We start from the raw sequence: 57,671 nt of genomic DNA, 5'->3' as shown, positions 1-57,671 counted from the left end.
CAATCTCATCCTATAGAAGTTATCTCCATTGGGTTTTTTTTCAATATCAATTAGATCTAAATCAAATGTTTTTGTTGGAAACTGTTCAAATTTGCAATGAAATTTTGTGAAATATTTATATTGTAAAAAATCATTCTCACTAAGAGCGACAACTAATTCTAAATGATTTAAATCAAGTAAAGAAATGATGGGTTGACCTGCACCAACTTTTTCAAAGTTTTCTACAAACATTGATTGCACGTAACCTGAAAAGGGAGCATAAATTCTTGTATCTTTTAATGCATTTTCAGCAGCAACCTTTTGAGCTTTAGCTAATTTATAAGCAGCTTGCATCTGATCATGAACACTTTTCGAAGTACTTCGTTTCTCATATAAAGCGCTATACCTTTTAGCTTGCAGTTTTGCATTCTCATAGTTTGCATTTGCCGATTCTAATTGAACTTGATAATCACGTTCATCTAGAACTGCAATAATTTCACCCTTTTTAACAAATTTTCCTTCATCAACATTTAAATTAACCAAAGGCCCCGGAGCCTGAAATGCTAATTTTACCTCTCTCGATTCTTTTACCAACCCCGTAAATACTTTTTTTAAATAATTTGATGGCTTAACTTCCACCTTAAAGACCTTAACTGGCCGAATCATCTCAGGTTTAATAACACTCTTTTCTTTACAGGCAAGCATGCTCAACGAAAGCAAGAGTGTAAACACAATCATTTTTGCGATTTTCATTTTCTTCATTTTAAAACCAATTTGAACACAGCTAGTGCAGTTAGTTCATTTTTATTCATAAAAATAATAGAGAAGTGACTTTCTCTATTGTTATAATTTAAAATACATATTTAATGAACTATATTCGTACGTTTAGTTCATTTAGGTGTAAAAAAAGATAAGCCTAAGCTCCCCTTTTTAATTGTTTAATTAATTTTCAAACATCTATCCCCATACCAAGTAACATACATCTAAAAGATGCACGTAGTCTTTCAATGGTTTCCTCTTCCGAATGTGATGCAGTCACATACACCTCATTTAAAGCTTGCAAAGCTTCAATACAATATTCAACATTGATATCTTGACGGATCAGACCTTTTTTTTGCCAATTGATATAGCATTGGTTCACAATTTGTTTCTCATTCTCATATTTTTCCTCAACATCCTTCTCAATTAATGGATATTCTTTATAGATCTGCTGAATCAAAATTTTTTGAGCAGTAATAGCATAGTTCAAGTAGTTATCCAAGAATATACGTGTTGCTTCCACTGGGTCATCAATTATTCTGTATGGTTCTAATATTTTAATAATATTCATATTAAATATTTCAAAGGCTATTTCCTTCACAAGATCTTCCTTAGTTCCAATAATCTTATAAAGTGTTGCCTTAGCTAGACCACATTCACGAGCCAACTCTACCATATTCAATCCTCTAAGCCCGTATTTCAACATCATATCCTTTGCGACCTTAGTCACCATTTCATGAATCTCTGCTTTATCTGATTTTGCCATAGTTGAACTTCCTTAGTATTCTTAGTGCAAATATAATTGAAATAAATTTCCCTCAAAGCATATTTAAGTTTATTTAAGTATCCAATTATATTAAATACAGTAACTCGTAATGATTTTAAACAATATAAAATAATATTCATTGCAAATTATAGGTGCAAAGTTTATTATTATTAAGAGGTTTGAATAATCGATAAAACAGATAAACATTAATGCCTACATGGGGTTAGCCTATATCAGCTGCTCGGAGAGACTTTTCTCCACAACATATTGTTCCAGAGGAAGAATCTTAGGGAAAAAACCAAATGAGAAAGGAGATGAATATTATTCTCAAGGGGATAGGGTGCATAAAAGAATTGGTCGATCAGGATGAGTTGACCCTTAGCGAAATTGCTTATCTGATGGATTATAGTAGTGTGCAGTATCTTTCTGCACAGTTTCATAAGATGACTGGAGAGTCTGTATCCGAATATAAAAAAAGTAGGCTGAAAAATAAAAAATGCCTGAACGCCTTGTATTAGCTCAAGTTGTATTCTTTCAATTGCTAAGTGGAATTTCATAACTTTTTCACAATATTTTGTAACAGAATCTAAGTGCTTTTGTTTTAACTTTTTATCACGAATTATTGGCGGAACTATCTTTTAAAAATGCTTTTTTGAAAACAAAAAAACAATCATTGTTTAGATTGTTAGTTAATCCATGAATGATGAAACTAAAAAGAAATATTGCGATCAGTGAAAACGGATTTTTATTTAATCCGGAAACCGGCGACTCATTCCTTTTAAATCCGATTGCAACAGAAATAGTAAATTTTTTAAGAGAAGGTAATGATGTCGCTGATGTTAAGCAATTACTTTTTGATCGATATGAGGTGGATGTGGTAACGCTTGAGAAGAATATCGAAGATTTTTTGGAGATGTTACAACATCATGAATTGTTAGATAGGTGAAAATGAAAAAAATAAAATATCATATCGCTGTAACTGGATTAAATAATACTGATAATCCCGGACCTGGGATACCTGTGATTCGAGGTCTCAGAGAAAGTAAAGATTTTGATGTTAGAATTATTGGTTTGGCCTATGAAAATCTGGAGCCAGGAATTTATATGCCAGATATGGTTGACAAAACTTATCAGATTCCATACCCATCATCTGGAATGGATAAGTTAATTAATAGGATTGAGTACATACATTCTAAAGAAAGACTTGATGTTATTATCCCAAATTTTGATGCCGAGCTCTATACTTTTATACAGGCTAAGGAAAGACTTCAAAATATAGGTATTCATACTTTTCTGCCCACAATGGATCAGTTTGAAGAGAGGCAAAAGGCCAATCTTAGCCAATATGGCGAGAAGTATGGAGTTAAAGTTCCCTTTAGTAAGGTTATTACACATAGGCGTGATATCGAACAACTGAAGGATTCTTTTGAATACCCGCTACTTGTGAAAGGCAAATTTTATGATGCTTATTTGGCTTATTCTGCCGAACAGGTAAATAGTTTTTTTAATAGGATTTCGGCTAAATGGGGTATGCCTGTAATCATTCAGGAATTTATAAGGGGAACTGAGGTGAATGTGATTGCTTTGGGTGATGGATTGGGAAATACGATAGGTGCGGTTCCAATGCGCAAGCAGTATATTACTGATAAAGGTAAGGCTTGGGGAGGTATTACCATTCAGAATGAAAAAATGCTGGAGTTAACACGAAATTTGATTCGAAAGACTAAATGGCAGGGGGGGATGGAGTTAGAATTGATCAAAACAAATAAAAATGAGTATTTTCTTATTGAAATTAATCCACGAATTCCTGCATGGGTCTATTTGGCTGTCGCAGCAGGACAAAACCTACCCGAAGCTTTGGTAAAACTAGCTATGGGAATGAAACTTCAGCCTTTTTCTTCTTATGAAGTTGGCAAGATGTTTATTCGATATTCCTATGATTTAATAGGGGATATCGCACAATTTGGAAGTTTATCGGTTAGCGGTGAAATGTAAGAGGATAATTATCTCCAAAGCTTTACCATTTTTTAATTAAAGAGAAAAAACAAGAAGCTTGGCTGGTGGAATGAGTTTGAGAGAGAATTTTTAATATAGAATGGAGTGATAGTTCAGTAATATACAAATGATCAGAACATGAAATACCAATCATATGAAAAAATTAGATTATGAACGGCCTATAATTAATAAAGTTAATGCTGGGATGCCTGATAAATTTGGGATGGGTACTCGTGTCCCTATTATTAGTCATATCGAAGAGCTTGCCATAAAGGACATTATGGCTCAGTATGGCTCTCCGTTGTATGTGATTTCCGAGTCTTGTATTCGTAAAACCTACCGACAAGCCCAAAGAGCTTTTGCGTCTCGTTATCCTCGGGTGCAATTTGCATGGTCTTACAAAACCAACTATCTAAATGCGGTTTGTAAAATCTTTCATTCAGAGGGAGCATGGGCTGAAGTTGTTTCAGGATTTGAATACAGTAAGGCCATTGAAAATGGGATTTCAGGAGATCAAATTATATTTAACGGTCCGGAAAAATCAAAGGAGGATTTAGAAAGGGCCATAAATGATGGCGCGATGATCCATCTGGATAGTTTGGATGAATTTTATTTTTTGGGAGAATTGGCTCATAAACTCAATAAAACAGCAAAGGTCGCACTTCGAATAAATTTAGATGCGGGAATCTATCCTCAGTGGGATCGTTTTGGCTTTAACCTTGAAAATGGCGAAGCCTGGCATGTTCTCAATCGTGTCATGATACATGATTCTATGGAATTATTGGGCTTACACACCCATATGGGAACTTATATTACTGCTGTTAGTGCATATGCTATTGCTGCAAAAAAAATGGCAGATTTGGCTATTCGATTGTTTCGAAAGTTTAACCATAGTGTGAAGTACCTTGATTTAGGAGGGGGATTTGCATCGAAAAATACCCTCAAGGGTGCTTACCTTCCAGGCTCAGATACCTGTCCATCTTTCGATGATTATGCTGAAGTCATAACATCTGCTTTGCTTGCCAGTGAATTACCTCCCGACAGGCTTCCTCTTTTGATTTTAGAGTCAGGTAGGGCTCTGGTAGATGATGCTGGTTTTATGTTGGGAAGTGTTTTGGCAAACAAACGCTTGGTGGATGGTCGCAGAGCGACAGTGATTGATATCGGCGTTAATATGCTTTTTACCTCTTTCTGGTATGAGCATGATGTTTTACCAACTCAGATGAAATCAGATCAAACAGAAAATACGACAATTTATGGTCCGCTTTGTATGAATATTGATGTAATTCGGGAAGCTGTTCAATTTCCTCTTCTGCAAAGAGGTGATGCTGTTGTGATTCCACGTATTGGTGCTTATAACATGACTCAATGGATGCAGTTTATAAAATTAAGACCTCCTGTTTTGCTGATTGATGAGGATAGAAATTTGCATCTTATTCGGAAGAAAGAAACCTATGAACAATTTAACAATATGGAAGATGTTCCTGAGCATCTTAAAACATAATGAAAGTTTTCAGTAAGAACATATTATTTTTGGGAGAGGCCATCCTAAATAGTTATGCTCAGGTGTTTTTTTCACGAAACAAAACCTTTGCTTTACTGCTGCTTTTGGTTAGTTTTTTTGATATCTGGGCTGGGGTGTCAGGACTTATTTCATTAGTGGCTGCAAATGTTATTGCTTTCATAATGGGTTTTTCTCCTTTTTATATCAAAGAAGGGACCTATGGTTTTAACAGCCTGTTAGTTGGTTTGGGGATAGGTTTGTATTTTCAGCCAGGCATCGAAATTGTTTTGCTTACTGTTTTATCCTCAGCTTTAACCCTATTTATTGGTTTGTTTTTGCAGGGGGTGTTTGCAAAATATGCGTTGCCTTTTTTAAGTGTTCCCTTTCTCTTAGGTCTGTGGATGATTATGATGGGGAGTAGCGATTTAACAACTCTTGGTATTAGTGAAAGAGGGATTTATGAGGCCAATGAATTTTATGATATTGGAGGTCAGTCTTTGGTAAACCTCTATCATAGTATTCAAAATTTGGGACTTTTTGATTCAGTTTCTATTTTTCTTAAATCTCTTGGTGCCATTTTCTTTCAAAGCAATTGGCTGGCTGGCTTACTTATTCTTTTGGGCTTACTTTTGTATTCCCGAATCGCTTTTACTTTAGCGATATACGGTTTTTATGTTGCTTATCTCTTTTATGGATTGATTGGTGCAAATATCAGTGAGTTGAGTTATACTTATATTGGTTTTAATTTTATTCTTACGTCAATTGCCCTAGGGGGATTTTATATTATTCCATCCTTGTATTCTTATTTATGGATTGTGCTTTTATTGCCAATAGTGGTATTAATTACCCTCAGTAGCATGCAGTGGTTTGCACCTTACCAGCTTTCCATTTATGCACTCCCATTTAATGTTGTTACACTTTTATTCTTGTATATTTTAAAATTGAGATATAAGCCTAATGCGAAATTGCAGGAGGTAAGAGTTCAACACAATTCCCCAGAAAAGAATTTGTATTTCTTTAGAAATAACGCCCTTCGAATGTCCTCTATGGGATTCTCTGGTTTTCAGCTGCCTTTTATGGGAGAGTGGACGGTTACTCAGGCTCATGATGGAGAATATACGCATAAGGATGAGTGGCGCCATGCCTGGGATTTTGCGATTGTGGATGATGAGGGTAAACAGTTTAAAAAGCATGGCAATGTTGTAGAGGATTACTACTGCTACAATAAATTGATTTTAAGTCCGGCTGATGGTGAGGTTGTGAATATTCTGGATGGTGTTCCAGATAATGAAATAGGCAAAGTTAATTTAGATCAAAATTGGGGGAATAGTTTGGTCATTCATCATCACGGTGGATTTTATTCCCAGTTGAGCCATTTCAAGGAGGATAGTTTTACGGTGAAAAAGGGAGATTTTGTAAAAAAAGGGGACGTGTTAGGAACCTGCGGTAATTCGGGAAGGTCGCCCTTTCCTCACATCCACTTTCAGTTTCAAACGACACCTTATATTGGTTCAGCTACTTTCGAAGTTGCTCTCCCTCATTATATGGAGCGGATCAATAATCAAGTTGTGCTTAAATCGTATTCTCAGCCAATTAAGTCTGCCAAACTGCTAAGAGGAGACGCTCACCCACTTTTAGTGCAAACTTTAGGCTTTCAATTGGGGCAGAAATTTAGTTTTGAGGTGATATCAGGACACAATGATAAAATGATTTTATCTCAAAAGGATTGGCATTTTGAAGTGAAATCTGATGTGCTATCTAATACTTATCTATACTGCGGGCTGACTAATTCAAGGGCTTATTTTAGTATAGAGGCTAACGTTTTGCAGTTTCATAATTATTTGGGGAATAGACGTTCTCTGTTGTATTACTTATATCTCTCTTGCTATAAAATCTATCTGGGTTACTATCCAAATTTGAATGTAAGGGCAGAATTCCCTCCTAACTTGATTTATGGAGCGGGAAAACTCTTTATTCAGGACTTTATAGCTCCATTTCATATTTATCTAAAGTCAGAGTATCAGTTGAATTATTTGGATAAAATAGACCGAATTACGTCCGAAAAAATAGAGCTAAAGTCTAAAGTAATTTGTAGTTATCCTAATGAGAAAGTGTATTTGAAAAATGAAATTATTGTAGAAAGCGGGGCTTTGCTTCGAATTAAGATTTACACAAAAGGTAAAACACTGGAAATAAGATGTGGAAATATGCAAGCATATTGATTTTGAGTATCCTCATTAGCTCATATGTACATGCTCAGAAATATCAGAGTGTTAGTCAGGTGGACAAGGAAACTTTTGAACTTTATCAGAAACAGCAATGGAAACAACTGATTGTGATAGGTGAAAAGTCTATTGAGCAAGGTATTGATTTTTATTATTTGCGTTTACGAATGGGTATTGCCTATTATAACATGAAGAATTATCGGAAATCAGCTGTTTTTTTTCAAAAGCTGTCTCAACAAAATCCCGAGGATAAGAGCATAAAAGAGTATTTGTACTTTTCTTATCTTTTAGGGGATAGAAGCATGGATGCAATTCGTATGCAAAACGAATTGCCCCAAACAATTCGGGAAAAATATGGGATTGATAAAATAGAGTTTATTTCTGGAATTTATGCTGAAACCAAATATGAGTTTCTTGATGATTATACAATAAATTCTGATCAGATTCAGCAACAAACTGTTCGAAAGCAATTTCATCATTATAGTTTGGGGTTGAATCATCAAGTGGGGAAAAGAATTGCTTTATTCCATGCCTACAGCTTGGTAGATCTGAAAAATTTAACTGTATCGGAAGGGATTTCTTTTGACGAGGAGGTACATCAAAATCAATACTATTTGAAAAGTTCTTTTCAGTTGGGGTATGGAACTAAGTTGGTGTTTTCAGGACATTGGGTGCAAACTAAAGTGAAAGGATATCCCTTTACCATTGAAACTACAACTGAAGCGGTATTGCTACCATTGCAATTAAAAGAGAATGGTAACGGAGGAAATGGAAATGGAGCTGGTGGTAGTGAGAATGGAGGAAACGGTGATTCTGGGGCTATGGTTGAAATTTATCCTTATGCGAATACTCAAAACAGTTTTATTGGATATATGGGGCTTCAGCAGGACATATCTAATTGGAAAGTGAGTGTTGGTTTATTGTATTATGATACGAATGACTTATCTCGTTGGCAGCAAGAGGTATCTGTTCGTTTTTACCCCCTTGGGAATTTAAAGTTTTATATGAATGGTCGTTTTACCAATCAAATGGAGGAAAAATTGGATGGGGGCTGGTTGAATCGGAGATATTGGAATGGTGGACTTGGCTTTCAGCTAGCAAAAAATACCTGGGCGCAACTGGGATACAGTTTTGGAGATATGTTTATGCAAGTAGAAAATGAAGGGTATTCGGTATATAATAGCATAAATCTTGTGAAAAATAGGGGAGATATAGGTTTATATCAATACATTTTTAAAGGGAAGCTGAGCATCTTTCTTCTGTATCAAAAACAGAGAGAAAGAAATACTTATATGATAAATGATGAGTTAAATCGTCAGCACATTAACGTACAATCAATAATTGGAGGTATAAAATGGAACTTCTGAGGGTAATTAAAAAAGGATTATTCAGTTTGCTTATCGTATTTTTATTATGTATGAAGCTGTCTGGACAAAATTTCCAGGTTGTTAGGTCAGCCTTTGAAAAGAGCTATAAATATGAGAAAGAAGGTGATTTCTCTCATGCTCTTGATCAGTTAAAAGAGGTTTATGACGAGGATTCGTATGAAATCAATTTGCGCTTAGGTTGGCTTAATTACCAGGCAGGTATATTTACTGAGTCTATTGCACACTATCAGCGTGCAATTAATTTGATGCCCTATGCAGAGGAGGCAAAATTTGGTTTGATTTTGCCCAAAGCAGCTATGGGCAAATGGACTGAAGTAGTAAATCTCTATAAAGAAATTTTGGAGATTTCACCCAATCAAACTATAGCCAATTACAGATTGGGACTTATCTATTACGGACAGGAGGCTTATGAAAAAGCTTATCTTCACTTTAAAAAAGTAGTTGATTTGTATCCTTTTAGTTATGATTCACTTATCATGCTGGCGTGGACTAATTATCATATGGGGAAAAGCCGAGAAGCTTTAATCCTTTTCGAGAAAAGTCTGTGGTATTTTCCTCAGGATCCATCTGCCTTGGAAGGTTTGAAGCTATTGGGGGAGGGAAATTGATTGCAAAAATTTGAATATAAAAAAAGCTCCAATCTTGAGATTGAAGCTTTTTTTGTACCCGGGGCGGGACTTGAACCCGCACGGCCGTGAAGCCACTGGATTTTAAGTCCAGCGTGTCTACCAATTCCACCACCCGGGCATCCTTAAAGGATTGAGCGAGAAACGAGACTCGAACTCGCGACCCCAACCTTGGCAAGGTTGTGCTCTACCAACTGAGCTATTCTCGCATTTTGCTAACCTATATTTTCGATCGTTATCGAAATAAGTTTTGCAGCCTTTGGGTGAATAAACAAGGCTTTGCAGCCATTGTTTTTTCGTTTTGACGTTGCAAATATATGCGCTTTTTTTGATTCTGCAAAAGAAAAAATGAAAATAGCCTCTTTTTTTTCACTTTCTTGGAATGCTAATAAAATCGCGGGGTTCGTGACTTCCTGAAAGTCAGAGAATCACTATTAAAATGGCAGGACTGAAAAAAAATAGTTTTTTTTTGAAAAATGATTTCTCAGTCCTGCCAAATGCTCGTCGGATTACAATCCGGATATCTTTTTTATCTCGTTAAGTTTGTTTAGAGCTTCAATCGGAGTCAAATTATTAAGATCCATTCCTCGAATTTCATCACGAATTTGTTGCAGAACGGGATCATCCATCTGAAAAAAGCTCATCTGAAAACCTTCTCGATGTTGTGCAATATCACCAACGGGCTTGGCTAAAGCTTCACCATTTTTATTGCCTTCGAGCTGAATGAGGATATCATCGGCTCGTTTTACCACCGATTTGGGCATACCCGCCATACGGGCAACATGAATACCAAAACTGTGGTTGGATCCGCCAGGCACCAATTTGCGTAGAAAAATAACCTTATTGTTGACCTCTTTAACCGATACATTGAAATTTTTCACTCGGTTGAAGCTGTGCTCCATCTCGTTTAGTTCGTGATAATGGGTTGCAAACAAGGTTTTACCCTTGAATTTGGGATGTTCGTGAATGTATTCTACAATCGACCAGGCAATGGAAATTCCATCATAGGTACTGGTTCCCCGTCCTAACTCATCTAAAAGAATCAGTGAGCGGGAAGACAGATTGTTTAGAATACTGGCTGCTTCGTTCATCTCTACCATGAAAGTTGATTCGCCCAAAGAAATATTATCGGAAGCACCTACACGAGTGAAAATTTTATCGACATAACCTATTTTAGCCTCTTCAGCGGGAACAAAACTACCAATTTGGGCCATCAGTACAATAAGAGCTGTTTGGCGCAGTAGGGCTGACTTACCTGCCATATTGGGGCCCGTAATGATAATCACCTGCTGTTTGTCGTTATCCAGATACACATCGTTGGCAATATATGATTCCCCAATAGGCAGCTGTTTCTCAATCACAGGATGACGTCCCTGTTTGATATCGATGATTTGGCTGTCATTAATTTCAGGGCAGTTGTATTGATTCTCTTTAGCCAACTTCGCAAAAGAAAGCAGACAGTCCAGTCGGGCAATCATTGCAGCATTCAGTTGAATAGAGCTGATGTAATCGGTAATACTGATTACCAGATCGTTGTATAGTCGGGTTTCCAGGGCCAGAATTTTTTCTTCAGCGCCTAAGATTTTGTCTTCATAGTCTTTGAGCTCCTGAGTGATATAACGCTCAGCACTCACCAGCGTTTGTTTGCGGATCCACTCATCAGGAACTTTATCCTTATGTGTGTTTCGGACTTCTATATAGTAGCCAAATACATTGTTGAAGCCGATTTTTAAGGATGGAATACCAGTGCGCTCGCTTTCGCGAACCTGCATTTGCAATAAGTAATCTTTTCCTGAAAAGGCAATTTTTCTCAAATCATCAAGGCTTGTCGATACCCCATCAGCAATAACACCTCCTTTGCTAACCATAGCCGGAGGATCTGCTTTAATTTCATTCTCAATTTTTTCACGAATGCTCTGACAGGGGTTCAATTGTTCGCCAATTTTCACCAGATTTTCATTTCCTGATTGCAGGCAGCTGACTTGAATGGGTTCAATGGCGACGAGTGCATTTTTTAATTGCACCACCTCACGTGGCGATATTCGCCCCACTGCAACTTTGGATATGATTCGTTCCAGATCACCAATCTGTTTAATCTCATCTTCAATTTCCCAGGCTTTTTCTTCATTGGCATGAAAATATTTCACGACATCCAAACGGTTATTGATGCGTGCCGGATCTTTAAGCGGTAGCGATATCCATCGTTTAAGCAATCGCGATCCCATTGGTGACAGGGTTTTGTCCATTACCTGAGACAGGGTTTTAGCCCCCTCGTTTAAGGCACCAAAGAGTTCCAGGTTGCGAAGCGTAAATTTATCTAACCACACATAGCGATCTTCTTCGATTCGTGCAATTTGGGTTACATGTCCTGCTTGCGAATGTTTGGTGAAATCCAAATATTGAAGAATAGCGCCCGAGGCAATAATTCCATCCCGAAGGTTGTGTACACCAAATCCTTTGAGCGAATTGGTTTCGAAATGTCTGAGCAAGCGGTCTTGTGCAGCTGTTTCGGTAAATACCCAATCGTCCATGGTGAAGGTGTAGAATTTGCCTCCAAATAGTTCATGAAATTGTTTTTCTTTTCCTTTCTGATAGAGCACTTCTTTAGGTTGAAAGTTACCCATCAGTTTGTCGATATATTCAAAGCTCCCCTCAGCCGTTAGAAATTCGCCTGTCGAGACATCGAGAAAGGCAATTCCAGCCGATTTTTTTTCAAGATGTACACAGGCTAGAAAGTTATTTTCCTTGTGTTCAAGGACATTGTCGTTGTAGGATACTCCGGGAGTAACCAATTCTACAATGCCTCTTTTAACAAGGGTTTTGGTCTTTTTAGGATCTTCCAGTTGCTCACAAATAGCCACACGCATACCTGCTCTTACCAATTTAGGCAGATAGGTGTCGATGGCATGATGAGGAAATCCGGCCAGTTCAACATAGGAGGCCGAACCATTTGCTCTCTTGGTTAGGGTAATGCCTAAAATTTCAGATGTGCGAATGGCATCATCCGAGAAGGTTTCATAAAAATCTCCCACACGAAACAATAAGATAGCATCAGGATGCTTGTCTTTCATTTGATAGTATTGTTTCATCAAAGGGGTTTCAACTGCTTTTCTTTGCTTTGTCAAGGGATTCTATTTTGTTGCCATTTTGTTTTAAGAAATCAATCATAAAACAAGGGGCGAATGATACGCATCTAATTAATTGTATGTTTGCCGTTATGTTTTACCTGCATTAAAATCAGTGTTTAACGCGGGTTTATCCGGCTTATTTTATCAACCTAAAAAATCAATTAGGGAAGGTAAAATAATTTTAGAACAAATATAAGCTTTGACAGAGACTTATTAAAAGGGCTTTGCTGTTTTTTAATAATCTGTCTATTGAGATAGATTTTATGTGATTAAGTGGATTTAGAATTTATGATATAATTCAAAATTAACAGAATCTTAGTTTTTTCAGCAAAATAATACCTCATAGTCTTTTTATATTGCTCTTTTCTTGCAATATTTAATGATCAAAATCTAAACCCAAACCCAATTTGAATTTCCTTATATTATGACTACTATTTTAATTGTTGGAGCAGGTCTATCGTCTACGAGTCTGATAGACTACCTTTTGGAACATGCAAGTGAAAATCAATGGCAAGTTCGTTTAGCGGATAGGTCGTTGGAGCTTGCTCAAAGTAAGATCAAGCGAAATGCCAATGGCTTTGCTTTTAAGTTTGATGTTTCTGATCAGGAAGAGCGAGCCCGGGAAGTGGGCAAGGCCGATTTGGTTATTTCTATGCTACCGCCCCCTATGCATCCGATGTTGGCGCGTGAATGTGTGAAACAGAGTAAGCCATTTTTGAGCCCGTCATATGTTTCACCGGAAATGCAGGTTTTGGATAAAAAGGCAAAAGAACGTGGCGTTCTTCTGTTGAACGAACTGGGCGTTGATCCGGGTATTGATCATATGTCTGCAATGAAAATTATTGATAAGATTAAAGCTAAAGGCGGTGAGTTATTGAGTTTCAAATCTTATTGCGGAGGTATTTTAGCTCCTTCATGTTCAACGAATATCTGGCAGTATAAATTCACCTGGAATCCGCGTAATGTGGTTACTGCCGGCAAAGGAGTAGCAACTTATAAGGAAAAAGGGCAATATAAATACCTGCCATATCAGCAAGTTTTTGCTCATCCTCTTAAAACGATTATGCCTGGTTACGGCGATTTTGAGGTCTATCCCAATAGAGATTCACTTTCGTATCGAAGTCTGTATCACATCGAAGAGATTCCCAGTATTTTGCGGGGGACTATGCGTCGTCCGGGTTTTTGTAAGGCTTGGAATGCTTTTGTAAGTTTGGGTTGTACCGATGAATCCTATGTGATGCGTGATTCTGAAAATCTGACCTATGAGGAATATATTGAAAGTTTTTTACCTCATGACGAACGATCGGTTGAAGAACGGTTTGCAGATTGTATAGGTGTTTCTTTTACGGATCCAATTATGGAGAAATTCCGATGGCTGGATTTATTTTCTGATAAAAAAGTAGGGATGAAAGAAGGAACACCCGCTTTGATTCTTCAGAAAATTCTGGAGGAAAAGTGGACGCTTGATCCCGATGACAAAGATCTTTTGGTCATGCAGCATCAGTTTGTTTACCAGTTGAATGGTCAGCAAAAGAAAATTACTTCGTCGATGAGTTATGAGGGAAAGGATCAGGATCACACAGCTATGGCCTATACGGTGGGTTTGCCTTTGGCAATTGCTGCTAAGTTGATTCTACATTCTAAGATAGATTTGACGGGTGTACAGATTCCTGTTTCACCTCAGATTTATGAACCTGTTTTAAGGGAGTTGAAAGAATTGGGTGTTTATTTTACAGAGACAGAAGAAGATTGTAGGTAAACTTAAGTTCATTTTCTTAAGTTTGTAGATCAATCAGCGATTTAATTCTATGAGAAAATCTATCCTGTTTTCCCTTCTTGGGCTTTTAATCATAGCATCTTCATGCAGCAGTTTGCCTGCACTTCAATCAAGTTGGGATGAAACTTCCTCTATTCAAAATTCTTTGGAGGGGCTAGAGGCTAATGTTTTTTTTCCTGAAGATGAACTGACTCTGAAGTTGTCTAATGATAAAGAATATCTTGATATTGTAGTGGCGACAAATTCACCCTTGACTTTGAATAAAATCTATAATTTGGGATTGAGTATCTGGTTGGACCCTCAAGGAAAAAATAAGCAGGTTTTTGGCGTGAATTTTCCTTTGCCTGTCGAGAAACCTTACTCCAGGACAGATTTCAAAAACTATATTAGCCGATTCAATTCGCATGAATTACAAGAAGAATATTTCGATCGATTTCAGAAGTACGAGTATGAGGACGTTCGTTTGAAAGAGAATGTGAGCGTGAGCACGCTTGAACAGGATGAGGATTGTCAGGTGTTTTTGAATTCTAATAATCAGATTTTATTTTCGTGTCATATCAGGCTTGCTTTAAGAAAATTGATGGGAGATAATTTCACTTTAGATGGGACTGAAAAAGTGGGCATCAGTATCTTTAGTACCCTGATTCCAACTGAGGCTTATCGTTCTTCACTTTCGAGCAAGGAAGTGATTAATCAACGACTAAATCGACTCAAGGCTGGGGATGATCCCAATCGACAGGAGTTGATTGAGCAATGGACAAACTTTAGTTTAGCTACTGGTGATTAGTTGATGTGATGTTTTTTTGCTTAAAAACTGAGTGAAAGAGAATCTAAAAATCCCATTGGGTTCACCATAGAACCCAATGGGATTTGTTGCATTAGGAAAATTCACTTACCCGACGATTGATGTGGTGTAAGTGAATTTACTTTATCTTTCTTTTTTACTTATCCAAATCTTCATGATATAGCCCCATGCAAGTCCGGTAATGAGACAGATTGGAATGCCAATTAAAATTCTCTGATACGTTATTTCTGGTCCATTAAAAAATGGGAAATTTGTTATCCCCATGATATATATTAATAGCCCAAAGAAAAGACCTGACTTTAACCAGTTTTTTGTAGATTTCATCATTTTAGTTAGTTTAATATTTAAGTCTTGATACTTTTAAAATTATATTTAATTTCAATTATGCCATAAATCAGTGCCCAAGCAGATTGAGCAATAGAGTTTGATACACCACCAGCGATAGCACCAGGTATAGCACCAACACCACCTCCCGAAGCTCCGACTACCCGACCAGAAATTGCAGCTTGAACAGCTCCGCTTGTATCCGCACTCGCCATTGCACTAATTTCATTTGTATAAGAATAAAATGTAACAATAAATAAGCTTTTTTTTCATAATAATTTAGATTAGGCATTGGTCCATTCTCTTATAATTGCCAGTTATTTGAGTTCACTCAATCTTGGTGTTTGTGACTATTAACAGTATGAAGTCTAGTTGAGTATGAATAAATTAATTTAATATTAACACAGGCTTTTATACATAAGACAACTGAAAAGTAAAAAGGGGTGACACAATATTATGTTTTTTATAATTATATTGTGTAGTTGGTGGGTGTGTTTGGTAGGTTGTTTTTGTAAAATTAAACTTGACTGTTTATGCCTATATTTATTTTTAGAAATGAGGGTGGTATGGAGTGTTTAATTAAAATTTTAAATAGAAATCCTTACACAGTTCAATATACTCCGGGCTGTAAACATGTCGATGCCCATTTTCAACACATATTGAGCCTGCCTCGGTTTTTGAATCTACCAGAGTTAATTCGATCAGGAGTCGTTTGGCTGGCTTACCGGGATTGGGAAGAACTTCTATTCGTTTACTCAAGCTAAAACCTGCAATTCGTGCCAGGCGAATAAAGTAATCCCCTTCTGTCACGGGTAAAATGACTGAAAACCTGCCTTCCGGCTTTAATAAAGTTTTTGCTCCTTCAATTAATTCGTCGAAAGGTAAACCGTCGGTATGTCGTGCCTGAGTGCGGGATTCTCCTTTTGCCTTCAGTGAATTGATAAAATAGGGCGGATTGCTGACAATTACATCGTATTTACGGGTTGTTTTGCTGACGAAATCCTGAAAAGAGGCATGGTGGACCTCAATTTGACTCGGCCAGGGACAATCCTTAAAGTTATTAACAGCTTGTTGATAAGATGAGGAGTCAATTTCTACGGCATCAATCTGAGAATTATTTTCAGTTCGCTGAGCCAACATGATGGCAATTAAACCTGTTCCGGTTCCAATATCCAAAAATGATGTAGCGCCATTGACATCTGCCCATGCGCCTAATAAAACCCCATCAGTTCCCACTTTCATTGCAGATCCATCCTGATTGATTTTGAATTGTTTGAATTGGAAATAGGAATTAGCCATGTTTTGTGTACTTCTGCTATTTTATTATTTATTGATTTTAAAACTTTTCAAAAATGCCCAAACCAAAGAGAGCAAAGTCGTATTTGACAGGATCTTTAGGATCGAGTTGTCGTAAAGAATTTGTGATTTCGTCTACTGCCGGCCAATCGTCTTGTTTACGTTTTAATAAACCAAGTTTGCGACCAACACGACCAGTATGTACATCCAAGGGCAAATAGAGATCAGCTGGCGATATCTTTTTCCAAATGCCAAAATCTACACTGCGTTTATCATCACGAACCATCCATCTTAGAAACATATTCAGGCGTTTGGCTGATGATTTTTTTAAGACGTTGGAAATATGTTTTTCTGTGCGCAAGGGATGATCAATGGAGAAAAATATTTTTCGAAAATGAGCCAAGGCATCTTTTGCATCACCACCATTTGCTGTAGAGAAAATGTTTTCTAATCCACCATGGTTTTTGTATATATTCTGAAGAGATTTTATAAAGAAAATAGCATCCTCACCATTGAAGGTGCGGTGTTTAAATTCTGCAAAAACATCCAGATCAGAATTTTCAGCATTCATTATAAAATCATGAGGGGCTTCGTCCATCCATTGCATGAGTTTTTTTGCGTTTTTTATGATGGTAGGCCTTTGTCCCCAGGCAATGGTTGCAGAAAGAAACCCAGCTATTTCGATATCTTCTTTTTTTGTAAAACCTTTAGGAATTTGAATGGGATCGGTATCGATAAACGTTTCTCTATTATAAAGATCGTATTTTTCATCGAGAAAAGCCTTGAGTTCAGAGCTTGAAAGGTTCATTGTGTATGGGGTGAGTATTTAGAGTTTAGAAGTTCTTGAAGTATTTCTGTGTACTTAGAGTAATGAGTTGTGTTCTTAACTTATAAGTACTCAAGGCACTTTGAACTTTAGGCACTAATATCAATCATCCCATCGGTCATTACAATTTTGCGATCAGCCATGTGTTCCATTTCCAAATCGTGTGTTACAATCACAAAGGTTTGGTTGAGTTTGTTTCTAAGTTCTACAATAATTTCGTGAAGTTCTTGTCGGTTCACAGAATCAAGATTACCTGAAGGCTCATCGGCAAAAACGACCATAGGTTCGTTGATTAAAGCGCGGGCAATGGCAACCCTCTGTTTTTCCCCACCTGATAGCTCCGATGGTTTATGATCCAGGCGATGATTTAAACCCAGCATGTTTAAAAGTTCGGTAGCTTTAGTTGTTGCTTCGATTCTTGATTTTTTTGCAATATAGGCCGGAATACAGACATTCTCCAGAGCTGTAAATTCGGGTAAAAGATGATGAAATTGGAAAACAAATCCAATATTCTTATTTCGGAAAGCCGAAAGGTCTTTTTCATTCAGGCTTGAAATATCAACACCATCAAAATACAATTGACCCGAGTCGGGTTTATCTAAGGTTCCCAGAATTTGAAGAAGGGTTGTTTTGCCAGCTCCACTTGCACCTACTACAATTACAATTTCTCCTTTTTGAACATTAAAGTCCAAACCTTTTAAGACATGAACTTGTCCAAAACTTTTTTTCAGTTGTTTTGCTTCAATCATAATTGCAGTCTATTTTGGTCTTCTTATTTATGTGCTCAGATTTTATTGGGCAAAGATAAAGAAGATGTAGATTGTGTAAACAAGAACTAAAACAAAGCCTTTCCAACGATGAAGCTTTGCTTTTTTTATTGGTAATACTAACAAAAATAAGAGAAAAGAAATAGCCAGCATCCAAATCAGGTCAAAATTCAAGACATCATTACTAACAAATATGTTTTTAACGACTGAGGAGAGACCTAATACGCCTAAAATATTAAAGATATTTGAGCCGATAATGTTTCCTACTGAGATATCCATTTCTTTTTTAAGAGCCGCAATAACAGAGGTCGCCAGTTCCGGTACTGATGTTCCGAAAGCAACGAGAGTTAGGGCTATGACACGCTCGCTGACTCCATATCCTCTGGCAATATTTTTTGCGGCACCAACCAATAAATCGGCACCAAAATAAAGGCCAACTGAGGCGAGAACAATTAAAACAATAGCCATGAAAATGGATTGTTTTGGTTTTTTGAATTCTTCACTTTCATTGCCTCTTGATTTCATTACAGTAAAAATCATGAAAGCAACTAGCAAAATTAGAAAGACAATGCCTTCCCAAGTTTCGATCAGATTGTTTTGAGCAAAAGCAACGAACAGGAGTGAGGCTCCCATCATGACCGGCCAATCGAATTTTAAAGAATTGCTTTTAACAGGAAGAGGTAGTAAGATGGCTGTAAAGCCTAAAACCAGGGCTATGTTAGAAATGTTGGATCCTACTACATTGCCGATGGCAATATCAGGACTGCCCGAAAGTGCAGCGCCTAAACTTACAAAGAGTTCAGGTGCTGAAGTCCCAAAGGAGATTACTGTAACCCCTACTACAAGTGTGGATATTTTGAAATGAGATGATAAAGCGACACCACCTTTTACCAGTAAATCGCCACTTGATAAAAGAATAACAAAGCCTATAATGAGATATAGATAATCCATGTATAAATGAAAGGTTGTCGGTATGGGAGGCTGTGATATGTAAACAAAAAACAGGCAGTAGAATAAAGTTCTCTGCCCTATTTTAGTACGTCAACCGTAAATAATCACTGAGTTTAGTTCTTATAATTTTTTAGAGATATCGTCTTTGAAATCTTTAATATTGTTAATGATATCTGATTCATCTTTGATTTCTTTTTTAATATCTTCTGTCGCTTTTTTGAATTCCTTCATTCCTTTTCCTAGTCCTTGTGCCAATTCAGGAATTTTTTTAGCACCAAAAAGCATAACTATAACGAGAATAACGACAAAGATCTCAGGACCACTTATAAATACTAACATGATGTTTAAATTTAATATTTTCCCAAAGATACCAAAAGAGATTGATTCTTGTATAAGCTTTAATTAATTAAGAATGGGAATGATGAGTTTATTCTTGAATACAGATATTATTTCAATAAAAAATGCCCCAAGGAAATCCTTGGGGCATGAAATATATCTTGAATGATATGTATTATTTCTTTTTAGCAATTACTTTTTGAATACGTAGTTTCGTATCGTAAGCAATAGGTGTTGCAATAAATAGAGATGAGTATGTACCTACAACTACCCCAATGATTAATGCAAATGTGAAACCTTGAATTGATGTTCCACCGAAAAAGAAGATGGCTAACAATACAACCAAAGTAGAAAGAGACGTACTAAATGTACGACGCAATGTACTATTCAAAGCATTGTTGATATTCTCTTCCGGATCGCGCTTAGGATGTAATCCCAGGTATTCACGAATACGGTCGAATACAACCACGGTATCATTAATCGAATAACCTACTACCGTTAGAATCGCTGCAATAAAGGCCTGATCTATTTCTAGTGAGAATGGTAAGATACTATAAGCAAGAGAGAAGATACCCAATACAATAATTGTATCGTGAGCAAGCGCTGCAACAGCACCTAAACCATATTGCCAGTTAGAGAAACGAACCATGATATAAAGGAAGATCACGATCAATGCAAATAAGATAGACCAAATTGCAGACTGACGAATATCATCGGCAATTGTTGGACCAACTTTCTGAGACATCTTACGGTTATTCTCAAGGAATGATTCCTGTGATGTTCCGGCAGGAAGATACTTCTTCAAACCTTCGAATAGTTTTGCTTCTACTTCATCATCTACCTCAGTTCCTTCTTCGTCAATCTTATACTTAGTAGAAATCTTAACCTGATTATTACCACCAAATGTTTTTACTTCTGGAGCGTGTCCATAAACAACATCTAATGATTTAGCAACATCTTCTACAGATACAGGCTGATCGAAAGCAACAACATAAGTTCTACCTCCGGTAAAGTCGATACCTTGGTTAAATCCACGAGTGAATATTGAACCAAGACTGATGACGATAAAAATACCTGAAATCACATAGAATACTTTTCTTTTTTGAATGAAAGTAATATGTGTATTACGCAACCAATTATCTGTAAGTTTTGTTGTAAATGTAATGTTACGCTTACGCTTAAGGCTGCCTTCAAAGAACAAACGAGTAATGAAAATCGCTGCAAATAATGAAGATAAAATACCAATTACAAGAGTTGTAGCGAAACCTTTAATAGGACCTTCACCAAAAATGTAAAGAATAATACCTGTTAAAAGAGTTGTCAAGTTACCATCGATAATCGCTGAGTAAGCATTTTTGTAACCATCAGAGATTGCCAGGCTTAAACCTTTTCCTGCTTTCATCTCTTCCTGAATACGCTCGAAAATAAGTACGTTCGCATCAACCGACATACCAATCGTCAGGACAATACCTGCGATACCTGGTAAGGTTAATACCGCACCCAATGATGCTAAAACTCCAAAGATGAAGAATAAGTTGGTAATCAAAGCAACATTCGCTGTAAGACCAGCGCCTTTGCTATAGAAGAAGAACATGTAGAATAGAATCAATACAAAGGCAATAATGAATGACCACATCCCTTTTTCAATTGACTCTTTTCCTAGTGATGGACCAACAACTTCGTCAGCAATAATGTGTGCCGGAGCAGGAAGCTTACCTGACTTAAGAATATTGGCAAGGTCTTTTGCTTCAGCAATAGAAAAACCACCGCTAATTGAAGAAGAACCACCTTTAATTTCGGATTGTACTGTAGGAGCCGAATAAACATAGCCATCAAGAACAATAGCAATTGCTCTTTGCAAGTTATCTTTAGTTAAACGTGCCCAAACTTTAGCACCTTCACCGTTCATACTCATTGAGACTTCAGCACTGGCTGTTCTTTGATCAATTTCTTCACGTGCAGATGTTACCACATCGCCATCAAGTGGTGCTTTACCATCACGAGATGTTACTTTTATTGCGTAAAGCTCAAAAAAGTTACCACCTTTATCCATTGGTTTAACATCCCAGTATAACTTTAAGTTACGAGGAAGTAAAGATTTGACAGCTGGCATTGCAAATATAGCATTAACGCGTGCTGTATCTTTAATGTGAGAGTAACCTACAACTGCTAAAGAAGATCCGCTTCTACCCTGGTTAGGAGTAAGAACTGAGAATAGAGGGTATCGCTTAGCCAATTCTTTGGCATTGCTTAATGAATCCTGTGACTCACCTTCAATTTTATCTAAAAGAGCAACATCTTCGTCAGCTTTAGCTTCTTTTTTAACCTCTGGTTTTGCTTCACTCACTTCGCTGGCAGCGTTAATTTCAGCTAACTTTGTGTTAACGGCATTTAAAGCTCCGCCAACTTCGCTGTAAGTGAAAGTCTCCCAGAATTCAAGACTTGCAGTACCTTGAAGAAGTTTACGAACACGAGCGGCATCTTTAATACCCGGAAGTTCGATGATGATACGACCTGAAACGTCAGCTTTCTGAATGTTAGGTTGTGCTACACCAAAACGGTCGATACGAGAACGAAGAATATTGAAGGTATTATCAATAGCAGCTTCCGTTTCGGTCTTAAGTACTTTTATAACCTCGTCGTTCTTAGCTCCAAAAGGAATCTTATCTTTTAACTCAAGAGTACCAAAAATATCTGGTGAAGATAACTGAGCGCTAGGGTTGATCTCGTTGAATGCTTTTCCGAAAAGAGTCACGAAGTCTTCCTGAGAGTTAGCTTGCATCTTCTTAGCTTTTTCAATAGCAGCAACAAAAGTTTCGTCCTTGCTATTATTAGCCATTGCCTTGATGATGTCAATAACGGAAACTTCCATTGTTACGTTCATCCCCCCCTTAAGGTCAAGCCCTAAGTTCATTTCAAGCTCTTTACACTCTTTGTAAGTATAGCCCTTAATTCCTAAGAAACTGTATACTTTTTCTCCTCGAATTGAATCCAGGTAAGTTTGCTCTTTCTTGATATCGCCTGCACCGTACAGTCGAGCATCTTTCTCAACTTTCTTTGTTACATAGGTAAAAGTCAATTGATACAAACTCACTAGGGCAAATACAATAGCGAGAAGTCTTATCGCTCCTTTATTTTGCATGTGTTTAGGTTTAATAAATTCTTATTATGTGATATTTTTATTTTTCACCTTAAATTAACGCACAAATATATTATTTTTTTTTGATTTTTTTTGATCTATATTTTTGTGCTCAGGCTCATTGCTTTAGATGATTTTTATTGGTTTTTGTTTAAAATGATCACGCTTTTTTGATAATCGATAATGGCTTGGTGACGAAGTAAGAAATCGCTACCCAATAAGCCACATATTTGTCGCTGACAATGCTTCTCATACATTTTGTTGATCTGATTTAAATCGATGAGAACAACATTTAAAATTTCAGATTTAAAGTTGCCGAAGCTTAAACTTTTGATCTCCACTAAATCTGATTCTATATCGTCACCACCTAAGCCACAGGATTGAAGATCCTCTTTGTTTTTATCCTGATGTTGGTATTCCTGAACAAAATTTCTATCAAAGACGGTTTTCGAAGCACCTGTATCAATCACCATTTCACCTTCTTGTTCGTCATTTATGGTGCATTTTATAAGCAGATGAAAACTCTGGGTTTCAAGTTCTATGATTTCTATGGGAATGCTGATAGTTTGATTATTCATTTGGGTTCTATCGTTGATTTTATAAATTTTGAAAATCAAAGATAAGGAATGAGAAATAAGAATAGGAGTATTTTGCTTTTTTTAAAAAACTAAGCTCTTCTTTTAATCCGTGTATGAATAATAATTGATGCTAAGGGAGGGATTTTGATTAATTCGTTCATAACTATTCAGCAGATTTAGTCTATATCTGAGATTTCCGGATTTTTATCCCGATTTCTGATTTTGTATGTAAAGCTAAGCATGTAGAATTTATTCAGTTTTGTCGAATAGTTATCTGTTGTAAACAAGTCGCTGACACGATGAGTTCTTTCACTTGTTTGATTTAAGATATCATAAGCGACAAAGGAGATTTCACCTCTTTTGTTTTTGAAAACTTTGCTTGAAATACCGACGTCAATCAACCAGTTGTTTTCAATATCATGGGTGCTGATGTTATTTTTATTCTCAAAGTTGGTGTTGATTTTAAGAATAAAGTTCTTTAAGAAATTCCAGTAAAGACCTAAACTATTGGTTTGAGAGAAATATTGTGATCCTGATGATTTCAAATTGGTGTTTTTAGAAACTGAATATCGGGTTCGACTTGAAATTGTAAAATCAAGTTTTTCACTAATATTTGAGCCAAGTTTTAAACCCTGATTCAAGTTTAAAGAATTTGAAAAGGATTTTTTGTTATTCACCAAAGTTGGATTATGCATGTAATTCGCCGAAACGTTGATGTTTAATTTTGACTGTAATTTTGTAACAGGGATACCATAAGTGATTCTGCCGCTAATATTATATTGTCCATTTAAGTTTATAGGTTGTGAAAACTGACCGCCTTTAGGGAGAATGTATTTTTCATTGATAAGAGTGTCGTTGCTTGCGACAATAGTTCTCTGACTTATGGATCTATTCGATTTATTAACACTCAAATTTAATGTTGTAAAATGACCAGTTTCTATATTGGAGGAGGTATAATACAACATGACATTATGATTCTGAGTCTGCTTTAATTTCGAATTACCTGTTGAAATAAACAGAGGATTTGAGACATTAACGATTTCCTGTAATTGTTTGACACCAGGGTTCGATGTTCCCATTCTGTAATAGATATTTAACATCGAATTTTCATTCAGATAGTACGAGAAACTTGCTGAGGGTAAAATGGTAAAGTAGTTCTTTTCCATATTTCGTTTATTGGGAAATATTTCATCGTTTTTAAGCTTTGTGTATTCAAAATCACTACCTAGCATGAAACTGATTTTATCATTACGATAATTGTAAGCTATTTGGGAGGTGTTGTTAGTCGTTGAATTTTCAAATTGATTTGATGTTAAGGTATCTAGTTGCGAATAAGCTTTAGTTGTTGTATCGGGGTTGTAGCTTTCTTTTTTCGATTTTTCGGTATTTATCGAATAGCGGTAGGCCAATGCTAAACGACTTTTATCACCTAATTTTTCATTAAATGATATGCCGGAACTAAAGTCGTCTGAACTTGTTTTTTGATTTGACACCTGATCGATATTCTGATTGCCTTGATTCGTTTGACTTTTAATCTCAGATTTTTGATCAGCATTAATTTTATTTTCGTTTCTATTGTATGAAGCCTGAACAGATAGTGTTCGTCCCTCTTTATTTAATCTTCTTGAGAACATGATAACCTGATTAAAGCTTGTTGATAGATTATCTGAAGCTGTTTTATTATTGTTTGAATTGATAAATTCGTCTAATAAGTGAGTTTCAGAAAATGAGGTTCTTTTAGATTTTGAATCAGATGCTGATAAATTTGAACTCAGCATAATTTGATTTTTGGGATTGCTTCTGATATCCCAATCAATATTGAGATTGTGGTTGGCCTGATCGTTCCCCGAAATGGTTTTTGTTGATAACTCCTGACCTTCAAGGGGGGCAGCTGTATAGGTGCTTAAGCTTGTATTATTGTTCTCGGTGTTGTTTGCAGTGAAGCGGTAGTTGGCTGATAATTCGCTTTCTTTTTTACCCTTTCCGTTAAAATTCAAACCCAGATTATTTTGTCGTAATTCATTCCCGTCAATCGATCTGCGAGATGTTCTATTGCGACTAAGGTGAAGGGGAGCATTTACATTTTTTGAGTTTCCCACAAGTGTGAATCTGGTGTTTTCAGAAAATTGATTGATCTTGCCTTTGATTGCATATTTTTCGCTTTTTCCAATGCCACCGGCAAGGCTGCCAAATCGCATGTTTTGGCTTTTATTCCGGGTAACAATATTTATGGTTTTGCTTTTTATTTTATCTTCGAAACCAGAGAATTTAGCTTTATCGCTTTTGTATTCATAAACTTCGATGCGCTTAATAATATCGCTGGGAAGTGTTTCTAAAGCTTGATTAACGTCTTTCCCAAAGAATTTTTTCCCATCAACCAAGACTTCTCTGACAGTTTGTCCCTGGGCTGTTAGTTTACCATCCAGCATATAAAAACCAGGCATCTTTGTAATTAACTCTTCTGCATTAGCATCCGGATTAACTTTAAAGGCATTGGGATTGAATAGTGTCGTATCACCTTTTTGTTTTGTTGGCGGAAGGGTCTCAATTATATTGATTTCTCCCAGCATTTCTTCATTCTCAATCAAATTGAATTGGCCAACATCTTTTGTTTTTTTGTCGATATGTATTGTTTTCTGTATTGGTTTATAACCAATAAACGAAATTGAAAGTTGATAATCTCCAGGTTTAACTTTTATATAGAAATCGCCTTTGTCATCAGTGATGGTTCCTTTGTAATCAAGAGAATCTTTTTGATTAATCATTACGATACTAGCTCCGGGCATTGTGTATTGACTGCTTGAATCGAATACACGTCCTTTTATCAGACTGTGTTCCTGAGCAGAACTGATGATAGAGATTAAAGAAAACAGAAGCGTAAATAGATAGCGTGGCATATGAATGGTAAAATGTACTGCGAATATAGAAAGCTTGTAAGTGAAGAAATAGAATGTTGAGGTTAATTGATGTTAAATTATGAAGGAAATGTTATTATTGGGATTAGATGCCAGAAAGGGAGGTATAAAAAAAGCTTGACACGAATGCCAAGCCTTTAGATTATTTAGTGATGAATGTAAATATTACATGATATTCATTTCATCTAAAACTTTCATTACTGATTTTACCGCAGCAGCTGAACCTTCAAGAAGTTCCATTTCTTCTTTATTCAATTTAACTTCGATAACTTCTTCGATACCGTTTTTACCCAATTTAACAGGTACACCTAAATAGATATCTTTCATGCCATACTCACCGTTAAGAAGCGCACAAACAGGGAAGATTCTTTTTTGGTCGCGAACGATAGCTTCAACCATTTGAGCAGCGGCAGCTCCCGGAGCATACCAAGCTGAAGTTCCCATAAGGTTCACCAGTTCACCACCACCTTTTTTAGTTCTCTCGATGATTGCTTCCAATTTGTCAGCTTCGATTAACTCAGTTACAGGAATACCCGCAACAGTAGTGTAACGTGGAAGTGGAACCATAGTATCACCATGACCACCCATCAATAGAGCCTGAATATCCTTAGGAGAAACATTTAATTCCTCAGCAAGGAATGCACGGTATCGAGCAGTATCAAGAACACCAGCCATACCGAATACTTTATTCGATGCTTTTTTAGCAGTCAGGAATGCTGCATAAGTCATCACGTCAAGTGGATTTGATACGATAATGATGATTGCATCAGGAGAATGCTTTACAACGTTCTCTGTTACTGATTTTACGATGCCTGCGTTGATTGAAATTAAGTCATCACGACTCATGCCCGGTTTACGAGGAAGTCCCGAAGTGATTACAACAACCTCTGAACCAGCTGTAGCAGCGTAATCATTGGTCACACCTTTAACATGTGTGTTGTAATAATTGATTGGAGCGGTTTGCCACATATCAAGGGCTTTACCTTCAGATAAACCTTCTTTGATATCAACCAAGATAACTTCGTTTGCCAATTCTTTTTGAGCGATGCAATTTGCACAAGTTGCGCCAACATTACCTGCGCCTACAACAGTTATTTTCATATTCGTAATTTTAAACATGTCGCTAAAAATTTACCACTTCGCTTTTCAGAATTTAAGCTTAAAAGATCCAATGGTTTTTATTCTAAAACGACATAATATATTATAACTAAAAATTTGATGTTCTTTATTGAAGAAATATTTCTTTATTCGAAGACAAATATATTCAGATTGGCATAAATTTAATACCATATTTACCTGCTCTTCAACACTAATATTTAAATATATGAAAATAGTTTGTGTTTTATGTATTTAAAGATGTTTTTATCTGATTTACGAAAACGTTTGCGCTTGAAATTTTATCTAATTATTACAAAATCTGTTATTTATATAGTTTGAAATTTAATATCACAGTAAGGTGAATTTTATGAATAATGTCATTTTTAATTAAGGTAATTTTTATATATTTTATTTTTATCAGAAGGCTTAAGTTATCTTTTTACTTATTATGACTACAATATATTTGGGTTTTTAGTTCTAGAATTTGAGTTCATCTTTTTGTTTTAAAAGTCCAAATAAAAGCTCAGAATGTATTTTGTATCGACTTTATTTAAAATCTACGACTTAACAAGGGTTTTTAGCTCAGAATTTCTTAATTTCGTGCCAAATTTTTTGCAAACAATTATTATCTAAATATGAGTTGCTTCAATTGAAAGACAGTTGATTAGAATATAGCTGTTTAGGAATTGATAACTCAGTAAATCAATAAATAATGGAAATCCCAACAAAGTACAATCCTGCAGAATCGGAGGACAAGTGGTATAAGTATTGGATGGATAAAGGATTCTTCCACTCTGTACCAGACGAGAGAGAGGCGTATACAATTGTAATACCGCCACCAAACGTCACTGGAGTTTTACACATGGGGCATATGCTGAATAATACCATTCAGGATGTATTGGTCCGTAGAGCTAGATTGCAGGGAAAGAATGTCTGTTGGGTACCTGGTACTGACCATGCCTCAATTGCTACCGAAGCTAAGGTTGTAAACAAACTTAGACAAGAAGGTATTTCCAAGGAGGATATTACTCGTGATGAGTTTATGAAACATGCCTGGGAATGGAAAGAGAAACATGGCGGGATCATCCTGGAACAACTTAAGAAATTAGGTGCCTCATGTGATTGGGAGCGTACAGCATTTACAATGGATGAATCTCTTTACGATTCAGTAATCGATGTGTTTATCGATTTGTATAAGAAAGATAAGATTTACCGTGGTGTTCGTATGGTGAACTGGGATCCATCGGCGCAAACGGCTGTTTCTGACGAAGAGGTAATCCATAAAGAATTACAATCGAAATTATATTATTTAAGATATCAGGTTGAAGGATGCGATGAGTATATTACTATTGCAACTACACGTCCTGAAACTATTTTGGGTGATACGGCAGTTTGTATCAATCCTAACGATGAACGTTTTGCGCAATTAAGAGGCAAGCGTTGTATTGTTCCATTGGTGAATCGTTCAATTCCTATTATCGAGGATGAATATGTGGATATGGAATTCGGTACTGGAGCATTGAAAATTACACCGGCTCATGATATTCATGATTACGAAATTGGAGATCGTCATAATTTGGAGACCATCGATATTTTCAACGATAATGGAACCATGAGCGAGGCTGCACAGCTTTACGTTGGGAAAGATCGTTTCGAAGTTCGTGACCTGATTTTGCCTGATTTGGAGAAAGCAGGTAACTTGGTTAAGATTGAAGACTATGTGAATAAAGTAGGTTTCTCTGAGCGTACTGATGCCGTTATCGAGCCTAAGTTGAGTATGCAGTGGTTCCTTAATATGAAGGAATTGGCAGAGCCGGCTTTGGAACATGTTATGAACGATGATATTCAATTGCACCCTGCTAAGTTCAAAAACACTTACCGTCACTGGATGGAAAATGTAAAGGACTGGTGTATCTCCCGTCAGTTATGGTGGGGACAACGTATTCCGGTTTATTATTTGCCTGAAGGTGGTTATGTAGTGGCTAAAAATATTGAAGAAGCGCTTGTTGAAGCTACGGCTAAAACAGGAAAAACATATCAGGCTGAAGATTTACGTCAGGACGAGGATGTGTTGGATACATGGTTCTCTTCTTGGTTGTGGCCTATTTCGGTATTCGATGGTATTCGTAATCCTGAAAACGAAGAGATCAAATATTATTACCCAACTAATGATTTGGTTTCTGGTCCGGATATTCTTTTCTTCTGGATTGCTCGTATGGTTATTGCCGGGTATGAATATAGAGGCGAGAAGCCATTTAGTAATGTATATTTAACCGGTATTGTTCGTGACGAAATTGGACGCAAGATGTCTAAATCGTTGGGTAACTCACCAGACCCTCTGGACTTGATTGATAAGTATGGAGCTGATGGTGTTCGTGTGGGTATGTTATTGTGTTCGCCTGCCGGCGGGGACTTGCTTTTCAATGAAAACTTGCCAGAGCAGGGACGTAACTTTACAACTAAAATTTGGAATGCCTTCCGTTTGGTTAAGGGGTGGGAAGTTGCCGATATTGAACAACCGGAATACGCAAGAATAGCAACTGAAGTTTTCCATGCTCGTTTGAACAACACCATGGGGCAATTGGATGAGCAGTTCAAGCAATATCGTATCAGCGAAGCTCTGATGACTGTATATACCTTATTCCGCGATGAGTTCTCATCATGGTATTTAGAAATGGTGAAACCAGCTTATCAGCAGCCAATTGATAAGAAAACTTTTGATTCAACCGTTGTTCTATTTGAGAAGTTGATGCAGTTGTTACACCCATTTATGCCTTTCTTAACAGAGGAAATTTGGCAATTATTAGCCGATCGTTCTGAAGAAGATAGTATTATGGTTTCAGTTATGCCTAAGCCCGACTCATACGATGCCAACTTGTTAGCAAAATTTGAGCAAGTAAAGGAAGTGATTGTGGCTGTTCGTAATATTCGTAAGCAGAAAAACATTGCTTTCAAGGAAGTTTTAGAGATGAACTACAAATCAAAAGAAGATAACTACGATGCTTCTTTCGATTGTGTGGTGGCTAAAATGTGTAATCTGAATGAGATTACGCTTGCGAATGGTGAAATGACGGGTGCCATGTCGTTTATTGTGAATGCGATTGAGTATTTTATTCCGCTTGGCGATCTTGTTAATGTTGAAGAAGAACTTAAGAAGATGGAAGAAGAATTGAAATATACGCAAGGATTCTTAATGTCTGTTCAAAAGAAAATGAGCAACGAGCGTTTTGTAAATAATGCGCCTGCGAATGTGATTGAAATAGAGAAAAAGAAAATGGCTGATGCTGAAGCTAAAATTAAAGTTTTAGAAGATCGTATTGCCAGTATGAAATAATTAGTATTAATTATAATATATAAATGCCGTTTCATTTATTTGAAACGGCATTTATTATTCTCCTTTTCAAAGTTTATCAAGAAATTTTGCAATCCTTCTGAGTTATCGTTTGCAACGATAAAGTACGACTCTTTTTGTAACTGAATTACTAAAATTCTCTCTTTCATCATTGTCGAATACTTTTATGACTTTACCTTCGCAATCCCATATAAGTACTTTAAATATGCTATTTACAAGAGGATCTGTAATGGCAGAATAGAAAACTGTTTGGTTTTTATAAGTTGCTTGAAAGATTGATATTTGAATATTGCAATCTTTTAATGATTCCTTGTATTCCTTTAACCAAGTAAGATCTTCTAAGGGATCTGAAAATTCACATGTTAGAAGAGTTTCATCCTTGTTATTACAGCAAGATAATCCTATTAATATGAATAGGATAAAAATTAGTTTTCTCATCATTTTAGGATTTAGATATTTTTATTATGATGAGATTCTTGTTGATGGGTTGCGTTAGCTTTGTATTAATTTTTTCATAGTTATAATATCAATTGGCTTTGTTGGGGATGTATTTATATAAAACTATTCGATCAACAACCAGTTTTTCGAAATCATCAGATTCTCCTGATTTAAATTCTCTGACAACTCTTCCTTCGCAATCCAAAAGTGTCACTCCAAATGCTAACCTTACTCTTGGATCTGTAACCATTACATAAAAAACGGTTTCCTTTTTGTACGAAGCCTGAAAAATTGATTTTTCCACATCACTTTTGTTTAATGATTCTTTTAATTCCTTCAACCAGGGTAAATCTTCAAGAGGATTTTTTGATTGACATTTTAAAGCCGAACTACTGTTGCATGCCGAAAGTCCGATCAATATGACTAAAACACCAATTAGTTTTTTCATGATTCTTATTTTATCAGAATTACTTTTCTGATGAAGATAGTAATAAATGTTTGTATAAAGGGTGATTAATAAGTTTCCTAAGTCTTATATCTCTTAAAATTAGGTAGGATTGATGCTTGTAGGTTGGGTTCTTATAGGCTTTTCTTAGGAATAAAAGTTATGTCATTTACCTGGTATCTGTCAAAAAATAAATAAGAGCATTGAGGCTTATTTTTTATTCAGTTTGATTTTTTTAGATCGATTAGTTTATTAGGGAATTTATTCTTTATTTTGTATCGGATAAAAGAATCTTCTATTCTGATAAAAGATTTGTATCAGTTTTTTCTAATAATTATAAGATGGAAAATATTAAGCATATACCTGAAAACGGAAAGAAACGTGTCGTGATTATTGGGGGTGGATTTGCAGGTTTAAAGCTTGCTCGTCAGTTAGCCAATACGGCCTATCAGGTGGTTTTAATTGATAAGAATAATTACCACCAGTTTCAGCCTTTATTCTACCAAGTGGCTACATCGGGTTTAGAGCCAAGTTCTATTGCATTCCCTTTGCGTAAAATTTTTCAGAAACGTAAAAATGTTCATTTTCGAATGGCAGAACTTTTGGAGGTTAACCCCAACGTTCAGGAGATTTATACCAGTCTGGGAAAACTAAAATACGATCATTTGGTTTTGGCTACCGGAGTTGATACCAATTATTTCGGGAATAAGAATATAGAACAATTTGCTATCCCAATGAAATCAGTCTCTGAAGCCATTTTTCTTCGAAATTCAATTCTTCGAAATTACGAAAAAGCGCTCAACGAATCAGATCCTAAGAAGGCGGCTAATTATATGAATATCGTTTTGGTCGGGGGTGGCCCAACCGGGGTTGAGTTGGCTGGAGCATTGGCTGAGATGAAATCAGATATTCTGCCTAAAGATTATCCTGAACTCGATTTTAGTTTAATGAATGTTTATTTGTTTGAAGCTTCAGCTCGTTTACTGAATGGTATGTCGGATGTTGCCTCAAAAAAAGCAGAAACCTATTTAAAGAAATTGGGTGTAATTGTTAAGACTGAAGCTCGGGTTGCTGATTACGATGGACTAACAATTAAATTGGATAGCGGAGAAACGTTTCATTCGTACACATTGGTTTGGGCTGCAGGTGTAACAGCCCGATCGATTAAAGGTATTTCTGAAATAGCAGCTACAAAAGGGGGGCGATTGCGTGTTGACTTGTATAATCAGGTTTCAGGTTTGAATCATATATATGCCATAGGAGATTTATCTATTCAAAAAGAAGGAGAATTTCAGAATGGGCACCCTCAGGTTGCACAAGTTGGTTTGCAGCAAGCAGGTAATTTGGCCAGGAATCTTAAAAATCTTCTTCAAAATAAAAAACTGAAGGCTTTCCATTACAAGGATAAAGGATCTCTGGCAACGATTGGTAAAAATTTGGCTGTGGCTGATTTACCTGGCGTAAAGATGCAAGGTTTTATGGCCTGGGTGCTTTGGTTATTTGTTCATCTGATGGCTATAGTCGGGGTTAAAAACCGATTTTTCATATTAATCAATTGGGTTTGGAACTACTTTACTTCAGATCAATCCTTGCGAGTTTTAATTCGACCTAAGAAAAGAAGTTTTACCGACCGAGCTTCAGAGGAACATCAAAAAACAAATAAAATAAGTTTAAACTAATTGTATTTCATATCCTTATGAGCATCAAATGCACTTGTGTTTGATGCTTTCCTATTTTTGTGGCACAAGCTTTGCTGTGTAGAGCAATAAAAAGAGTGATACATCAGTTTAAGATTTATCCCTACCATAGGATAACAATTATTTGAAAATTTAAATACAATTGCCATGAAAAGATCGATAGTGAAGAAGTTGGTTGCCGGTACAGTATTGGTAACAGCAATTATATTTTCAGGATTACCTACTTTTGCTCAAAGCAGATCTCATCAGGATGAGAGAAATAGACAGGAAAACAGTAAATATACCAAGAGAACTAAAGGGTATAAGCATGAGGATAAAAGAAATTATCATACTAAAAGTCATAAGGAAAATAGACACCATCATGATCAATATTCTAAAGTCAGAACCAGACATTATGAAGGGGATCATTACCACAAAGGTGGAAGAGTAGTTTACTATGACGATAGAGGCCATAAGCATGAGGTTCGTCGTTATTATAAGCGTCATGGACACAGATGTTATGCACATCCAAGATATGGTGATGTTGTTGTTAGATTTTCAGTAAGACCGACAATTATTAATCATTGTGATGGTGACTTTTATTATGCAAGAGGTCGTTATTATCAGTATTATCCAGAGATTGGTTATGTGAGAGTTGAGGCACCACAATCAACATGTTTTGAGCATATTCCTGATGGTTGCGAACGTGTTTCATATAGAGGAGGAGTTTACTTTAGACTTGGAGATTTGAGTTTTGTGAAAGATGGAAGGGGATTTCGTATCGCCGGATCAATTGACTTATAATTAATGATTAGATTATCTGTGTAAAAAAGGAGGCGCTGTTAGCGCCTCCTTTTTTTATACCAAGCCTTGAGCCAGCATGGCCTCAGCAACTTTTACAAAGCCTCCAATATTGGCTCCATCCATATAGTTGACAAAGCCATCTTTGGTTTTGCCATACTTCACACAAGTGGTATGAATATCCTGCATGATTCGTTTCAGATGGTTGTCAACTTCTTCCCGAGTCCAGCTTAATCGGAGAGAGTTTTGTGACATTTCCAATCCTGAAACTGAAACTCCTCCAGCATTCGCGGCTTTTCCAGGACCATATAGAATTTTATTTTTTAGGTAAACCTCAATCGCTTCAGGTGTTGAAGGCATGTTGGCACCTTCTGAAATGCAAATGCAACCATTCTTAATTAATAATTCAGCTTCTTCTTTATTAATTTCATTTTGAGTTGCAGAGGGCAGAGCCACATCACATTTTATTTTCCATGGTCTTTCGTTGGGGTGGTATTCTACACCGAATTTCTTAGCGTATTCTTCAATTCGACCTCTCTTTATATTCTTAAGGCGCATAACATACTCTAGTTTTTTGGCATCAATCCCATCAGGATCGTAAATAAAACCGGAAGAATCAGAAAGTGTAACGACTTTTCCTCCAAGTTCAATAATCTTTTCGACAGTGAACTGAGCGACATTTCCCGATCCTGAAACGGTTACGATTTTGTCTTTGAAGTTGTCATTTTGGGTTTTTAGCATCTCTTCAGCAAAATATACATTGCCATATCCGGTTGCTTCAGGACGAATTAAACTACCTCCCCATTCCCGTCCCTTTCCGGTTAACACCCCGGTAAATTCATTTCTCAACCTTTTGTATTGTCCAAACAGGAACCCAATTTCACGCCCGCCAACACCTATATCTCCGGCGGGAACGTCTGTGTTTGGTCCAATGTGTTTGGAGAGTTCGGTCATAAAACTTTGGCAAAATCTCATCACTTCCCCGTCAGTTTTTTGTTTGGGGTCAAAATCAGATCCTCCTTTACCACCTCCCATCGGTAATGTGGTCAAACTATTTTTGAATACCTGTTCGAAAGCTAAGAATTTCAATATGCCCAAATTCACAGTAGGGTGAAATCGAAGCCCGCCTTTATAAGGACCAATGGCAGAGTTCATCTCAACCCGGTAGCCTTTATTAATTTGAATATTTCCTTTGTCGTCTACCCATGGCACTCTGAAAATGATAATACGTTCGGCTTCTGACATACGTTCCAGGATTTTAGCATTCTTATACTTGGGGTTGTCTTCGATAAAATCGAGTAGTGATTCAGTGACTTCATGTACAGCCTGATGAAATTCGACCTCACCAGGATTGCGATTAATTAAGTTGTTCATGAATTCTTTTCCGAAACTAGAATTGTCAATACGGGTCATAGCTTAAGGTATTAGGTTGGAAAAACGAATTTATTGTCTCATTAATAATCTTGATTTTCGTTGGATAAGAAAAATCTGGTTGTTGTAGATTTCTTATTAAAGGTAAAAAATAAATACTTGAGAGTCAAGATTTTAAATGATCTGATTTTTTGTTAAATTTAAAAGGGCACAAAATACAGACTTATGACATCTCAATCAGATAAAGGAAAAGTTTCTCGTTTAGCTAAAGAGAATATTGAGCGATTGAAGGAATTGGCGGCTATTAATAAAACCACAGGTATTATTAAAGAAGCACAATCAATTCCTGATACATTACAGCATATTAGCTTTATTTTAAAGGAGGCTATGCAGTATCCTACTTATACGTCGACGCGTATTACTTTTGATGGTCGCCAATATTTAAGTCCGGATTTTAGTGATTCGCCATGGGTTTTGAGTCAAAGTTTTGATTGTATTGATAAGAGAAAGGGTCTGATCGAAATTTTTTACAATAAAAAGTTTGAAGACTTGTATGAAGGTCCTTTTCTTAAAGAGGAACGCGATCTGATAGATAATATATCGAATATGATTTCGGGGTATATAAACACCGAAGCGGGGAAATATTTGATAACAAAAACAGATGAAGAGTATTCTGATGATCCATACATAGAGGGACCTTTTGTTCGGGTTGAGAATAGGAATCTGTTGAATGATTATCTGAATAGGAATAATGCTGATCGGGATGTATATCACGATTTGATGCCTTTTAAGGTTAAAGAGATTTTGCTGGTAGCAAATCTTTATGATGCTTATAATATTGAACGGGAAGGACGGTTTACCGAGCAGATTTTTGATGAATATCATCAGTTGAATTTATCATCCATGCCAAGGGTAACAGGTGTTTCATGTTGTGATGAGGCGTTGAAACAACTGAGATCGAAACATTTTGATATGATAATTGTAATGGTAGGTGTTGATAAAAAAACACCTATAGAGCTTAGTCATCGGGTCAAGAAAGAGTTTCCTTATATATCAATTTTTCTTTTACTGAATAACGATGTTGATATTAGTTTTTATGAGGAAAAACACTATGATTTAAGTAGTGTTGATAAAATTTTTGTTTGGAATGGTGAGTCACAGGTTTTTGTCGCCATGATTAAAAGTTTAGAGGATAAGGTAAACGCTGAAAATGACACTGATGTTGGACTGGTTAGAGTTATCCTTCTGGTTGAAGATTCTGCAAAATATTACTCCCGTTACTTACCTATGCTTTATCAGAGTGTAATGGCCCAAACTCAAAGAATTATTGATGATGTGATCACGGATCCTCAATATAAAATCCTCAGGATGCGGGCCCGTCCTAAAATTCTCATGGCTTCGAATTATGACGAAGCTTTATCTATCTTCAATCGATATAAGGACTATCTGCTTTGTTTGATTTCCGATGTGAAGTTCAGAGTGCATGATGTTATGGACGAGAAAGCGGGGATTAAATTGGTGGAGCAAATTAGGAGTGAATTGCCCAATTTACCCGCTGTTTTGCAATCCTCGGATGTTGAGAATGCTTCTTATGCCAAGGATTTAAAATGTAGCTTTATTGAGAAAAATTCGGATAATTTGCGTCAGGATATCCGTTCTTTTATCGAACAGTATTTAGGATTTGGCGATTTCGTGTATAAAAATATTCATGGTGATCCTATTGTAACGGCTAAGTCGTTAAGGGAGTTTGAAGAACATTTGTATAATATTCCGGCTGAATCTTTAATTTATCATGCTAACCGGAACAATTTTTCTTTGTGGCTAATGGCTCGTGGCGAGGTGAAGATTGCAAAGATGATTGCCCGTTATAAGACGACAGATTTTAAATCAGCAGAAGATATTAGGGCATATCTGATAAACATGATTCATGAGTTTCGTAATGAAAAACAGAAGGGGAAAATTGTAGCTTTTAAAACTCAACCAGGCTTTAATGAGGAGAATATAGTGGCATTGTCATCAGGTTCACTAGGTGGAAAGGGACGAGGATTGGCTTTCATAAACTCGATGCTTTATAATCTGAATCTGAGTAGTTACGTGCCTGGAATTAATGTGAAAGCACCAATGACTGCTGTTATTGGTGTGGATGAGTATTTGAATTTTATAGAGCGTAATGATTTACTCGATAAAATAAAACAGGCATCGAATTATGAAGAAATTCAGCAATTATTTTTGGAAGGTGATTTGAGATCCCGATTAAAAAATAGAGTTAAGCATATTCTGTCGAATTTTGACCGACCCTTGGCAATTCGTTCTTCTGGTTTGTTTGAGGATTCCCTTCAGCAGCCGGTTGCCGGAATTTTCCAGACGTATTTGTTACCCAATAGTAATCCGGATTTAAATATTCGGTTGCAACAGGCTTTGGATGCAATTAAATTGGTGTATGCATCCGTTTTCTCTAATGAATCTCAAACCAGCATTCACGGGAATAATTATTCTGTTGATGAAGAGTTAATGGGAGTCATTATTCAGGAAGTTGTGGGTAATGTGTATGGCGATTATTTTTATCCGCATATTAGTGGCGTTGCGCAATCGTATAATTATTACCCTTACGGGCATATGAAACCTGAGGAAGGGTTTGCTGTTTTGGCTGTTGGGTTGGGTAAGTATGTGGTTGATGGTGAAAAAGCCTATCGTTTTTCACCAGCCTTCCCGGCAAGTGAGAATAATACACCTAAAGATCAGTTTAAAAATTCTCAGACTGAATTTTATGCCATAAATCTCAGGAAAAAAGAATTGAACTTACTCGAAGGAGATACTGCCGGACTTATTCGATTGGATATTGATGATGCCGAAGATCATGGAACTTTGACTCACTGTGCCTCAGTTTATGATGCCGAAAATGATACAATTAGCCCAGGTTTGGATAAGTACGGACCTCGAATTATAAATTTTGCCAATATTTTAAAATACGATTATATCCCTTTGGCTAAAACAATTCGAACTCTGCTTGAGATTATAGAAGAAGCAATGGGAGCAGCTGTTGAAATGGAATTTTCTGTCGATTTAAATCGGGATGAGGAGGGGAGATCGTCTTTTTATATTTTGCAAATAAAACCGTTGGTGGCAGGTGCTGACGATTATAATATCGATTTGGATACAATTAATCCTTCGGAAAGTATGATGTTTTCAGATACCGGAATGGGGAATGGTTTGGTCGAAGGCATCAGAGATGTAATTTTTATTGATCCGGACCTATTTAAGAAAGACATGACAGTAGAAATTGCGGATAAAATTGCTGCAATCAATCAAAAAATGGCTCATGAAGATCGGTATTATATCCTAATTGGGCCGGGACGTTGGGGAACCCGGGATCAGTGGATTGGTATTCCTGTGCAATGGAAGGATATTTCCAGATCCAAACTGATTGTTGAAACGAGCTATAAAGATTATCCTTTGGAAGCTTCTTCAGGTTCACATTTTTTTCATAATGTCACATCGATGAATATTGGGTATTGTTCGGTTTATCACCACTCCGAATCTTCACATATTGAATATGATATTCTTAAGAAACAAGAGCTGATTGAGGCTGATGGGGCAATTAAGCATGTGCGATTTAAGAAACCAATCACGATTAAAATGGATGGGAAAAAGCGGCTTGTTGTTGTAACCAATTCATGAGTTTAAATAAAAAAGTTCCAAAATGAGTCGACCTCAATCCTGGAACTTTCTTAATCTCATTTAAGTTGATTTATTTTTTTCTGATCATCATCAGTCCGTGACGAATGGGGAGTATTAAATTTTCTACACGATCGTCGTTCTGAATGTGATCGTTAAAATTCAAGATGCCTTGAGTTTGTTTGTCATTCGGATCGATATCTTCCAAAACTTTACCATCCCATAAAACATCGTCAGCTAAAATAAAAGCCCCTTGCTTTAATTGTGGAAAAATGGCCTCGTAATAGTCAACGTATTGGCGTTTGTCGGCATCGATAAAAACCAAATCGAATTCGCCCTCAAGCTGAGGAATGATATCTAAAGCCTGGCCAATATGAAATGTGATTCGATCTTCATAACCGGATTGCTTGAAAAAGTTTCTTGTAAACTGTTCAAGTTCATCATTGCAATCAATGGTGTGGATTTGGCAATCAGATGATGTTCCCATCGCCATCGAGATGGCAGAATATCCCGTATAAGTTCCTATTTCCAGAATGCGCTTAGGCTTTTGGAGCTGACAAATCATCTTTAGAAATTTACCTTGTAAGTGCCCCGAAAGCATTCTTGGACGAAGCATCTTTAGGTGAGTTTCTCTATTGAGATCTTTAAGTATCTGTTCTTCTTTTTCAGAATGTCTGAGTATATAGTCTTCTAGTGCTTTATTTACTTCTATCATTATTTATACATCAAAGTGGTCAAATTGTCTTTGTTCAATATCTCGTTAGATACTTCAAGGAGTTCTTCTGCAGTAATGCTTTCAATTTTATCGTAAATAACTTGTTGAGAATCAATCTTGTCATAAAGAAGATAACTTTTCCCAACGCTGAGCATCAGGTTCTCGTTGTTTTCACAGGAAATGGCAATCTGACCAAGAATTTGGTTCTTGGCACGTTTTAATTGCATCGCTCCGAGTTTTTTTGTGCAGAGCAAATCCATTTCTTTGTAAATAAGAGACAGGCATTTGTCCAGATAGCCTTTGTCGGTGCCAAAATAAATACTGACAACACCGGTATCAACATAAGGCGAATAGTTCGATTCGATATTGTAGGCCAAGCCGTGTCTTTCTCTAAGACTTAAATTTAAGCGTGAATTCATTCCTGGTCCTCCCAGTAAATTGGTCAGGAGAGAGAGAGGGATACGTTTGTCATCATTTAAATCGTAGGCAATATTGCCTAAAATGCAATGGCGCTGGTGTGTATTCTTTTCTACTACTAGCGTTCTGGGTTTGTATATTTGTGGTTTTACTCTTTTGTTTGTACGAGTGTTTTCCGGAATAGCTCCAAAGAAAGCTTCTACTATTTTAATTAACTTCTTAAACGAGATATTTCCAACAGAGGAAATAACCATTTGATCGGTGTGGAAGTGATTTTTTATGAAGTTTTGGATATCCTTTTTGGTGAATTTTTTGATGTTTTCAGGTGTTCCCAAAATATTTCGTCCGATGGGATGGTGTTTGAATATTAAATCTTCAAAGTCATCAAAAATCAATTCCGAGGGGCTGTCCTTATAAGAGTTGATTTCGTCCAGAACAACCTCTTTTTCCTTTTCTAATTCCTTTTCAGGAAAAGTGGAGTTAAAAGTAATATCACTAATTAATTCTAACGCTCGTTTATAATCTTTGTCAAGGAATGTTGCATAAATACAAGTCTCCTCTTTTGTGGTATAAGCATTGAGTTCTCCCCCCACATCTTCCATTCTGTTTAGAATGTGATAGGCCTTACGTTTGCTCGTTCCTTTGAAGATAACATGCTCTATAAAGTGAGCAATTCCCCATTCAGCATCAGTTTCATCACGAGAGCCGGTATTTAGAATGATTCCACAGTGGGCTACTTTTTGATCCACCTGACGATGAATTAAACGGATACCATTTGATAATGTGTGAGTTTCGAAAAGCATATTGAGATTTATTAGGCTGCAAAGGTAATAAGAACTTTATATATCGATTAAAATACCTGTTTATTTTCGAAGATTTATTTGGAGGCGATATTTTTTTGCTTACTTTTGTGTCGCTCAAGTAAAGCGGTGCCATAGCTCAGTTGGTAGAGCAATGGACTGAAAATCCATGTGTCCCTGGTTCGATTCCAGGTGGCACCACACTTAAAACTTGAACACAAATTATAATAGGGTACCATAGCTCAGTTGGTAGAGCAATGGACTGAAAATCCATGTGTCCCTGGTTCGATTCCAGGTGGTACCACTTATTATTTTTTGAAACCCATTGGGTGCCATAGCTCAGTTGGTAGAGCAATGGACTGAAAATCCATGTGTCCCTGGTTCGATTCCAGGTGGCACCACCCAAGAAGCCGATCATCAGATCGGCTTTTTTTATACCCTATATTTTCTCCTTTGAGTATTTCCCAAATTTATATTTTTTGTATTCAGTTTATTGTTATGTATTAGATGGTTGTGGTTTTATGTTGAAAAAAAATAAACTTTAAGTGTTAAAAGTTAGGTGTTTGATTTATAAAAATTGTAATTTAGTTACCCTGTTTATTTAGGGCTTAAATTAATTATGTACCTATGAATCTATGGTTTGGTTCGTAGATTTTTTTTGTAAGACTAATCCTGATACCGAAATTGCATGACTAATAAATTAAGAACATTAATTCTTGATGATGATCCTGTTTATTTGAAGCTTGCGTCCCAAAGGCTGGAGGAAGACTTTGTTGTCTTTACGGCATTATGCCCAACTGATGCTTTTGACCTGCTATCGAATGAAAGAATCGATGTCTTAATTTGTGATTATAGCTTGCCTGAGATGGATGGTGTTGAGGTTGTAAAGGCAGTGAAAACCCTTCATCCTGGAACAGATGTTATCATGATTAGTGGAGGGATTGAAGAGCAGCATATTGTTGATGCCTTTGATTCCGGAGTTATTGATTTTTTGCAGAAACCGTTTGATTATACAACGCTTAAAATATCAATAGAACGTGCCAAGAATTTTGTTTCCTTAAAAAAGAAGAGCAAAAAAATGGAACGGTACAATTCTTTTCTGACCCGGAAACTAAATGAACAAGATTCTTTTGGTCTGATTTATTGCAGTGAGTCAATGCAATATATGCAATCTCAAATGGAAGAATTGGCTAAGGATGATTCTATATCTGTATTTATAACCGGGGAGATTGGTTTGTACAAAGATTCCATCGCTCGCAGGATTCATAATTTAAGCTGTCGGAGTAATAAACATTTTGCAGCGATTAATACGGCTGCTGTGACTGATGCTATGTTTGAAACAAAATTTTTTGGTTACGATAAGGCAGTGGTAAAAGGGACTCGAAAAGATGAATTGGGTTGGTTCGAGATTGCTAAAGGAGGGACTCTTTTCTTTGATGAGATTGCTGATTTGTCAATTTATCAGCAAGGAAAGTTGAACTCAGTACTCCAGAATAAAAAATATGCCAAGATCGGATCAAGAAAAAAGATGGATGTTGATGTTCGTTTAATTACGGCTTGTTCTGTTGATTTAGAGGTGTTGAAAGCAAACAATACCCTTCGTTCCGACTTGCTTCAAAAATTAAACGGTTATAATCTGAATATTCCTCCTCTTCGTGATAGACAGGAAGATATTCCTTTATTGATGAATTATTTTATTCGTCACTTTTCTAAGAAAATGCGGAAAATTATTCATGGGTTTGATGTATTTGCAGAACAAAAGCTGATGGAATATAGTTTTCCCGGAAATACTCAAGAGTTGTCGAATCTGATTGAAAGAGCGGTTATTCTTTGTGAAGGGGATACATTAAATCTGGATCATTTCCCATCGGTTATTGCCGAGAAAGATGAACGTGTTGCTGTTATCAACAGTTTTGATTTGGGTTTGATTGAGCGAGATATCATTGTTCGAGCTTTGATAGAATGTGATTATAACAAAACGAAAGCCGCCAAACTTCTTAATTTGAATTGGAATGCTTTGCATAGGAGGCTGCAGAAATTCAAGATTGTTATTCCTGAAGGTGTGGGATAGTTTGTAATCGAAGTGTAATATCGCTTAGATTTGTTATTTTCGTGTATGCTGAAATATCTTTTTCAAATTGTATTTTTTCTTCACATTTCAACTGTAGCTTTATTAGCTCAACAGGCTAAGATTGATTTGCCTTTTACTACAGTTCAAGATATCGATGAGCTCCTTCAAAATCAGTTTCAGAAGCAAGGTCAACGTCTTCTGCAGATCTATCTAATTCGACATGCGAAGCCTAATTTGAAGAAGAGGTTCTTTTGTTCTGCTGATCAGGCTCAGAATTATCTTGATAATTATAACAGTGCTCCTGTGTGCGAATTACCTTCAGCTTATGTGAGTATCGAATTAATTAAGCCGCACCAAATCTATTGTTCTTCCTTACCACGTTCACAAGAAACCGCCTTGAGGTTATTTGGAAATTCTTATCCAATTGTATCGGATAGTGTCTTTAGAGAATTTGAGTTGAAGATTGTAAATGCCCAGTCTATTATAAAATTACCATTGGATTTGTGGAAAGGCGTTAGTCGGATGTCCTGGTTTTTGGGTTTTAATCACCGGGGAATTGAGAGTTTAAAAAAAGCGAAAGAGCGTGTTGTTTTTTCGGCTGACAACTTAGAAAAACTTGCTAATCAGGAAGAAACTGCTATCTTGGTAGGGCATGGCATGATAAATGCGTCTATTGCAAAAGAATTGAAAAGACGAGGTTGGACTATTGTCCAAAAAAAGGGACACTTAAATTTGGGAGCAACTATTTTACAAAAGGTGGTTCCGCTTTAAAGCTTAGTACCCAATTTACGTTTGTTTTTAATGTGCGCTAATGAACACTTGTGTACCTGTGTGAACACTTAGTATTGAGTGAGTTTTGTGTATTTAATTGTATTAGAGAAGATTGGTTGTTTTGGTATTGGTATTGATAAATATTATTGGGTTGATAAAACCATTTTTTGAGATGAAGAGGCTTGTTCTGCTTCTGTCTGTTCTTTTGTGTGTTGGTGTTTTGCAGGCTCAGAAGAAAAAACAGTTAGATTCAGGCGCTTTTTCTTCGTATGATAAAATATTCAGTGGGGATGTAGAAAAGGTTAATTTGTCTGATTATATCGATGGACCACATTTTTTTTGGTTGACAGATGATAAAGTAAAGGTTTGGTATATCTCGCACAAGCATGCAGAGAATTCAATAGATGTTAGAGAAAAGATTGTAAAGCTAAAGAAAGATTCGATCCAGTTTAAGGGTTTATACGGCGATAAAAATCGTTATTGGCTTAGGGAGAAAGAGTTTGTGTCGCCTAAGGCGGAGTATTCCGGAGTCGATTCAATTATGGTTGTGGGGGATGTTCATGGTGAATTTAATACGATGAAGAAACTTTTGGTTGCCAATCAAGTCATTGATGAAAAGGGCAATTGGCAGTTTGGGAAGAATCATCTCGTTTTTGTTGGCGATATTTTTGATAGAGGTGATGAGGTGACTGAAGCCTTGTATTTTATTCGAATCTTATCTCGAAAAGCTCGAGAAAAAGGAGGGAGAGTTCATTTAATATTGGGAAATCATGAGGTGATGATATTGATGAAGGATACCCGGTATATATCGGGTAAGTATAAGAATATGAGTAAGCGTTTGCTAACAAATTATTATAATTTCTTTGCTGAGAATACAGATATGGGGCGTTGGTTGAGATCTCTGAATTCAGTAATGAAAATAAACGATAAGCTTTTTGTTCATGGCGGTTTATCACATGATGTGGTTGAAAAGAATTTATCGATTGATCAAATTAACGAGGATATTCGATACAGTTTGCTCAATGCCAAAAGCATGTCGGCTAAAGAGTTGAAACAAAAGATTTATTTTCCAGGAAATCCATTGTGGTATCGGGGGTATATGAGGGCGTCGAGGAATTATTCTAAAATAACAGATGAGGAACTAGATGCGGTTTTGAGTTTTTATGGTGCGAAACAGATCATGTTTGGTCATACCGAGCTTGATGAGATAAGGTTTTTCTATCAGAAAAAAATATGTGCCCTTAATGTTCCAATGGGGTATCTGCAATTTCGACCACAGATATTATTAATAGTCGGCGATCATTTTTATCGCTGTTTATTAGATGGAGAGAAGGAGTATATAAAATAGCAGAGTCGACTTCTTTCTTTTTTTAAAATTAGATTTAAATAAAGGCAATGAGGCGTTTGATAATTTTGTTGTTTCTGATGCAGTCTGGCATGTTTGTTTTTGCCGGAGTGCAAACTCAGGATAGTCTTGGATTGGTAGGCCTGTTTGATAATGATGTTCCTTTGGAAATTGATCTCAAAGCTAATTTTCTAAGTCTTTTTGCTGACCTCTCAGAAGATCGGGTTTTTCATGATGCACAGTTGACTGTGAAAAATCCCTCATGTGCGTTTTCGGATATGGCTGTTAAGTTGAAACCAAGAGGAGGCTTCCGTCTTCGAAAACAAACCTGCGATTTTCCGCCTTTACGTTTTAAGTTTCATGCAAAACAAGTAGATGGAACTATTTTTCAAGGTCAAGATAAACTTAAGTACGTTAGCCATTGTCAAAATTTCAAGAAAGACTATGAATTGCATACGCTTGAAGAGTTCTTAGTATATAAGATGTATAATGTCTTTACGGATTACAGTTATCGGGTTCGTTTGGCTAGAGTCAATTTTATCGACACGTATAAGCTGGATACGCTTCAGCGTTTTGGTTTTTTTGTTGAAGATAGGTTGCAGATGGCTAAACGGATTGGGCGTCATCCACTGAAATTTCGAAATATAAAACAATACCAGGTTCTTCGAGAGAATATGTTGGTTTTGTCTTTGTTCCAATACATGGTTGGTAATTCCGATTGGGATGTGTCCCGTTTGCATAATATAGATCTGATGTCAGTTGATGATAACAGTCTGCCTGTAGCTATTCCTTATGATTTCGATTGGTGTGCCTTAATTGGTCAGGAGTATTTTGTGCCCGATCCGCAGATTGACTTAGATGCGAAATATCAAAGACGTTATAAAAGCTATCAATGGACTAAAGAAGAGTTCGAAGCTGCATTTCAGGAATTTTTCGACCACAAAGATGAATTGTATTCTCTTATTTCAGACTTTACTTATTTAGACAATGATAATCGCCTTAAATTATTAGCCTACATTTCTGAATTCTATGATTTAATCTCATCAAAATCAGATGTCAGGGATTTTCTCATGAAGAATGCTAAGAAAATACCGAGTGATTATTAGCCTATGTGCTTAAGCCGATAGATTCTGTTTTCTTTTGAAATCGATATCTTCTTAATATTTGATTTAAAATTGAACACCCCTGATTTGATAGGGGTGTTTGTCGTTTTATGTTGTTTTTTCTGAAAATAACCCCTATTAAATTGGATGTGTTTTGCCAAATAAAATATTTTTCTCATCTTTGTACTGTGAATTGTGGGGGTGTATCTCTGAAAAATATGTTTTTTCTAAATAAGACCCCTTTTTCTAACTTATATACCAAATAACCATGTCCACTATTCGTTTTCAAGCTTTAACAGAGCTGTTGTCAAGAGTTCCTAAAGAAGTGCATTTGCCTTCAAATAAGGTGACCGATTATTATGGAGAGCTTGTATTTAATACAGACTCTATGAGAAAGTATTTATCTAAAGAAGCCTTTAAGGCTGTAATTGACGCTAATCAGAATGGTGGCGCTATTGACAGAAAAATGGCTTCGGGTGTTGCTGCAGGAATGAAAGCCTGGGCGATTGAGAACGGCGTTACGCATTACACACACTGGTTTCAGCCACTAACCGATGGAACTGCTGAAAAGCACGATGGTTTTATCGATTACGGTGACGGAGGTCATATGATTGAAAATTTTTCAGGAGATTTACTGACGCAGCAAGAACCTGATGCATCATCTTTCCCCTCAGGAGGAATTCGTCAGACATTTGAGGCCCGAGGCTATACGGCTTGGGATGTATCTTCGCCAGCCTTTATTGTGGGTACAACCCTTTGTATCCCAACTGTCTTTATTTCTTATACTGGAGAAGCGCTTGATTATAAAACGCCTTTATTAAAGGCTTTAGCTGCTGTTGATGAGGCTGCCGTTGGTGTTTGTCAGTATTTTGATAAGAATGTAACTAAGGTTCACACCAATTTGGGTTGGGAGCAGGAATATTTCTTAATAGATGAAGCTTTGTATCAGGCTCGTCCGGATTTGGCTTTGACAGGGCGTACACTTATGGGACACTCTTCGTCGAAAGATCAGCAATTGGATGACCACTACTTTGGTTCGATTCCTGAGCGTGTGACTAATTTTATGATGGAACTTGAGTTGGAATGCCATAAATTGGGAATTCCTGTTAAGACACGTCATAACGAGGTGGCTCCAAGTCAATTCGAGTTGGCTCCAATTTATGAGGAAGCAAACTTGGCAAACGATCACAATCAGCTGTTGATGGATGTGATGAAGAAGGTTGCTCGTCATCATAAATTCAGGGTTTTGTTTCATGAAAAACCTTTTGCAGGAATCAATGGTTCAGGTAAGCACAATAACTGGTCATTGGGAACTGATACAGGAGTCGTGCTTTTAGCTCCGGGTAAAAATCCTAAAGGGAATATTCAGTTTCTTTGTTTTGTTGTGAATACACTGATGGCGGTATATAAGAATCAGGACTTGTTGCGTGCATCAATTCTGACAGCTTCAAATAGTCATCGTTTGGGAGCAAACGAGGCACCTCCTTCAATTATCTCTGTATTCTTAGGTGACGAAGTTTCCAAGATGCTGGATATGATTGTTGAGGAAGTTGGGGAAAGAAAAATGACTCCGGATGAAAAGACGGCTTTGAAATTGGGTATTGGTCGTATTCCTGAGATTATTTTGGATAATACCGATCGCAACCGTACATCGCCTTTTGCCTTTACCGGTAATCGATTCGAGTTTCGTGCAGTAGGATCCAGTTCAAATAATGCTGCTGCAATGACGGCTTTGAATGCTGCGGTTGCAGTTCAGTTGAATGAATTTAAAGCTTCGGTAGATTTCTTAATCGAAGAAGGAATTAAGAAAGATGAGGCTATTTTTCAGGTGATGAAGAAGATGATTATCGAATCAAAACCAATTCGTTTTAATGGTGATGGTTATTCAGATAATTGGGTTAAAGAAGCTGAAAAAAGAGGTTTAACCAATATTACAAGTGTACCTGAATCTATATCTAAATATTTGGATCCCGAATCGAAAAAGGCTCTTGTTGGGAGTGGGGTGATGACCGAAAAAGAACTTGAGGCTCGTGTTGAGGTTGAGATGGAAAAGTTTACAAAGAAAATCCAGATTGAATCTCGTGTTCTTGGAGATCTGGCTATTAACCACATTGTTCCGGTTGCAGTGGCTTATCAGACAAAATTGATACAGAATGTTCAGGGTTTAAGAGATATTTTCACCAACAGTGAGTTTGAAGAATTAGCAGGAGCCAGAAAAGATTTGATTAAGCAAATATCGTCTCATATCTCTGCAATTAAAGCAATGGTTGTTGAAATGGTAGCAGCACGTAAAGAATGTAACCTTATTGAGGATATAAGGGAATCTGCTTTTGCTTACGATCAGAAAGTTTGTCATTATTTAGAAGAGATCCGTTACCATATCGATAAATTGGAGTTGGTGGTTGATAATGAAATGTGGCCATTGCCTAAGTATAGAGAATTGTTATTTAATAACTAAAATGTCTTCTCAGGCTATTTAGTTTAGATAATCGCTAAAAGAGAGAGTTTCTTATTGGGACTCTCTCTTTTTTTTGTTTCTGGATATAATAAAATAGTGGTTCAGTGTGTTTATCAATATTAATATATCTGATTGAAGAGAAAAGCTTATCAGCTTTTGTATCTTTATCAGGATTTCCTAAATTGGACGTTTAAGTTATAATTTGAATCATCTATACCATTTTAATATGAGATTTTTAATCGCTGCTAGTTTAAGTCTTTGTTTGTTGTTTAATATGGCCTGTTCGCCCAAATATTACGCTCGAAAAGGGGATGCAATGTTCGATAAAGGGCAATATCATAAAGCGCAGTCGTATTTTGATAAGGCTTATAACAAATCGAAAGATCATGATTTTAGATCGGATGTGGCCTATAAAGCAGGACTTTGTTTCGAACAGATTAATATCCCAAGAAAAGCAACTAGTTGGTATAAAAAAGCTGTTCGTAGAAGAGATTCTTTCCCGGAGGCGTTGGTTCATTTGGCTCAGGTAGAGATAAAGACCGGAGATATTGAAGATGCGCAAGAAACGTTTGACATCTATAGGGATTATGTTCCTGAAAATTCGAGAGGAGACGAGGAAAGATTGCTTGGTGTTTTTGATAGAATAAAAGAATGGAAAGAGAATCCTCAGGCTTATAAAATACGTCCAATGGATGAGCTCAATACGCGATCGAGTGAATTTGCGCCTATGTATTTTGGTGGTGATACAAATATGATTGTTTTTACCAGTACACGAAAAGGTGGTTTGGGAATTAGGCAGGATGGCGTAACGGGTGATAGATATTCGAATCTCTTTCGTTCGGAATATACCAATGAAATTAAGCGGGATGTTAAGAATAAAAGAGGTCGGGTTGTTGATGTGAAAACGGTACTGAAGGACGAGTTTGCGTGGCAGAGGCCTGTGAGTGTGGGAGATAGTATAAATTCTGTACTAAATGACGGGGCAGCTTGTATTGTCCCGGAAACAAATGTGATGTATTTTACATCTTCTCGTAATCCGGATGAAAAGGATAGTGGGACTAAGATTTATAGTATTACAATGCAGGGAGATGAATGGATCGGATTGAAGAAGGTGGATTTGGTTCCTGATTCTATTTCTGTTGGTCATCCCTCAATCTCATCAGATGGAGAGACGATGTATTTTGTTTCTGATATGGCAGGCGGTTATGGTGGAAATGATATCTGGATGGTGAAGTCGGAAGGTGGAAGTTGGGGAAGTCCTATCAATATGGGATCAGATATTAACACTGCCGGAGATGAGCTTTTCCCATATATTCGTGATAATGGAATGCTTTATTTTGCGTCCGACAGGTTAGATGGAATGGGAGGTTTGGATTTATATGTTGCAAAGCCCAGAGATCAGGTTTGGGATGTTGAAAATATGAAATACCCGATAAATTCTGAAGCTGATGATTTTAGCATTGTTTTTCAGCCAGGTCAGAATAAAGGGCTTTTTGCATCTTCGAGAAATAAGGGGAATGATGATATCTTTTCTTTTGAGAAGCTTCAGATTGATCCTACGATTATAGAAATAGCTGAAGGTAAAATTCATTTCGACGAAGGTTTAGCCGGTAAGCGAGTTCGTGTGCAAGTAGAATCAGATAAAGGAGAGAAATCGAATATTCGTTTGGGAGAAAAAGGTGAATTTAAATTGCCAATTCATGCCAATACAAAATATACAGTGACAGTTTCAGGTGATGATTTTCTTACGGAAAAGAAAGTTGTCGAAGCTGGAAATATTGATGAGAAGTTGAATGTTGATCTGAACTTTGAGCTTAAAGGTGTTGGGGTGCCAATCCGATTGAAGAATGTATTGTTTGGATTCAACGAATGGGTTTTGACTGATGAGGCCAAAGAGGCTTTGAACGATTTGGTTGAAACAATGAAAACGCACTCTGATATTCTCATTGAGCTGAGTTCGCATACCGATTTCGTAGGCAATGAAAAGGTAAACGACAGTATTTCGAAGTTGAGGGCACAGGTTTGTGTTGATTATTTGGTTGACGAAGGGGTTGCTTCAGCTCGGCTGAAGGCCTTGAGTTATGGAGAAAACAAGCCTTGGGTCGTAAAACAAGAGGGACAGGATAAATATCCATTTTTGAAAGTAGGTGATGTTTTGAGTAAAGAGTTTATAGATAAGTTAAGTTCGGATGAACAAAAGCAAGTTGCTCTTCAAATGAACAGAAGAACTGAAATCAAAATTAAGAGAATTGATAAGAAGCCGAAGTCAGGATTTGAGAGATCAAAAAGATCGAAGAGATAGTTGAGGAATAGGGCTTTCGTTAAAGGGAAAAAATACTAACTTTACGACGGCAAAAAAATAACAAAAGCGTTCTGCCAAGCAGGGCGCTTTTTTTACTACTATCCAACCATGAGAAAAGACGAAAGATACAACTTAAGAGGCGTTTCCGCATCGAAGGAAGATGTGCATAATGCGATAAAAAATATTGACAAAGGGCTTTATCCTAAGGCTTTTTGTAAGGTGGTTCCTGATTACCTTACCGGAGATGAAGACTATTGTAATATCATGCATGCTGACGGAGCAGGAACAAAATCGTCTCTGGCTTATATGTATTGGAAAGAGACTGGTGATTTATCAGTTTGGAAGGGAATTGCTCAGGATGCAATTATTATGAATCTTGATGATTTACTTTGTGTAGGTGCCGTTGATAATATCCTGCTTTCGTCGACAATTGGTCGCAACAAAAACCTGATTCCGGGTGAAGTTATTTCTGAAATTATTAATGGAACAGAGGAATTACTCGAAGAGTATCGTAAGCTAGGTGTTAATATTTATTCAACAGGTGGCGAAACGGCTGATGTGGGTGACTTGGTTCGTACGATTATTGTTGATTCAACTGTAACCTGTCGTATGAAACGTGAGGATGTTATTACCAATGAAGAAATTCAAGCGGGTGATGTTATTGTTGGCTTGTCTTCATTTGGTCAGGCAACATACGAAGAAAGTTACAATGGAGGTATGGGGTCAAATGGCTTGACTTCTGCTCGTCATGATGTTTTTTCAAAATACCTTGCAGAGAAATACCCTGAAAGTTTTGATGGATCGGTTCCTGAAGATTTGGTTTACTCAGGAAATTGCAAATTAACTGATGCGGTTGAAGGGGTTGATATCGACGCTGGAAAATTGGTTTTATCAGCAACTCGTACTTTTGCTCCTATTGTAAAAGTTGTTTTGGATAAGTACCGTTCACAAATTCACGGTATGATTCATTGTTCAGGTGGAGCGCAAACAAAAGTTCTTCATTTTGTAGACAATCTTCATATTGTTAAAGATAATATGTTTGACGTTCCTCCCTTGTTTAAGTTGATTAAAGAACAAAGTGGAACCTCATGGGATGAAATGTATAAGGTATTCAACATGGGACATCGTTATGAGTTTTATGTGCCGGCAGAAATTGCAGATGATATTATCGAAATTTCGAAAAGTTTTAATGTAGATGCTAAAATTGTTGGACGAGTTGAAGCTTCGGACAGTAAAAAATTGACGATTGAAAGCGAATTCGGTAAATTCGAATATTAAATAGAACCTATTATAAGAGCCGGTCATTCTTTTGTTGGATGATCGGCTTCTTTGTATTTGGAATCGAGAACTAAATGAAAATTGAATTTTTGTTTAGAAGGGTGAGAATATTGAAGTTAACTACTTATTATGATTTGTAATAAAGCTTAAATATTCTAATAATGAGGTTCAAGTCAATTAAAGTGATTTTATTTTCCTAATTTTGTGCAAATTTTAAGAGATTATAGGAATGAGCGATAATGTGTTACTAGGAAAACTGGAAGGTGTTTTTATCCGCTTTAAGGAGGTTAGTCAATTGATTACCGATCCTGAGGTAATGAGTGATATGAAACGCTTTGTTAAGTTGAGCAAAGAATATAAAGAATTGGATTTGGTTGATTCTGCTGCAAGAGAGTATAGAAATGCACTTGAAACTATTGCCGAATCAAAAGAAATATTAGCCACTGAAAGTGATGAGGAATTGCGTGAAATGGCAAAAATGGAATTGGAAGAGCTTGAGGTGAAGTTGCCGGAAATGGAGCAAAATATTAAATTGCTTTTGGTACCTGCCGATCCTGAAGATTCTAAAAATGCAATTCTGGAGATACGTGCTGGTGCTGGCGGGGATGAGGCTAGTATTTTTGCAGGTGATTTATACCGTATGTATACCAAATTTTGCGAGAGTAAAGGCTGGAAGGTATCTATGTCTTCTTGTAGTGAAGGAACATCAGGTGGTTACAAGGAAATTGTTTTGAATGTAACTGGTACCGGTGTTTACGGTGTTTTGAAATATGAATCAGGTGTACATCGTGTACAACGTGTCCCTCAGACAGAAACTCAAGGTCGTGTGCATACCAGTGCAGCCTCTGTAGCGGTATTGCCGGAGGCAGAGGAGTTCGATATTGATGTGAAAGAAAGTGATATCCGTAAGGATACCTACTGTTCTTCAGGTCCTGGTGGACAGTCGGTAAATACAACTTATTCGGCTATTCGTTTGACTCATAATCCAACCGGAATTGTGGTGACTTGTCAGGATCAAAAGTCTCAGCTTAAGAATTATGCGAAGGCATTGGTTGAGCTGCGTTCTCGTATTTATGCGATGGAGCATCAAAAATATTTGGATGAAATTTCATCTAAACGTAAGACGATGGTATCAACTGGTGACCGTTCGGCTAAAATTAGAACTTACAATTACCCACAAGGTCGTGTTACCGATCATAGAATTAATTTGACTCTGTATAATTTGAGTGCAATTATGGATGGCGATATTCAAGAGATTATCGATAAACTTCAGGTTGAGGAGAATGCAGAGCGACTTAAAGAAAGTGGTTTATAGAGATATTGGGGCAGTGGTTTTTAACTACTGCCTTTTTTTTGATTGCATTTTAAATGCGTCATTAATAATAAAGAAATAAAAACAACCATTTAATAAATTATCTACAAATGAATTATCAAGCTTTATTCGAGCAAATCAGATTAAAGAAATCTTTCTTATGTGTTGGTTTGGATACTGATGAGAAAAAGATTCCGGCGCATTTACTGACAGAGGAAGATCCAATTTTCGAATTCAACAAAGCCATTGTTGACGCAACCGCTCACTTGGTTGTCGCTTACAAGCCTAATATTGCTTTTTACGAATGCAAAGGGGCAAAAGGGTGGTTGTCTCTTGAGAAAACAGTTTGTTATATCAAGGAAAATTATCCGGAAGTATTTCTAATTGCGGATGCTAAGCGTGGTGATATTGGGAATACCTCGCAAATGTATGCCAGCGCTTTTCTTGAGAATATGCCTTTCGATTCAATTACCGTTGCCCCATATATGGGTGAAGATTCGGTGACACCTTTCCTTTCTTATAAAGATAAGTGGGTGATTCTGTTGGCATTGACATCCAATAAAGGAGCTTTCGATTTCCAGTTTTTTCAGGAGGGGGAGCAGAAATTATTCGAAAAGGTTCTTGAGAAATCTCAAGAGTGGGGTTCTCAGGATAATATGATGTATGTAGTGGGTGCTACAAAAGCAGAAATGTTATCTGATATTCGTAAGATTGCTCCAAACCATTTCTTATTGGTTCCGGGTGTAGGTGCCCAGGGAGGCAGTTTGCAAGAAGTTGCAAAATACGGGATGAACGATCATTGTGGTTTGTTGGTTAACTCATCGCGTGGTATTATTTATGCAGATTCAACGCTGAAATTTGCTGAAGTAGCTCGCGAAAAAGCACTTGAACTTCAGGAAGAAATGGCAGCTTTAATGGATGCTAAAGGGATTTTATAGTCCCGGTATTAAAAAGTTAGGAAAGCGATGGTCTCAAGATCATCGCTTTTTTTGTTGCATTCTTAAAAATCATATCATAAATTTAGTATTCTGTTTAACGAACTCAGAATCTGATTTATGAATGAGGATTTCCTACACTATATCTGGAATTTTCGCCTCTTTGATGATCAAAACTTATGCTCATGTCAAGGACATCAGTTGTGCCTCATTGATACGGGACGTTTGAATAGGGATTCGGGACCGGATTTTTTTGAAGCACATATAAAGATTGATGGCTTACTTTGGGTTGGGAATGTTGAAATGCATTTGAAGTCTTCAGATTGGTACAGGCATCATCACGATACCGATGCTGCATACAATAATGTCATATTGCATGTTGTTTATGAGAATGATGTTGATGTGATATTACCTAATGGTCGGTTGTTGCCCAGTTTGGAGTTGACAGTTCCCAATCAGTATCTGGATAAATATCAATCATTAATGTCTTCTCAGTTGTGGATTCCTTGCCAAAAGGATATTTTAAAATTGAATAGTTTTTTTGTAAGTCATTGGCTTGATAGGATGTTGTTGGAAAGGTTGGAGAGAAAGGCTGATAATATAAGACAGGTTTATCAGCTAAATTCCAATTCGTGGGAAGAAACCTTTTATCAGATTTTAGCCCGCTATTTTGGAATGAAACTTAATGCGGATCCTTTTGAACAGTTGGCTCGCTCAATTCCTTTGAAGGCTTTTGCCAAGCAAAAGAACTCACTTTTGCAATTGGAGGCTATCTTATTTGGTCAGGCAGGGCTGCTTCAGGATACAATTCCGGATGATTTGTATTATTTAAGTTTGCAATCAGAATATAATTTTCTGAGAAGCAAATTTGATCTAAGGCCTATAGAGAGGGACAGATGGAAATTTATGCGTTTGCATCCGGTCAATTTTCCTACTGTTCGGATTGCGCAATTGGCTAATCTGATATATAAATCACAATCTTTATTTTCTAAGATTATAGAGATAGATAATGTCGCCGATTTTTATGCTTTGTTTCAGCTTGAGGCTTCTCATTATTGGCAAACGCATTATCGATTTGGTGAAGAAGCTGATTATAAGCCTAAAGTTATGGGGAAGGCAACTATTGATATCTTAATAATTAATGCAATTGTTCCCATATTATTCGTTTATGGTAAAGAAACAGGAAACCCCATTTATGTCGATAGAGCTTTATTTATTCTTGAAAATTTAAAACATGAAAAGAATAAGATTGTAAATACCTGGATGGAGATAGGGGGGAAATTGCAATCGGCATATGATTCACAATCTCTTTTGCATCTGAAGTCTGAGTATTGTAATGCGTTTAGGTGTTTGGAATGCGAGTTGGGAAATCGAATCATTCGTTTAGAACAAATGTAATTTTACTTATTGTGATTAGATAAGATTGATTACATTAGATTTTATTTTTCATATAAATTTGAACAATGTCATTAAAAGGACGAAAGGTCTGGGAGGAGAATGTTAAAACATTGAGTTTTGCTTTGCTATTGATGCTGGTGGTTATTAGTATTGGAACTGTTGGTTATATGCATCTCAATAGCGAGTATAGTTTTATTGATGCATTATATATGACCGTAATCACCATTTCAACGGTAGGTTTTAAAGAGGTTCATGATCTGACTGATAATGGTAAGATATTTACAATATTCTTGATTCTGATCAGTTTTGGTATCTTTGGTTATATTGTTTCAGCAGTAACCCGTTTTATACTAGATGGTGTTTTTCGTAGGAATTTAAAAGATTATAGAGTGGCTAGAAAAATTGAGAAACTTAGCAATCACGTTATTGTTTGTGGTTTTGGGCGTAATGGACGTCAGGCAAGTCTTGAATTACTTGATCATGGCGAGCAGGTTGTCGTGATAGATTCCAAGGAATCGAGTATTGAAAAAATCCGTATGGTTCCTGAGCTTTTGTTTATTCAAGGAGACGCTACCCTCGAAGAGGTTTTAACATCTGCAAATATTTTAAATGCCAAAGCACTGATTACTGCCATCCCGGATGATGCTGCAAATGTCTATGTTTGCCTGACTGCCAGAGAGTTGAGTCCTGGAATCAGAATTATTTCTCGTTCATCTAAGCTGCAGTCTGATAATAAATTGAAACGTGCAGGGGCAAATAATGTGATAATGCCTGATTTGCTTGGTGGAAAGCAGATGGCCAAATTAGTTGCTCAGCCTGACGTTATTGAGTTTTTGGATAAGATTTTGCTCCAATCAATCAAAGGGGTGAAGCTTATAGAAGTTTCATGTTCCAATCTTGCAAATTGTTTTGTAGGAAAATCAATTTTAGATTTGAATGTGCGAAATGTCTCAGGTGCCAATATTATAGGTTTAAAAGACGATGAGGGAAACTATATTTATAACCCTTCACCTGATATTATACTTGACCAAAAATTTCAGCTCTTTGTATTGGGGGATTCGGAGCAATTAGCTCGGCTAAATAAACTTCTTAATACAGGGAAATTGACCAGATAAAAATACTTTGAATTTTATTCCAGCATTAATCATCAATAAATCAATAGGATATGATTTATTGATGATTTTTTATTTGAAAACGTTTGGAAATAACAGTGTTTTGCCCTTATATTTGTAGCCACTTTCAACGGAGAGTGGATTTATAAAATGGTTGTTTAGTAGTATTTTATAGGCAGTGGTAGGGTGGTCGTAGGAATTTTTTATTTTTAAAAGATTATTTACACCTACTAAACAACCTCTCGATTCGGGAGTGCTGAGAATTTTGATCTTTGTATCGGGTTCTCATTTTTTATCTCCAGATTTTATTGAAAATAAAAATTCAAAAAAAACGAATCTTGATTTGCAAAGTTAGAATTAAGTTTCTTATATTTGCAGCCGCTTTTGTAGCGAAAGAGTTCTTAAAAAATTTGGCAGGGTAACGATGAAAATCTGAGGTAAAAACGGAAATAAATTTTCTAAAAAAAAACTTCAATTTTTATTTGGTTTTAAAAACTAAAAGTTGTTATCTTTGCACCCGCTTTGACGCTGTAATCAGCGTTAAAACAGAGAAGAAATTTTGAACGCAAGTTCTTTGAAAATATTGAAAGTAGAATAAAGTTAGGTAAATACAAGAATAATAACCTTGTCAATTAGATTTACGAAATAACTTAGATATTATCCACGAGCAGATTAACTATAAGTTTTTTATACAACGAAGAGTTTGATCCTGGC

General features: G+C 36.6%; 43 protein-coding genes and 5 tRNA genes (1 of these 48 running past the window's edge). 27 read left to right on the top strand and 21 right to left on the bottom strand.

The annotated features are described in order from the left end of the window. Both EO244_RS15570 and EO244_RS15565 read right to left on the bottom strand, forming a co-directional pair. Nucleotides 1-732 carry the 5' portion of an efflux RND transporter periplasmic adaptor subunit gene (locus tag EO244_RS15570; RefSeq protein ID WP_164977514.1) on the bottom strand. 339 nt of this gene lie to the left of the window's left edge, so only the first 732 of its 1,071 coding nucleotides appear in the window; its start codon is at nucleotides 730-732; its stop codon lies off the left edge, out of view. Between the two features lie 196 nt (nucleotides 733-928). After that, nucleotides 929-1,504, bottom strand: coding sequence for a TetR/AcrR family transcriptional regulator (locus EO244_RS15565; RefSeq protein WP_129255611.1), 576 nt, complete (start codon nucleotides 1,502-1,504; stop codon nucleotides 929-931). A gap of 314 nt (nucleotides 1,505-1,818) precedes the next feature. On the opposite strand from EO244_RS15565, the gene EO244_RS15560 reads away from it, so the two are divergent. From EO244_RS15560 to EO244_RS15530, 7 genes are all read left to right on the top strand, one after another. Continuing rightward, the gene (locus EO244_RS15560; protein ID WP_129255610.1) at nucleotides 1,819-2,022 is read left to right on the top strand and encodes a helix-turn-helix domain-containing protein; all 204 of its coding nucleotides are present in this window, start codon (nucleotides 1,819-1,821) and stop codon (nucleotides 2,020-2,022) included. 185 nt (nucleotides 2,023-2,207) lie between these two features. Beyond that, a complete protein-coding gene (locus EO244_RS15555) occupies nucleotides 2,208-2,450 on the top strand; it encodes a PqqD family protein (RefSeq protein ID WP_164977513.1) in 243 nt (80 codons plus the stop codon). Nucleotides 2,451-2,452: 2 nt separating this feature from the next. Further along, nucleotides 2,453-3,499, top strand: coding sequence for an ATP-grasp domain-containing protein (locus EO244_RS15550; RefSeq protein ID WP_129255608.1), 1,047 nt, complete (start codon nucleotides 2,453-2,455; stop codon nucleotides 3,497-3,499). 154 nt (nucleotides 3,500-3,653) lie between these two features. Continuing rightward, nucleotides 3,654-5,003, top strand: coding sequence for a type III PLP-dependent enzyme domain-containing protein (locus EO244_RS15545; protein ID WP_129255607.1), 1,350 nt, complete (start codon nucleotides 3,654-3,656; stop codon nucleotides 5,001-5,003). Then, nucleotides 5,003-7,225 carry an urea transporter gene (locus EO244_RS15540; protein ID WP_129255606.1) on the top strand — a complete coding sequence of 741 codons (2,223 nt, stop codon included), beginning with the start codon at nucleotides 5,003-5,005 and terminating at the stop codon, nucleotides 7,223-7,225. Before EO244_RS15545 ends, EO244_RS15540 begins: the two co-directional genes overlap by 1 nt. Beyond that, nucleotides 7,201-8,595, top strand: coding sequence for a tetratricopeptide repeat protein (locus tag EO244_RS15535; RefSeq protein WP_129255605.1), 1,395 nt, complete (start codon nucleotides 7,201-7,203; stop codon nucleotides 8,593-8,595). Before EO244_RS15540 ends, EO244_RS15535 begins: the two co-directional genes overlap by 25 nt. 50 nt (nucleotides 8,596-8,645) lie before the next feature. After that, a complete protein-coding gene (locus EO244_RS15530; RefSeq protein WP_129255604.1) occupies nucleotides 8,646-9,224 on the top strand; it encodes a tetratricopeptide repeat protein in 579 nt (192 codons plus the stop codon). Nucleotides 9,225-9,279: 55 nt separating this feature from the next. Here EO244_RS15530 and EO244_RS15525 read toward each other — a convergent pair. From EO244_RS15525 to mutS, 3 genes are all read right to left on the bottom strand, one after another. Then, nucleotides 9,280-9,363 (bottom strand) — tRNA-Leu (locus EO244_RS15525). Between the two features lie 15 nt (nucleotides 9,364-9,378). Next, a tRNA-Gly gene (locus EO244_RS15520) sits at nucleotides 9,379-9,451 on the bottom strand. Nucleotides 9,452-9,751: 300 nt separating this feature from the next. Beyond that, the gene (mutS, locus tag EO244_RS15515; protein WP_241687995.1) at nucleotides 9,752-12,367 is read right to left on the bottom strand and encodes a DNA mismatch repair protein MutS; all 2,616 of its coding nucleotides are present in this window, start codon (nucleotides 12,365-12,367) and stop codon (nucleotides 9,752-9,754) included. A 427-nt stretch (nucleotides 12,368-12,794) separates the two neighbouring features. Here mutS and EO244_RS15510 point away from each other — a divergent pair, with 427 nt between their 5' ends. Both EO244_RS15510 and EO244_RS15505 read left to right on the top strand, forming a co-directional pair. After that, the gene (locus tag EO244_RS15510; protein WP_129255603.1) at nucleotides 12,795-14,129 is read left to right on the top strand and encodes a saccharopine dehydrogenase family protein; all 1,335 of its coding nucleotides are present in this window, start codon (nucleotides 12,795-12,797) and stop codon (nucleotides 14,127-14,129) included. Between the two features lie 49 nt (nucleotides 14,130-14,178). Beyond that, nucleotides 14,179-14,934, top strand: coding sequence for a hypothetical protein (locus EO244_RS15505; RefSeq protein ID WP_129255602.1), 756 nt, complete (start codon nucleotides 14,179-14,181; stop codon nucleotides 14,932-14,934). 141 nt (nucleotides 14,935-15,075) lie between these two features. Here EO244_RS15505 and EO244_RS15500 read toward each other — a convergent pair whose 3' ends face one another. The 11 genes from EO244_RS15500 to mdh all read right to left on the bottom strand — a co-directional run bounded on the left by EO244_RS15500 (nucleotide 15,076) and on the right by mdh (nucleotide 27,185). After that, nucleotides 15,076-15,279, bottom strand: coding sequence for a hypothetical protein (locus EO244_RS15500; RefSeq protein ID WP_129255601.1), 204 nt, complete (start codon nucleotides 15,277-15,279; stop codon nucleotides 15,076-15,078). 17 nt (nucleotides 15,280-15,296) lie between these two features. Beyond that, on the bottom strand, nucleotides 15,297-15,491 hold the full coding sequence (locus EO244_RS15495) for a hypothetical protein (RefSeq protein WP_129255600.1): 195 nt from the start codon (nucleotides 15,489-15,491) through the stop codon (nucleotides 15,297-15,299). Between the two features lie 364 nt (nucleotides 15,492-15,855). After that, nucleotides 15,856-16,575, bottom strand: coding sequence for a tRNA1(Val) (adenine(37)-N6)-methyltransferase (locus EO244_RS15490; RefSeq protein WP_129255599.1), 720 nt, complete (start codon nucleotides 16,573-16,575; stop codon nucleotides 15,856-15,858). Nucleotides 16,576-16,612: 37 nt separating this feature from the next. Further along, nucleotides 16,613-17,380, bottom strand: a complete 768-nt coding sequence (locus tag EO244_RS15485) for a TIGR02757 family protein (protein ID WP_129255598.1) — start codon at nucleotides 17,378-17,380, stop codon at nucleotides 16,613-16,615. A 107-nt stretch (nucleotides 17,381-17,487) separates the two neighbouring features. Then, a complete protein-coding gene (locus tag EO244_RS15480) occupies nucleotides 17,488-18,147 on the bottom strand; it encodes an ABC transporter ATP-binding protein (RefSeq protein ID WP_129255597.1) in 660 nt (219 codons plus the stop codon). 42 nt (nucleotides 18,148-18,189) lie between these two features. Further along, on the bottom strand, nucleotides 18,190-19,116 hold the full coding sequence (locus EO244_RS15475) for a calcium/sodium antiporter (protein ID WP_129255596.1): 927 nt from the start codon (nucleotides 19,114-19,116) through the stop codon (nucleotides 18,190-18,192). Between the two features lie 120 nt (nucleotides 19,117-19,236). Beyond that, complete coding sequence (locus EO244_RS15470; RefSeq protein WP_206734586.1) at nucleotides 19,237-19,455, bottom strand: Sec-independent protein translocase subunit TatA/TatB; 219 nt, start codon at nucleotides 19,453-19,455, stop codon at nucleotides 19,237-19,239. Nucleotides 19,456-19,627: 172 nt separating this feature from the next. Beyond that, nucleotides 19,628-22,594 carry a protein translocase subunit SecDF gene (gene secDF, locus EO244_RS15465; RefSeq protein ID WP_129255594.1) on the bottom strand — a complete coding sequence of 989 codons (2,967 nt, stop codon included), beginning with the start codon at nucleotides 22,592-22,594 and terminating at the stop codon, nucleotides 19,628-19,630. A 134-nt stretch (nucleotides 22,595-22,728) separates the two neighbouring features. Beyond that, nucleotides 22,729-23,169: a retropepsin-like aspartic protease gene (locus EO244_RS15460; protein ID WP_129255593.1), complete on the bottom strand. Its 441-nt coding sequence runs from the start codon at nucleotides 23,167-23,169 to the stop codon at nucleotides 22,729-22,731. A gap of 176 nt (nucleotides 23,170-23,345) precedes the next feature. Continuing rightward, nucleotides 23,346-26,066, bottom strand: coding sequence for a TonB-dependent receptor (locus EO244_RS15455; RefSeq protein WP_129255592.1), 2,721 nt, complete (start codon nucleotides 26,064-26,066; stop codon nucleotides 23,346-23,348). A gap of 183 nt (nucleotides 26,067-26,249) precedes the next feature. After that, complete coding sequence (gene mdh, locus EO244_RS15450) at nucleotides 26,250-27,185, bottom strand: malate dehydrogenase (RefSeq protein ID WP_129255591.1); 936 nt, start codon at nucleotides 27,183-27,185, stop codon at nucleotides 26,250-26,252. A 709-nt stretch (nucleotides 27,186-27,894) separates the two neighbouring features. On the opposite strand from mdh, the gene EO244_RS15445 reads away from it, so the two are divergent. Further along, nucleotides 27,895-30,516 carry a valine--tRNA ligase gene (locus EO244_RS15445; protein WP_129255590.1) on the top strand — a complete coding sequence of 874 codons (2,622 nt, stop codon included), beginning with the start codon at nucleotides 27,895-27,897 and terminating at the stop codon, nucleotides 30,514-30,516. 102 nt (nucleotides 30,517-30,618) lie between these two features. Here EO244_RS15445 and EO244_RS15440 read toward each other — a convergent pair whose 3' ends face one another. Both EO244_RS15440 and EO244_RS15435 read right to left on the bottom strand, forming a co-directional pair. Continuing rightward, on the bottom strand, nucleotides 30,619-30,972 hold the full coding sequence (locus EO244_RS15440) for a hypothetical protein (RefSeq protein WP_129255589.1): 354 nt from the start codon (nucleotides 30,970-30,972) through the stop codon (nucleotides 30,619-30,621). Nucleotides 30,973-31,060: 88 nt separating this feature from the next. After that, nucleotides 31,061-31,420: a hypothetical protein gene (locus tag EO244_RS15435; protein ID WP_129255588.1), complete on the bottom strand. Its 360-nt coding sequence runs from the start codon at nucleotides 31,418-31,420 to the stop codon at nucleotides 31,061-31,063. Between the two features lie 338 nt (nucleotides 31,421-31,758). Here EO244_RS15435 and EO244_RS15430 point away from each other — a divergent pair, with 338 nt between their 5' ends. Both EO244_RS15430 and EO244_RS15425 read left to right on the top strand, forming a co-directional pair. Further along, complete coding sequence (locus EO244_RS15430; protein ID WP_129255587.1) at nucleotides 31,759-33,096, top strand: NAD(P)/FAD-dependent oxidoreductase; 1,338 nt, start codon at nucleotides 31,759-31,761, stop codon at nucleotides 33,094-33,096. Nucleotides 33,097-33,261: 165 nt separating this feature from the next. Further along, entirely contained in the window at nucleotides 33,262-33,897 is a 636-nt protein-coding gene (locus EO244_RS15425; protein WP_129255586.1) for a DUF6515 family protein, read from the top strand. Nucleotides 33,898-33,951: 54 nt separating this feature from the next. Here EO244_RS15425 and gdhA read toward each other — a convergent pair whose 3' ends face one another. Next, the gene (gdhA, locus tag EO244_RS15420; protein WP_206734585.1) at nucleotides 33,952-35,307 is read right to left on the bottom strand and encodes an NADP-specific glutamate dehydrogenase; all 1,356 of its coding nucleotides are present in this window, start codon (nucleotides 35,305-35,307) and stop codon (nucleotides 33,952-33,954) included. A 183-nt stretch (nucleotides 35,308-35,490) separates the two neighbouring features. On the opposite strand from gdhA, the gene EO244_RS15415 reads away from it, so the two are divergent. Then, nucleotides 35,491-38,943 (top strand): PEP/pyruvate-binding domain-containing protein, encoded by a 3,453-nt coding sequence (locus EO244_RS15415; RefSeq protein ID WP_129255585.1) that lies wholly within the window; start codon nucleotides 35,491-35,493, stop codon nucleotides 38,941-38,943. Between the two features lie 70 nt (nucleotides 38,944-39,013). Here EO244_RS15415 and EO244_RS15410 read toward each other — a convergent pair whose 3' ends face one another. Together EO244_RS15410 and EO244_RS15405 are read right to left on the bottom strand one after the other, a co-directional pair. Continuing rightward, complete coding sequence (locus EO244_RS15410) at nucleotides 39,014-39,655, bottom strand: O-methyltransferase (RefSeq protein WP_129255584.1); 642 nt, start codon at nucleotides 39,653-39,655, stop codon at nucleotides 39,014-39,016. Next, nucleotides 39,655-40,875: a M16 family metallopeptidase gene (locus EO244_RS15405; RefSeq protein ID WP_129255583.1), complete on the bottom strand. Its 1,221-nt coding sequence runs from the start codon at nucleotides 40,873-40,875 to the stop codon at nucleotides 39,655-39,657. Before EO244_RS15405 ends, EO244_RS15410 begins: the two co-directional genes overlap by 1 nt. A 125-nt stretch (nucleotides 40,876-41,000) precedes the next feature. On the opposite strand from EO244_RS15405, the gene EO244_RS15400 reads away from it, so the two are divergent. The 14 genes from EO244_RS15400 to EO244_RS15335 all read left to right on the top strand — a co-directional run bounded on the left by EO244_RS15400 (nucleotide 41,001) and on the right by EO244_RS15335 (nucleotide 56,960). Further along, nucleotides 41,001-41,073 (top strand) — tRNA-Phe (locus EO244_RS15400). A 30-nt stretch (nucleotides 41,074-41,103) separates the two neighbouring features. Then, a tRNA-Phe gene (locus EO244_RS15395) sits at nucleotides 41,104-41,176 on the top strand. A 24-nt stretch (nucleotides 41,177-41,200) separates the two neighbouring features. Further along, a tRNA-Phe gene (locus EO244_RS15390) sits at nucleotides 41,201-41,273 on the top strand. 287 nt (nucleotides 41,274-41,560) lie between these two features. Continuing rightward, nucleotides 41,561-42,943 carry a sigma-54-dependent transcriptional regulator gene (locus EO244_RS15385; protein ID WP_129255582.1) on the top strand — a complete coding sequence of 461 codons (1,383 nt, stop codon included), beginning with the start codon at nucleotides 41,561-41,563 and terminating at the stop codon, nucleotides 42,941-42,943. A gap of 45 nt (nucleotides 42,944-42,988) precedes the next feature. Next, nucleotides 42,989-43,714 carry a histidine phosphatase family protein gene (locus tag EO244_RS15380; RefSeq protein ID WP_129255581.1) on the top strand — a complete coding sequence of 242 codons (726 nt, stop codon included), beginning with the start codon at nucleotides 42,989-42,991 and terminating at the stop codon, nucleotides 43,712-43,714. Between the two features lie 172 nt (nucleotides 43,715-43,886). After that, nucleotides 43,887-45,062 (top strand): metallophosphoesterase, encoded by a 1,176-nt coding sequence (locus EO244_RS15375; RefSeq protein WP_129255580.1) that lies wholly within the window; start codon nucleotides 43,887-43,889, stop codon nucleotides 45,060-45,062. Nucleotides 45,063-45,109: 47 nt separating this feature from the next. Then, nucleotides 45,110-46,165: a hypothetical protein gene (locus EO244_RS15370; RefSeq protein WP_129255579.1), complete on the top strand. Its 1,056-nt coding sequence runs from the start codon at nucleotides 45,110-45,112 to the stop codon at nucleotides 46,163-46,165. Nucleotides 46,166-46,430: 265 nt separating this feature from the next. After that, nucleotides 46,431-48,620 carry a glutamine synthetase III family protein gene (locus tag EO244_RS15365; protein ID WP_129255578.1) on the top strand — a complete coding sequence of 730 codons (2,190 nt, stop codon included), beginning with the start codon at nucleotides 46,431-46,433 and terminating at the stop codon, nucleotides 48,618-48,620. A 226-nt stretch (nucleotides 48,621-48,846) separates the two neighbouring features. Further along, a complete protein-coding gene (locus EO244_RS15360; RefSeq protein ID WP_129255577.1) occupies nucleotides 48,847-50,922 on the top strand; it encodes an OmpA family protein in 2,076 nt (691 codons plus the stop codon). A gap of 108 nt (nucleotides 50,923-51,030) precedes the next feature. Continuing rightward, a complete protein-coding gene (locus EO244_RS15355) occupies nucleotides 51,031-52,200 on the top strand; it encodes an AIR synthase related protein (protein WP_129255576.1) in 1,170 nt (389 codons plus the stop codon). Between the two features lie 229 nt (nucleotides 52,201-52,429). After that, nucleotides 52,430-53,515 carry a peptide chain release factor 1 gene (gene prfA / locus EO244_RS15350; protein ID WP_129255575.1) on the top strand — a complete coding sequence of 362 codons (1,086 nt, stop codon included), beginning with the start codon at nucleotides 52,430-52,432 and terminating at the stop codon, nucleotides 53,513-53,515. A gap of 107 nt (nucleotides 53,516-53,622) precedes the next feature. Then, nucleotides 53,623-54,450 carry an orotidine-5'-phosphate decarboxylase gene (gene pyrF / locus EO244_RS15345; protein WP_129255574.1) on the top strand — a complete coding sequence of 276 codons (828 nt, stop codon included), beginning with the start codon at nucleotides 53,623-53,625 and terminating at the stop codon, nucleotides 54,448-54,450. Between the two features lie 117 nt (nucleotides 54,451-54,567). Next, the gene (locus EO244_RS15340; protein WP_129255573.1) at nucleotides 54,568-55,845 is read left to right on the top strand and encodes a DUF2851 family protein; all 1,278 of its coding nucleotides are present in this window, start codon (nucleotides 54,568-54,570) and stop codon (nucleotides 55,843-55,845) included. A 65-nt stretch (nucleotides 55,846-55,910) separates the two neighbouring features. Continuing rightward, on the top strand, nucleotides 55,911-56,960 hold the full coding sequence (locus tag EO244_RS15335; protein ID WP_129255572.1) for a potassium channel family protein: 1,050 nt from the start codon (nucleotides 55,911-55,913) through the stop codon (nucleotides 56,958-56,960). The last annotated feature ends 711 nt before the right edge of the window (nucleotides 56,961-57,671 follow it).

Source organism: Ancylomarina salipaludis (genome assembly GCF_004122035.1).
Lineage (GTDB): Bacteria > Bacteroidota > Bacteroidia > Bacteroidales > Marinifilaceae > Ancylomarina > Ancylomarina salipaludis.
Note: the sequence above shows the minus strand (reverse complement) of the source record. Positions and strands in the feature narration are given on the sequence as shown.

Coding starts and splice junctions, on each gene's coding strand:
- EO244_RS15565 (WP_129255611.1), bottom strand. CDS start 1,504: ATGGCAAAATCAGATAAAGCAGAGATTCATGAAATGGTGACTAAGGTC.
- EO244_RS15560 (WP_129255610.1), top strand. CDS start 1,819: ATGAATATTATTCTCAAGGGGATAGGGTGCATAAAAGAATTGGTCGAT.
- EO244_RS15555 (WP_164977513.1), top strand. CDS start 2,208: ATGAAACTAAAAAGAAATATTGCGATCAGTGAAAACGGATTTTTATTT.
- EO244_RS15550 (WP_129255608.1), top strand. CDS start 2,453: ATGAAAAAAATAAAATATCATATCGCTGTAACTGGATTAAATAATACT.
- EO244_RS15545 (WP_129255607.1), top strand. CDS start 3,654: ATGAAAAAATTAGATTATGAACGGCCTATAATTAATAAAGTTAATGCT.
- EO244_RS15540 (WP_129255606.1), top strand. CDS start 5,003: ATGAAAGTTTTCAGTAAGAACATATTATTTTTGGGAGAGGCCATCCTA.
- EO244_RS15535 (WP_129255605.1), top strand. CDS start 7,201: ATGTGGAAATATGCAAGCATATTGATTTTGAGTATCCTCATTAGCTCA.
- EO244_RS15530 (WP_129255604.1), top strand. CDS start 8,646: ATGAAGCTGTCTGGACAAAATTTCCAGGTTGTTAGGTCAGCCTTTGAA.
- EO244_RS15510 (WP_129255603.1), top strand. CDS start 12,795: ATGACTACTATTTTAATTGTTGGAGCAGGTCTATCGTCTACGAGTCTG.
- EO244_RS15505 (WP_129255602.1), top strand. CDS start 14,179: ATGAGAAAATCTATCCTGTTTTCCCTTCTTGGGCTTTTAATCATAGCA.
- EO244_RS15500 (WP_129255601.1), bottom strand. CDS start 15,279: ATGATGAAATCTACAAAAAACTGGTTAAAGTCAGGTCTTTTCTTTGGG.
- EO244_RS15495 (WP_129255600.1), bottom strand. CDS start 15,491: ATGGCGAGTGCGGATACAAGCGGAGCTGTTCAAGCTGCAATTTCTGGT.
- EO244_RS15490 (WP_129255599.1), bottom strand. CDS start 16,575: ATGGCTAATTCCTATTTCCAATTCAAACAATTCAAAATCAATCAGGAT.
- EO244_RS15485 (WP_129255598.1), bottom strand. CDS start 17,380: ATGAACCTTTCAAGCTCTGAACTCAAGGCTTTTCTCGATGAAAAATAC.
- EO244_RS15480 (WP_129255597.1), bottom strand. CDS start 18,147: ATGATTGAAGCAAAACAACTGAAAAAAAGTTTTGGACAAGTTCATGTC.
- EO244_RS15475 (WP_129255596.1), bottom strand. CDS start 19,116: ATGGATTATCTATATCTCATTATAGGCTTTGTTATTCTTTTATCAAGT.
- EO244_RS15470 (WP_206734586.1), bottom strand. CDS start 19,455: ATGTTAGTATTTATAAGTGGTCCTGAGATCTTTGTCGTTATTCTCGTT.
- secDF (WP_129255594.1), bottom strand. CDS start 22,594: ATGCAAAATAAAGGAGCGATAAGACTTCTCGCTATTGTATTTGCCCTA.
- EO244_RS15460 (WP_129255593.1), bottom strand. CDS start 23,169: ATGAATAATCAAACTATCAGCATTCCCATAGAAATCATAGAACTTGAA.
- EO244_RS15455 (WP_129255592.1), bottom strand. CDS start 26,066: ATGCCACGCTATCTATTTACGCTTCTGTTTTCTTTAATCTCTATCATC.
- mdh (WP_129255591.1), bottom strand. CDS start 27,185: ATGAAAATAACTGTTGTAGGCGCAGGTAATGTTGGCGCAACTTGTGCA.
- EO244_RS15445 (WP_129255590.1), top strand. CDS start 27,895: ATGGAAATCCCAACAAAGTACAATCCTGCAGAATCGGAGGACAAGTGG.
- EO244_RS15440 (WP_129255589.1), bottom strand. CDS start 30,972: ATGAGAAAACTAATTTTTATCCTATTCATATTAATAGGATTATCTTGC.
- EO244_RS15435 (WP_129255588.1), bottom strand. CDS start 31,420: ATGAAAAAACTAATTGGTGTTTTAGTCATATTGATCGGACTTTCGGCA.
- EO244_RS15430 (WP_129255587.1), top strand. CDS start 31,759: ATGGAAAATATTAAGCATATACCTGAAAACGGAAAGAAACGTGTCGTG.
- EO244_RS15425 (WP_129255586.1), top strand. CDS start 33,262: ATGAAAAGATCGATAGTGAAGAAGTTGGTTGCCGGTACAGTATTGGTA.
- gdhA (WP_206734585.1), bottom strand. CDS start 35,307: ATGACCCGTATTGACAATTCTAGTTTCGGAAAAGAATTCATGAACAAC.
- EO244_RS15415 (WP_129255585.1), top strand. CDS start 35,491: ATGACATCTCAATCAGATAAAGGAAAAGTTTCTCGTTTAGCTAAAGAG.
- EO244_RS15410 (WP_129255584.1), bottom strand. CDS start 39,655: ATGATAGAAGTAAATAAAGCACTAGAAGACTATATACTCAGACATTCT.
- EO244_RS15405 (WP_129255583.1), bottom strand. CDS start 40,875: ATGCTTTTCGAAACTCACACATTATCAAATGGTATCCGTTTAATTCAT.
- EO244_RS15385 (WP_129255582.1), top strand. CDS start 41,561: ATGACTAATAAATTAAGAACATTAATTCTTGATGATGATCCTGTTTAT.
- EO244_RS15380 (WP_129255581.1), top strand. CDS start 42,989: ATGCTGAAATATCTTTTTCAAATTGTATTTTTTCTTCACATTTCAACT.
- EO244_RS15375 (WP_129255580.1), top strand. CDS start 43,887: ATGAAGAGGCTTGTTCTGCTTCTGTCTGTTCTTTTGTGTGTTGGTGTT.
- EO244_RS15370 (WP_129255579.1), top strand. CDS start 45,110: ATGAGGCGTTTGATAATTTTGTTGTTTCTGATGCAGTCTGGCATGTTT.
- EO244_RS15365 (WP_129255578.1), top strand. CDS start 46,431: ATGTCCACTATTCGTTTTCAAGCTTTAACAGAGCTGTTGTCAAGAGTT.
- EO244_RS15360 (WP_129255577.1), top strand. CDS start 48,847: ATGAGATTTTTAATCGCTGCTAGTTTAAGTCTTTGTTTGTTGTTTAAT.
- EO244_RS15355 (WP_129255576.1), top strand. CDS start 51,031: ATGAGAAAAGACGAAAGATACAACTTAAGAGGCGTTTCCGCATCGAAG.
- prfA (WP_129255575.1), top strand. CDS start 52,430: ATGAGCGATAATGTGTTACTAGGAAAACTGGAAGGTGTTTTTATCCGC.
- pyrF (WP_129255574.1), top strand. CDS start 53,623: ATGAATTATCAAGCTTTATTCGAGCAAATCAGATTAAAGAAATCTTTC.
- EO244_RS15340 (WP_129255573.1), top strand. CDS start 54,568: ATGAATGAGGATTTCCTACACTATATCTGGAATTTTCGCCTCTTTGAT.
- EO244_RS15335 (WP_129255572.1), top strand. CDS start 55,911: ATGTCATTAAAAGGACGAAAGGTCTGGGAGGAGAATGTTAAAACATTG.